This window comes from Streptomyces sp. MA5143a (genome assembly GCF_900290235.1).
In the GTDB taxonomy this organism is placed as follows: Bacteria; Actinomycetota; Actinomycetes; order Streptomycetales; family Streptomycetaceae; genus Streptomyces.
Genome location: NZ_OLMK01000028.1, coordinates 113304 through 170272, shown reverse-complemented (window position 1 = coordinate 170272; position 56969 = coordinate 113304). Strand labels below are relative to the sequence as shown.

The window sequence follows — 56969 nt, the reverse complement described above, 5'->3', positions numbered from 1 at the left end:
GCCCGCTCCGGGAGCCCGAGAAGGCCGCCGGGGCCGAGGCCGGGTCGAAGGAGGAGAAGCCCGGGAAGAAGTCGGAGAAGAAGTCCGAGAAGGAGTCGGACGACGCGGCGGACAAGAAGGCGGAGAAGAAGACCGGCGACGAGGACACCTACGTCGTCGGCGACGACAACAAGCCGTACGAGACCGACGACGACAGCCCCCTCGCCCGGGACGGCAAGGAGAACGCCCCCGGCGCCTACGCCCCGCGCGGCACGCGGGCGCCCGGCGACGCCGCGCGGGCCCCGCTCGCCAAGAACGGCAAGCCGCTCAGCCTCCGCTTCGTCCTGCCGTCGGGCCCGGGCACCGAGTCCCTGCGGACCGTCGGCGAGCGGATCGCGGTGATGCTGAAGCAGGTCGGCATCCGCACGCAGATCTCCAAGGTCGCCGACGACAGCTACTTCAAGGACCACATCGCCAACGGGCAGTACGACCTCGCCCTGTACTCGTGGCCCACCTCCGCGTTCCCCGCCACCGACGCCCGCCCGATCTACGCCAAGCCGGTCCCCGCGGCCGACGGTTCCCTGAGCGTGGAGCAGAACTACACCCGGGTCGGCACCAACCAGGTCGACCAGCTCTTCGACCAGGCGATCTCCACCCTCGACGAGTCCGAGACCCGCTCCCTGATCCGCAAGGCCGACGCCCGCATCTGGGCCGCGGCCGGCTCGATCCCCCTCTACCAGCGCCCCCAGCTCTACGCCGCCCGCCCCAACCTGGCGAACGCCGGCGCCTTCGGCTTCCAGACCCCCGTCTACGAGGACATGGGCTTCCTGAAGAAGGACGCGACGGCATCGGAGAGCCCCACCCGTAAGTGAGTGATCCCCCTGGCGTACGCTCCGGCCACCGCTCCCGCACGACCGGGGGCGGTGGTCGGCACAGGGGGGACGATGCGGGGTCCGGCACATCGGTTGGGGGCGGCGGGCCTGGCCGCGCTGCTCCTGACGGCGGGCGCGTCGGCCTGCACCGGCGGCTCCGACGATGCCGCGGGCCCGGACGTACGGGCCTCCGTCTGCACCGACGGCACCTACACCTGGTCCGGTGTCCGGCACCTGACCCGTCTCACGGCGCTCGGCGAGCCGGTCACCTTCCCCGCGGGCACGGACTCCTATGAGACCCGCTTGAAGCCGCTGGACCGCACCGTCCACCGGGTCACGGTCACCGGGACCCCGCAGGGGACCACCGAGGCCGGCGTGATCAGGGCGCTGGGCGCACAACTGAAGGCCGAGGAGCCGCTCGCCGGTCCGTCCGAGACCGAGGGCCCCGAGGAGACGGCCTTCGGCCGGCACACGGGCGACCTGGAGGGCGCGTACTACCTGTGGCGTGAGATCGGCTTCGTCGACGCCGACTTCGCCTACCGCTGCCGTGGCGCCGACCCCGTCCGGGGCCACGTGCATACCTGGGAGAGGGTCGGCGGCGGCTTCCTGCCCTGCGACACCCCGCCGGACGGGGCGGCCGGGCGGACCGCCGCCGAGAGGCTGTGCCCGGCGGGTTCTCCCGCCGTCAAGGGTGTCTGAGCTGCGACGGAGCCGGGGCCGAACGGCCCGGGGAGCCCCTGCCGTCGTGGGCCCGTACCATGGGGTGAGGCCGTGGCGTGTCCAGCCCGGCAGGGCCCGCGTAACACAGACGTACGCAGCAGGGCCGTCCTCACACTCCGGGAGAACGCCGCAACATGGCTGTGACCACACGTCACGACATCCGCAACGTCGCCATCGTCGCCCACGTCGACCACGGCAAGACGACCATCGTCGACGGCATGCTGAAGCAGGCCGGTGCCTTCGCCGCGCACCAGCTCGACTCCGTCGACGACCGCATGATGGACTCGAACGACCTGGAGCGTGAGAAGGGCATCACGATCCTCGCCAAGAACACGGCGGTCAAGTACCACCCGAAGGACGGCGGGGAGCCCATCACGATCAACATCATCGACACCCCCGGCCACGCCGACTTCGGCGGCGAGGTCGAGCGCGGTCTGTCGATGGTCGACGGTGTCGTGCTGCTCGTCGACGCCTCCGAGGGCCCGCTGCCGCAGACCCGCTTCGTGCTGCGCAAGGCGCTCCAGCAGCGGCTGCCGATCATCCTGTGCATCAACAAGACGGACCGCCCGGACTCCCGGATCGACGAGGTCGTCAACGAGACCTACGACCTGTTCCTGGACCTGGACGCCGACGAGGACCAGATCGAGTTCCCGATTGTCTACGCCTGCGGCCGCGACGGCGTCGCCTCGCTGACCAAGCCCGCCGACGGCACCGTCCCGACCGACTCCACCAGCCTGGAGCCGTTCTTCTCGACGATCCTGGAGCACATCCCCGCGCCGACGTACGACGACGCCGCCCCGCTCCAGGCCCACGTCACCAACCTCGACGCCGACAACTTCCTCGGCCGTATCGCGCTGCTCCGCGTCCACCAGGGCGAGCTGAAGAAGGGGCAGACCGTCGCCTGGATGAAGCGCGACGGCTCCGTCAGCAGCGTGCGCATCTCCGAGCTGATGATGACCGAGGCGCTCACCCGCAAGCCGGCCGAGAAGGCGGGCCCCGGTGACATCTGTGCCGTCGCCGGTATCCCCGACATCATGATCGGCGAGACCCTCGCCGACGTGGAGAACCCGCTCGCGCTGCCGCTCATCACGGTCGACGAGCCCGCGATCTCCATGGTCATCGGTACCAACACCTCCCCGCTGGTCGGCCGCGGCGGCACCGGCAAGGGCGCGGACGCCAAGGCGGCCGTGAAGGACCGCAAGGTCACCGCCCGCCAGGTCAAGGACCGCCTCGACCGCGAGCTGATCGGCAACGTCTCGCTGCGCGTGCTGGACACCGAGCGCCCCGACGCCTGGGAGGTGCAGGGCCGCGGTGAGCTGGCGCTGGCCATCCTGGTCGAGCAGATGCGCCGCGAGGGCTTCGAGCTGACCATCGGCAAGCCGCAGGTGGTCACCAAGGAGATCGACGGCAAGACGTACGAGCCGGTCGAGCGCATGACGGTCGACGTGCCCGAGGAGCACATGGGCGCCGTCACGCAGCTCATGGGTGTCCGCAAGGGCCGGATGGACAACATGTCCAACCACGGCTCGGGTTGGGTCCGTATGGAGTTCGTGGTGCCCTCGCGCGGCCTCATCGGCTTCCGTACCGAGTTCCTCACGCAGACTCGCGGCACGGGCATCGGGCACTCCATCCACGAGGGCTTCGAGCCCTGGTTCGGCACGCTCCAGACCCGCAACAACGGCTCGCTCGTCGCCGACCGCTCCGGCGCCGTCACGGCGTTCGCGATGACGAACCTCCAGGAGCGCGGCGTGCTGTTCGTGGAGCCCGGTACCGAGGTGTACGAGGGCATGATCGTCGGTGAGAACTCCCGCGCCGACGACATGGACGTCAACATCACCAAGGAGAAGAAGCTGACGAACATGCGGTCCTCGACCGCTGACGTCGCCGAGTCCATCGTCCCGCCCCGCAAGCTCTCGCTGGAGCAGTCGCTGGAGTTCTGCCGGGACGACGAGTGCGTCGAGGTGACCCCGGAGGCCGTGCGCATCCGCAAGGTCAACCTGGACGCCCGCGAGCGCGCCCGCGCCGCCAGCCGCGCCAAGCACGGCTGACAGACGCCAAGCGCGGCTGACAGACCGTCATCCGCGGTCCCCGAGGCCCCGGTCCACCGCCCAGCGGCGGACCGGGCCCTCGGTGTGCCCGCACAGGGGACAGCGTGTGAAGGGACCGGGGTGAACCCCTCCACGGGCTGTCGATGTGCTGTGAAGCACTGTTCGCATATCGGTGTTCCGGCGATCAAGTTTCGGACATGTAAACAAAAATCCTTCACCGAATGTCCGATACGTCGGAATCTCGTCTCACCTGTCAAGCGCGACCAGATGTCAATCTTTGCAATTTTTGCTCAAAATATGGACGGTAGGGAGATCCCTATGCCTTCCGCCCTTGACGCGCGTTGACTCACTTGGCGAAAGTTCCCCCAAAACGCAGAACCCGCCGGTAGCCGGATCTGTGCTGCGCTCAACTCTCCAACCCCCCGGGGGAAGAACACACATGACCAGTCCAACCAAGGCCGAGGGCTCCGGGCCCGCGGTCGCCTTGGACCCCGAACTGGCGGCGACCTCCGAGGTCGACAAGCCCAAGACCCTTGAGGGCCGTTCCCCCGGCCAGCTCATGTGGCAGCGCTTCAGGCGTGACCGTACCGGCATGATCTGCGCCGGGGTAGTGATTTTCTACTTCGTCCTCGCCCTGTGCGCGCCCCTGATGACGGCCCTCAGCGGGACCAACCCGTACACGCTGTACGGGCAGGACCCGACGTATGTCGACACCAACCCGATCCTGGACGACTTCGGTCTGCCGCTCGGCTACTTCGGTGGTGTCTCGGGGGACCACTGGTTCGGTGTCGAGCCGCAGTACGGACGTGACCTGTTCGCCATGCTGATGTACGGCATGCGCACCTCGCTCTACATGGCGCTGGGCGTGACCGTGCTCCTGATGGTCACCGGCGTCATCATCGGTCTCATCGGCGGTTACTTCGGCGGTCGCACCGACTACTGGATCGGTCGCGTCACCGACTTCTTCCTCGCCTTCCCGCAGCAGCTGTTCTTCATCGCCTTCATGCCCGTGGTCACGGCGTTCTTCGTCGACCCGCAGGAAGAAACCCCCACTTACTTCCGGGCGGTGGCGATCCTGATCGTGCTGTGGCTGCTGGGCTGGATGGGTATGGCCCGCCTGGTCCGCTCCACCGTGCTCTCTCTGCGTGAGCGGGAGTTCGTGGAGGCGGCCAAGGTGTCCGGCGCCTCGCCGTGGCGGATCGTCCGCAAGGAGATCCTGCCGAACGTCGTCTCGCCGATCCTGGTGCAGTTCACGTATCAGCTGCCCAGCACGATCCTCACCATCGCGTTCCTGTCCTTCGCGGGTGTCGGCTTCGTCGAGCCCACCCCGGACTGGGGACGGCTGTTCGCCGCCGGTGCCAAGTACGCCGAGCAGGACCCGGCGTTCATGTTCTTCCCCGGCGTCGCGCTGGTGATCTTCATCCTGTGCTTCAACCTCCTCGGAGACTCCGTACGGGATGCGTTTGACCCCAAGTCCGGGCGCTGATCGTCCATTGGTGGGGGGTGGCTGCCGCCCCCGCGTCGGCCTACCAGCCGCGTCAGGCAGTACTCATGGATAACAACCGACAGGTAGGTGCATACACCGTCATGAAGTCGCTCACCTCGCGCAGAGCGCGCGCCATAGTGGTCGCCGTCGCGGCCGGCTCCCTCGTGCTCACGGCGTGCTCGGAGAACAAGGGCAACACCTCGGGGACCAACTCCAAGAAGGACCAGAAGGAGGCCGCCCAGCAGTCGAAGGCGATCACCTACGCCGACGCCGCCGCGTCGACCGGTCCTGCCGCGGAGGTGGCCGGCGCGAAGAGCGGCGGCACCATCGAGGTCTACCAGGAGGCGGGCCTCTCGCACCTGGACCCGGGCCAGATCTACGTCTCCGACGGTGGCCAGGTGGCCAACCTGATCTTCCGCGGGCTGACGAACTTCCAGGAGGACGGCAAGGGCAACATGTCCGTCGTCGGTGACATCGCCACCGACGCCGGCAAGTCGTCCGACGGCGGCAAGACCTGGACGTACACGATCAAGGACGGCATCAAGGACCAGAACGGCAACGAGATCACCTCGGCCGACGTCCGCCACACCGTCGAGCGCATGTACGCCGAGTTCATCTTCGACGGCCCGAACTACCTTCAGACCTGGCTGAGCGGCCCGAAGTACCGCGAGGCGCTGAAGGACGGCGGCTTCGGCAAGAAGCACCTGCCGGCCTCGGTCCTGGACACCCCGGACGACAAGACGGTCGTCTTCCACTTCGACAAGCCGCGTCCGGACCTGCCGCAGATGCTGGCCATGTCGGGCTACTCCATCGTCCCGGAGAAGACCGACACGAAGGCGAAGTACGACAAGGCCCCGGTCTCCCTCGGCCCGTACAAGATCTCCGAGTACAAGGTCGGCAAGGCCCTCAAGCTGGTCAAGAACGACCAGTGGGACCCGAAGACCGACTCCGTGCGCCACCAGTACGTGGACGGCTGGAACTTCGACTTCGGTGTCACCGAGTCGACCCAGACCAAGCGTCTGATCGCGGACCAGGGCGGCTCCAAGAACGCCATCCAGTTCACCGGCAGCGTCGAGTCCACCCAGATCCAGGACGTCATCAGCGACCCGGCCGTCAACAAGCGCACCATCAAGGGCTACCAGCCCTACGTCATGGTGCTGAACTTCAACCTGGACCGGGTCAAGAACAAGAAGGTCCGCGACGCCGTCACCTACGCGGTGAACTCCAAGTCGCTGATCGCCGGTGAGGGTGGCGCCTACGGTGGCGACCCGGCCCCGAACCTGTTCGCCCCGACCCTGCCGGGCTACGAGGCCGACTATGACCCGTACGGCCGTCTGAAGACGCCGTCCGGCAACATCAAGAAGGCCAAGGAGCTCCTGAAGGACGTCCCGGCGTCCGAGAAGAAGCTGGTCTTCGCCTACCGCAACAGCGAGAACGAGCAGAAGCGCAAGGTCGCCCTCGAGGACGCGCTGTCCAAGGTCGGCATCGAGGTCGTCGGCAAGGAGATCGACGCCGCGAGCTTCTACGAGCAGATCGGCAAGGTCAAGAACCCGTACGACATCTACGTCACCGGCTGGGGCCAGGACTGGCCGTCCGCGGGCACGGTCGTCACCCCGATCTACGACGGTGACCAGATCGCCGACGGTTCGCCGAACTACTCGCACGTGAACGACCCGAAGGTCCAGGAGCTGATCAAGAAGGCCCTCTCCGAGGAGCCGACCGCGGCGCAGAAGACCTGGCAGGAGGCGCACCACTACATCCTGGAGAAGATCAACCCGGCTGCTCCGCTGTGGTACGCCAAGCAGTTCCAGCTCTACGGTTCGAACATCGGCGGTGCCCGCTACAGCACCGAGTCGAGCTACATCGACGTCAACAACCTGTTCCTGAAGTCGTAACTCCCTACGGCTGATCGCGGGGGTGCGCACCAGGCGGAGCGCATCCCCGCGGTTCCGTGAAACCGTCCACCCTCTCTGCAGAGAGCAGCCTCCCCGCCATGCTTCAGTTCATCATCCGGCGCCTGGCCGGTGCCGTCGTCACCTTGTTCCTGATCGGCGCCGTCACGTTCTTCCTCTTCATCGCCGGGCCGTCCGACTACGCCTCTCTGGCCTGTGGCAGGGACTGCTCCCCGACGAGGATCGCGGACATCCGCGAGGCGCTCGGCCTCAATCTGCCGGTCGCCACGCAGTTCTGGCAGTTCATGTCCGGCATCGTGATGGGCCGTGACTTCCCGGACGGCCACTGCGCCGCCCCGTGCCTCGGCCAGTCGTTCTACTCGGGCGACATGGTCTGGGACACGATCATGGACCGCTTCCCGACCACCCTCACGCTGACCATCGGTGGCACGATCTGCTTCCTGATCTTCGGTGTGGGCGCCGGCATGATCTCCGCCTACCGGCGCGGTTCCACGCTCGACAAGTTCGCCACGGGCTCGTCGATGGTGCTCAGCTCCTTCCAGATCTACTTCCTCGGCCCGATCGCGCTGACGGTCCTCGTCTACAGCACGGGCTGGATGGAGGACCCGAAGTACGTCCCCATCAGCGAGGACCCGGTCGCCTGGTTCGTCGGGATGTCCATCCCGGTCGTCGTGATGGCCACGATCTTCACCGCGCAGTACACGCGTATGGCACGCGCCTCCATGATCGAGCAGCTCGCCGAGGAGCACGTACGCACCGCTCGGGCCAAGGGCATGACGAAGAAGTACGTCTTCTTCCGCTACGCCTGGCGCGGCTCGCTCATCCCGATCGTCACGGTCCTCGGCATCGACATCAGCTCCATGCTGGGCGGCGCCGTGGTCACGGAGCTCACCTTCTCGCTCCAGGGCATCGGCCGCCTGGCCGTGAACGGCGCCCAGACCAAGGACCTCCCCCTGACGATGGGCGTCATGATGTTCGGGGCCTTCTTCATCCTGATCGTGAACATCCTCACCGACATCGCGTACGCCTGGATCGACCCGCGCGTCCGGCTCTCCTAGGAAGAACGAACCACCGTGACCACACTGACCAAGACCGAGGACGCCCCGGCCCCGACCGGGCCCGAGAGCTTCCTCTCGGTCCGTGACCTGCGGGTGCAGTTCTCCACCGAGGACGGCATCGTCAAGGCCGTCGACGGGCTCTCCTTCAACGTCGAGCGCGGCAAGACCCTGGGCATCGTGGGTGAGTCCGGCTCCGGCAAGTCCGTCACCAACCTGTCGATCCTGGGCCTGCACAACCCGCGGACCAGCACCATCGACGGTGAGATCCTGCTCGACGGGCAGGAACTCGTCACCGCCACCGACAAGGAGCTGGAGCAGCTCCGCGGCAACAAGATGGCGATGATCTTCCAGGACCCGCTGACGGCCCTGTCGCCGTACTACACGGTGGGCCGGCAGCTCTCCGAGCCGTTCATGAAGCACCGCGGCGCCTCCAAGAAGGAGGCCAAGGACCGGGCCGTCCAGATGCTGGAGAAGGTCGGCATCCCGCAGCCCAAGGTGCGCTTCGACGACTACCCGCACCAGTTCTCCGGCGGTATGCGCCAGCGCGCGATGATCGCCATGGCGCTGATGTGCGACCCCGACCTGCTGATCGCCGACGAGCCCACGACCGCGCTCGACGTGACCGTGCAGGCCCAGATCCTCGACCTGCTCAAGGACCTCCAGCAGGAGTTCGGCTCCGCGATCATCTTCATCACCCACGACCTCGGCGTCATCTCGCACATGGCGGACGACCTGCTGGTGATGTACGCGGGCCGGGCCGTGGAGCGCGGCAGCGTCAAGGAGGTGCTGCGCACCCCGCAGCACCCCTACACCTGGGGTCTGCTCAGCTCGATGCCGCGGCTCGACGGCGACATCCACGAGATGCTGACGCCGATCCCCGGCTCGCCGCCCTCGCTGCTCACCCCGCCCTCCGGCTGCCGCTTCCACCCGCGGTGCGCGTTCACGGACGAGGTCGCCGGCACGCTGTGCAGCGACACCCGTCCGCCGCTCGCCGACGGCCGGGCCGCCGCGTGCCACCTGACCGCGGAGCAGAAGCAGACCATCTTCATCGACAAGATCCAGCCCCGGCTGCGCTAGGGAGAACCGAGATCATGAGCGACAACCTCACCCTCCCCGCACAGCAGGGCCCCACCGACGCCTCGACGGAGACCCTTCTCGAGGTGCAGGGGCTCACCAAGCACTTCCCCATCTACGGCGGCTTCCCGATCAAGCGCAAGGTCGGCGCCGTGCAGGCCGTCGACGGCGTCGATCTGACCGTCGGCGTCGGCGAGAGCGTCGGCCTGGTGGGCGAGTCCGGCTGCGGGAAGTCCACCACCGGCCGGCTGATCACCCGGTTGCTGGAGCCGACCGCCGGCAAGATCAGCTACATGGGTCAGGACATCACCCACGCCTCGCGCAAGCAGTTGGCGCCGGTGCGGTCCGAGATCCAGATGATCTTCCAGGACCCGTACTCCTCGCTGAACCCGCGGCAGACCGTCGGCTCCATCATCAAGTCGCCGATGGAGGTCAACGGGATCGAGCCCGAGGGCGGCCAGGAGAAGAAGGTCCGTGAGCTCCTTGAGCTGGTCGGCCTCAACCCGGAGCACTACAACCGCTTCCCGCACGAGTTCTCCGGCGGTCAGCGCCAGCGCATCGGCGTCGCCCGTGCCCTGGCACTGAACCCGAAGCTGATCGTGGCGGACGAACCGGTCTCCGCGCTGGACGTGTCGATCCAGGCGCAGGTGGTGAACCTGCTCCAGAAGGTGCAGCAGGAGCTGGGCATCGCCTTCCTGTTCATCGCCCACGACCTCGCGATCGTCCGGCACTTCTCGCAGCGCGTCGCGGTCATGTACCTCGGCAAGGTGGTCGAGGTCGGCGACCGTGACTCCATCTACAACCGGCCGCGCCACCCGTACACCCACGCCCTCCTCTCCGCGGTCCCCGAGGTCGCGGTCGACGACGAGACCGGGGACAGGGAGCGGATCCGCCTCTACGGCGACGTCCCCTCGCCGATCTCCCCGCCGTCCGGCTGCCGCTTCCGTACCCGCTGCTGGAAGGCGCAGGACAAGTGCGCCAGCGAGGAGCCGCCGCTGGTGCAGCTCTCCGGCAACCGTGACGGCCACCTGACGGCCTGCCACTTCCCGGAGGACCCCACCACGGAGGCCCGCGCCGAGGACGTCGTCCTGGACCCGGCGCTGAAGGCGTTGGAGAAGGACGCGGCCGACGACACCGAGTCGAAGCCCGCCAAGGACTGACACCTGGGTCACCCACCAGCCCGGGGGCGGAGTCACAGGACTCCGCCCCCGGGCTGTGGCATGCGGCGGGGACTGCAACGGCGACGGGTGGCACCGGCGGGCCGCGCGGGGCCGGGGACCGGCCCCGTCAGGGGTGTGAGTGGCCGCGCCGGGGCGGCGCGAGCGGACGCCGCGCGGCGCGGCCACCGGAGCGGGACGCCTGCCGACGAGCACGGACGCCGAGCCGGCTGACGGCCGTCGAGAGCCCCGCCACCCGGGTCGGCCCCGGTACCGCCGGGCTACCGCGCCCACAGCCACCGGGCTGCCGTGGGCCCCTGGCTGGCCTGCCGTGCCCGTCGCCGTCGGGTTGCGGCGCCCACAGCCGCTGGCCTGCCGTGCCCGTCGCCGTCGGGTTGCGGCGCCCACCGCCGCTGGCCTGCCGTGCCTATCGCCGTTGGGCTGTTGCGGGCGTCGTCGCCGGGTTGTCGCGCACACTGCCGCTGGGCTGCCGCAGGCGCCGCCGGGCTGGGGTGGGCATCGCGGCAGGGTGCTGCGCACATTGCCGCTGGGGTACCGCGGGCATCGCCGCCGGGCTGGCGCGCCCCCAGTCGTCGGGCTGCTGCGGGCGCCGCCGCCAGGTTGCCGCGGGCACCGTTGCCGTTCGCCGTGCTGCCACTTCGCGGCGCCTTGCCTTCCTGCCGCCGTGTCGCGGCGCCGCCGTCATCGCCGGCCCGCGCACCCACCGGTGACCCGCATCGCCCGCACGGGGCTGATCGTGCGAGCGACACGGGTCGTCTCCGGTGGCGGTCCCCGTACGCGCCGTCGCGGCGTCAGGCGGCGGCCCGGTGGGCTATGCCAGGCGTACCCGGGGGTCGATGACCGCGTAGACCGCGTCCACCACGATGTTCGCGACCACGATCGCGGCCGCGGCGACCAGGACCACTCCGAGGAGCAGGGGGAGGTCGTTGTCGCGGACCGCCTTGATGGACAGGGCCCCGATGCCGTGGAGGCCGAAGGTCTCCTCGGTGATGATGGCGCCGCCGAGGAGGTAGCCGATGTCGAGGCCGAGGATGGTGACGATGGGGCCCATCGCGCCGCGCCAGGCGTAGCGGAAGAAGACGGTACGGCGCCCCAGGCCCTTGGCTCGGGCCGTGCGGACGTAGTCCTCGGCGAGGGTCTCGACCAGCTGGGAACGGGTCATCCGTGTGTAGTTGGCGGTGAAGATGATCGCCAGGACCAGCCACGGGAGGAGCAGGCCCTTGAACCAGCTCAGCGGGTCCTGCGAGAAGCCGTCGGCGTCCGAGGGGCGGGGCAGCAGGCCCCACTGGTCGGAGAGGTAGTACATCGCCACCACCCCGACGATGTAGATCTGGAGCGAGGAGCCCACCAGGGACGCCGAGGACGCGATCTTGTCCAGGGCGCGGCCCTGCGCCACCGCGGCGATCATGCCCGTGCCCACGCCGAAGACGACGAACACGACCGTGCTGCCGAGCGCGAGCGAGAGCGTGGTGGGGAAGCGGTCGGTGATCAGGCCGAGGACCGGCTCGTGGTTGGTGAAGGAGTAGCCGAGGCAGGGCGCGGGGCACCGGCCGAGCCCGGTGTAGTCGCGGCCGACGAACAGGGCCGTGAGCCAGTGCCAGTACTGCACCGGCAGCGGATCGTCGATCCCGAGGTTGTGCCGGACCAGGGCGAGCGTCTGCGGGGTGCACAGCTTGCCGCAGGCGGCGCGGGCGGGGTCGCGCGGGGCGACGTAGAAGAGGGCGAACGTGAGGGCGCTGATGACCAGGAGGATCAGCAGCGCGCTCAGCGTCCGGCGTGCGACGAAACGGAGCATGACCGACCGGGATCCTCGGGCTCAGGACTTGGCGTACAGCTTGTAGATGAGGAACGCCGAGAACAGCGGGTCGAACTGGGCGCCGCCCACCTTCGTCCCGTACAGGTAGTAGCGCCGCTGGTAGGTCTCCGGGATGATCGGCGCCTCCTTGGCCATGATCTCCTTGTCGAGCGCCGCCCAGGCCGCCTCCTGCTTGACGGTGTCCGTGACGGTGGCGTCCTTCTTGATCGCCGAGTTGACCCAGCCGACGTTCAGCTGGGAGACGTTGGGGGCGTTGTCGGCGATCGTCGCGCCGTCGAAGAGGGGCTGGATCAGGGTGTACGCGGCGGGCCAGTCCGGTGACCAGCCGTACCACATGACGTCGAACGTGTTGTCGATCTGCCCGACCTGGTCGTAGTAGCTGGTGGACTCCACGGGCTTCACGACCGGGTCGAAGCCCGCCTCCTTCAGCGCGTTGACGATGACGACCTTGGTCTTGTCGTACGCGTCGTTGCCGCCCTGCGGATAGGTGTAGACGATCTTCTGGCCGAGCTTCCCGGCCGCCTTCAGCAGCGACTTGGCCTTGGCCGTGTCGCCCCGCGGGTTCTTCAGCTTGCCGTACACGTCGAACTTCACCCGGCCCGCGATGTCCGGGCTGAGGATGGTCGTCGCGTAGTCACCGGCGGACGGGCCGCCGTAGATGGAGCGGATCTGCTCCAGCGGCCAGGCGTGGTTGAGGGCCTGGCGCACCTTGACGTCCTTGATCCGGCGGCAGTTGATCGCGTAGTAGTACAGGCCCGTCAGCAGGCCGTTGATCGTGCGGTTCTGGAGGTCGGAGGTGCCGATGACCTTCTGGATGCGTTCCGCCGGGACACCGCTGTAGGCCATCACGGCGTACTGGTCGGTCCCGGAGTCGGCGATCAGCCGGTCGGTGGCCTGGAGCGCCTCCGGGCCGAACTCGAAGACCACGGAGTCCGGGTAGGCCGTGCGGATCGGGTCGGTCGCCGGGTCCCAGTGCGTGTTGCGCACCAGGGTCATGGACTTGTCGACGGAGTGCTGCTTGATCCGGTACGGGCCGCAGGAGACCGGGTCCTTGTCGTACTTCTCCTTGCTGTCGTGCGCGACCGGCACGGCGCCGTAGGAGTGCATCGCCAGCGCCCAGTTGAGGTCGGGCCGGGCCGTCTTCAGGTGGAAGGTGATGGTCTTCTTCGCGGTGTCCGTGACGACCGAGTCGAGGTGCCTGCCGCCGTACGGGCCCTTGTACAGGGAGCGGAAGTCGGTGGAGCCGGTGAGCCAGGTCTGGACGTAGGTGGCGCCCTCGGTGGTGAAGCTCGCGAAGCCGCGCTCGATGCCGTGGCGTACGTCCTCGACGGTCAGTTCGCTGCCGTCCTCCCACTTGAGGCCGTCCTTGAGGGTGAACGTCCAGGTCCGGCCGCCGTCCGTCATGGTGCCGGTGTCGGTGGCGAGGTCGCCGACGAGCTTCATGGAGCCGTTCGGGGCGATCCGGTACCCGGTGAGGCAGCGGACGTAGAGGTTCGCGACCGTGGAGTTCCAGGCGAAGTAGATGCGTTGCGGGTCGAGGTGGGAGAAGTCGTCGGGGCCGAGCGCGTGGATGGTCCCGCCCTTGCGGGCCCCGGTGACCTCCGGTGCCGGGCCGGTGGAGTCCTTCGCCGTGCCGACGGTCACCTTGGAGTACGTGGCGGAGGCCGCCGAGCCGCCCTGGGCGCCACCGCCCCCGCCGCCGCTGCTGCACGCGCTGAGGACCAGGGAGCCGCCGGCCGCCGCGACCGAGCCGGCGATGACGAAGTTTCTGCGGGAGATCGACATGGGTGTCCTGCCTGAATTCAGGGGTGAGGAGAGGGGGATGCCCGGAGGGGAGAGGGGGCTCAGCGTCTGGCCTTCGGGTCGAGCGCGTCGCGGACCGAGTCGCCGAGCAGGTTGAACGCGATCACGAAGATCACCATCGACAGGCCGGGGAAGAGCATGTAGGTGATGTCGTTCTGGTAGACCTGCGCGCCGCGCTGGATCATCACGCCCCAGTCGGGCGTGGGGTCGCTCAGGCCGACGCCGAGGAAGGCGAGGGCCGCCTCCGTGGTGACGTACATGGGCAGCGCGAGGGTCGCCTGTACGAGGATCGGCGTCCACAGGTTGGGCAGCAGCTCCCGGAAGACGATCCGGGCCGCCGAGGCGCCGGTGACCTTGGCCGCCTCCACGAACTCCCGCTCGCGCAGGGCGAGCACCTCGCCGCGCAGCAGCCGGGCGATCGGTGCCCAGCCGAACGCGGTCATCACCGCGATCAGGCTCACGACCGTCAGCCAGGTGGGGGTGTTCTGGTCGGGCCGGACCAGGATCGAGATCAGCACCGGCCACATGGCGATGAAGAACAACGTGGAGGGGAACGCCAGCAGGATGTCGACGATCCGGCCGACCAGGTTGTCGATCCGGCCGCCGAGGTAGCCGGCCGTGATGCCCACCGTGATGCCGAGCGCGGTGACCAGGAGGGTGGTCGCGGTGGCGATCAGCAGGGAGTTGCGGATGCCGTAGAGGAGGAGGGTGAGGACGTCCCGGCCGAGCTGCGGTTCGACGCCGAACCAGAAGTCGCCGCTGATCCCGCCGTTGGGCGCGATCGGGAAGCCGAACTGGTTGAGCAGGCCCGGCTGGTTCTGCCCGTACGTCGTGTACGGATCCTTGCCGTACACCTTCGCGATCAGCGGGGCGCCGATGCCGGCGACGAAGAACAGCAGCACGATGGAGGCCGACACGACCCCGGCGCGGTCCCGGCGGAACCGCCGCCAGGCGATCCGGCCGGGCGAGCTGGTGCCGCCGCCGCGGGGCGGGGCGGTGGACGCCGCGGGTACGGCGCCGGTGTCGGGGGCCGCCTCGAACGGTGTGGCGGCGGAGGGTGTCGGCGAGGTCATGGCGCTCCCGGCCCGCAGGTGTCAGGGACGAGCGTGAGGTGCGGGGCGCCCGGGTGACGGGCGTCCCCTGACGTGACCCTTCAACTCCCCCCGCGCCGCGTCAATGCGCCTTCCACGGCTTTGAGCTGGACTTTTGCCCCTTGACCAGCGGCTGGCCCACCGGTTGACGCCCCTTGGCCCCGCCATGACCAGCCCGAGGGCCACCCCGAACTCCGCTCTTACCGCCGCGAACCCCGCTCTTACCGGCCGAAGCCGGACCCACTCCGACGAATGCGCCACGCCGGATGTGTCACGCCGTCACGACGGCCCTCCGCGGCGCCCTTCCTCGGTGACGCTGCCGGTGCCCCTCGTACGGCCCCCGCAGACGTGCGGTATGCGCGCCATCCACCGATATTGGCCGGTAACGGGATCACTCAGGAGGAGGCACTCGATGCGCGGAGCCACGCATGCCCGATGGGCCGCGGGCGCGGTCGCGGTGGCGCTCACCGCGACCGGCTGCGGCGGCGGGGACGACGGAAGCAGCAGCGGCGGCGGTGACAGCGGCGCGGTGCTCAGCTCCTCCTGGGGTGACCCGCAGAACCCGCTGGAGCCGGCCAACACCAACGAGGTGCAGGGCGGCAAGGTCCTCTCGATGATCTTCCGGGGGCTGAAGCAGTACGACCCGAAGACCGGCGAGGCCGAGGACATGCTCGCCGAGAAGATCGAGACGACGGACTCGCAGAACTTCACGATCACCGTCAAGGACGGCTGGACCTTCAGCAACGGCGAGAAGGTCACCGCCAAGTCCTTCGTGGACGCGTGGAACTACGGGGCCGGCCTGAAGAACAACCAGAAGAACGCGTACTTCTTCGAGTACATCCAGGGCTACGACAAGACCCACCCGGACGACGGTGGCAAGCAGACCGCCGACACCCTCTCGGGCCTGAAGGTCGTCGACGACCGGACGTTCACCGTCGCGCTGACGCAGAAGTTCTCGACGTTCCCCGACACCCTCGGCTACAACGCCTACGCCCCGCTGCCCCAGTCGTTCTTCACCGACCACGACGCCTGGCTGAGCAAGCCCGTCGGCAACGGCCCGTACGCCGTCGACTCGTACACCAAGGGCTCCCAACTGTCGGTGCGCAAGTGGGACGGCTACCCCGGCGGGGACAAGGCCCAGAACGGCGGCGTTGACCTGAAGGTCTACACGGACAACAACACCGCCTACACCGACCTGATGGCCGGCAACCTCGACCTCGTCGACGACGTCCCCGCCGCCCAGCTGAAGAACGTCAAGGCCGACCTCGGCAACCGGTACATCAACACCCCGGCCGGCATCATCCAGACGCTGTCCTTCCCGTTCTACGACCAGGCATGGAACAAGCCCGGCTCGGAGAAGGTCCGCGAGGGCCTGTCCCGCGCGATCGACCGCGAGCAGATCACCGACACCATCTTCCAGAAGACCCGCACCCCCGCCACCGACTGGACCTCACCCGTGCTCGGCGAGGACGGCGGCTACAAGAAGGGCCTGTGCGGTGACGCCTGCGAGTACGACGCGGACGCGGCCAAGCAGCTGATCAAGGAGGGCGGCGGCCTCCCCGGCGGCCAGGTCAAGATCACGTACAACGCGGACACCGGCTCCCACAAGCAGTGGGTCGACGCCGTCTGCAACTCCATCAACAACGCCCTCGACAACGACCAGGCGTGCGTCGGCAACCCGGTCGGCACCTTCGCCGACTACCGCAACCAGATCACCCAGCGGAAGATGAGCGGCCCGTTCCGCGCCGGCTGGCAGATGGACTACCCGCTCATCCAGAACTTCCTCCAGCCGCTGTACTACACCAACGCCTCCTCCAACGACGGCAAGTGGTCCAACACCGACTTCGACAAGCGCGTCGACGAGGCCAACGCCGAGGAGGACACGGCGAAGGCGGTGGAGAAGTTCCAGCAGGCCGAGGAGGTCGTCCGGGACAACATGGCCGCCATTCCGCTCTGGTACCAGAACGGCAGCGCGGGCTACTCCGAGCGGCTCTCCAATGTGTCGCTGAACCCGTTCAGCGTGCCGGTGTACGACCGGATCAAGGTCAGCTGAGCCGTCCGGGCGGGCGTCCCGGCGCCCGCCCACTACCCCCGGAGTCCGCATGGGACGGTATGTGATCCGGCGCCTGCTGCAGATGATCCCGGTCTTCGTGGGCGCCACCCTGCTGATCTTCCTGATGGTGAACGTGATGGGCGACCCCATCGCGGGCCTGTGCGGCGACCGGGAGTGCGACCCGGCGACCGCCGCCCAGCTCCGCAGGGAGTTCGGCCTCGACAAGCCCGTGTGGCAGCAATACCTGACCTACATGGGCAACGTCTTCACCGGCGACTTCGGCACCGCCTTCAACGGGCAGGAGGTCACCGAACTGATGGCCTCCGCCTTCCCGGTCACCATCCGGCTGACGATCGTCGCGATCCTCTTCGAGATCGTCATCGGCATCACGCTCGGCGTCGTCACCGGGCTGCGCCGCGGCCGGCCCGTCGACACCGGCGTCCTGCTGACCACCCTGGTCGTCATCTCGGTCCCCACCTTCGTCACCGGTCTGCTGCTCCAGCTGCTGCTCGGCGTGGAGTGGGGCTGGATCAGCCCGTCGGTCTCCTCCGACGCCCCCTTCGACGAGCTGATCGTCCCCGGACTCGTCCTCGCCTCCGTCTCCCTCGCGTACGTCACCCGGCTGACCCGTACCTCGATCGCGGAGAACGCCCGCGGCGACTACGTCCGCACCGCCGTCGCCAAGGGCCTGCCCCGCCACCGGGTGATCCGCAAGCACCTGCTGCGGAACTCCCTGATCCCGGTGGTCACCTTCATCGGCACCGACATCGGCGCCCTGATGGGCGGGGCCATCGTCACCGAGCGGATCTTCAACATCCACGGCGTCGGCTACCAGCTCTACCAGGGCATCCTCCGCCAGAACACCCAGACCGTCGTCGGCTTCGTGACCGTCCTCGTCCTGGTGTTCCTCGCCGCCAACCTGCTCGTCGACCTCCTCTACGCCGTACTCGACCCGAGGATCCGCTATGCCTGAGCCGCAGCCGGAGGAGCCGCACGTCTCGGGCGGCCAACGCGCCCCCGAGCACGGGGCGATCGCCGCGACCGGACTGGACGGCACCATGGATCTGGCCACCACCGAGGGGGAGACCCTGGAGAAGGGCCTCGGTAACGCCGACGCCGGCGGCCCGGCGGACAAGGCCCGCAGCCTCTGGTCCGACGCCTGGCGCGACCTGCGCCGCAACCCCGTCTTCATCATCTCGGCGCTCGTGATCCTCTTCCTGGTCGTCATCTCCCTGTGGCCGTCGCTGATCGCCTCCGGCAACCCCCTCAAGTGCGACCTCTCCAAGGCCCAGGAGGGCTCGCAGCCGGGCCACCCCTTCGGCTTCGACGGCCAGGGCTGCGACGTGTACACGCGGACCGTGTACGGGGCGCGGATCTCGATCTCCGTCGGCGTCTGCGCCACGCTCGGCGTCGCGCTCCTCGGGTCGGTGCTCGGCGGGCTCGCCGGCTTCTTCGGCGGGATGTCCGACTCGTTCCTGTCCCGGATCACCGACGTCTTCTTCGCCATCCCCGTGGTGCTCGGCGGTCTGGTGCTGCTGTCGGTGGTCACCAGCAACAGCGTCTGGCCGGTGATCGGGTTCATGGTGCTGCTGGGCTGGCCGCAGATCTCCCGCATCGCCCGCGGCTCCGTCATCACCGCCAAGCAGAACGACTACGTCCAGGCCGCCCGCGCGCTCGGCGCCTCCAACTCCCGCATGCTGCTGAGGCACATCACCCCGAACGCCGTGGCCCCGGTCATCGTCGTCGCGACCATCGCGCTGGGCACCTACATCGCCCTGGAGGCCACCCTGTCCTACCTCGGGGTCGGTCTGAAGCCGCCCAGCGTCTCCTGGGGCATCGACATCTCCGCCGCCTCGCCGTACATCCGCAACGCCCCGCACGCCCTGCTGTGGCCCTCCGGCGCCCTCGCGATCACCGTCCTGGCGTTCATCATGCTCGGCGACGCGGTCCGCGACGCCCTCGACCCGAAGCTGAGGTGAGCCGTCGTCATGCTGCTCGAAGTGCGCGATCTCCGGGTGGAGTTCAGGGCGCGGGACGGGATCGCCAAGGCGGTCAACGGGGTCGAGTACGCGGTCGACGCCGGACAGACGCTCGCGGTGCTGGGGGAGTCCGGGTCGGGGAAGTCCGTCACCGCGCAGGCGATCATGGGGATCCTCGACATGCCGCCGGGGCGGATCACCGGCGGCGAGATCCTCCTCAAGGGCCGGGACCTGCTGAAGCTCAAGGAGGACGAACGCCGGAAGGTCCGCGGCGCCGAGATGGCGATGATCTTCCAGGACGCGCTCTCCGCCCTGAACCCCGTCCTGACCGTCGGCGAGCAGCTCGGCGAGATGTTCGTCGTGCACCGGGGCATGTCGAAGAAGGACGCCCGCGCCAAGGCCGTCGAGCTGATGGACCGGGTCCGCATCCCGGCCGCGAAGGAACGCGTACGGGACTACCCCCACCAGTTCTCCGGCGGTATGCGCCAGCGCATCATGATCGCGATGGCACTGGCCCTGGAGCCCTCGCTGATCATCGCCGACGAACCGACGACGGCCCTCGACGTCACCGTCCAGGCCCAGGTCATGGACCTCCTCGCCGAGCTGCGCCGCGAACTGGACATGGGCCTCATCCTCATCACCCACGACCTCGGCGTCGTCGCGGACGTCGCCGACCGCATCGCCGTCATGTACGCCGGCCGCATCGTGGAGTCCGCCCCCGTCCACGACATCTACAAGGCCCCGGCCCACCCGTACACCCGCGGCCTGCTCGACTCCATCCCGCGCCTGGACCAGAAAGGCCAGGAGCTGTACGCCATCAAGGGCCTCCCGCCCAACCTCACGAGGATCCCGCCGGGCTGCGCCTTCCACCCGCGCTGCCCGATGGCCCGCGACGTGTGTCGCACCGACGTACCCCCGCTGTACGACGTGACCCCGTCCGACGGCACGCGGGTGAGCGCCTGCCACTTCTGGAGGGAGTGCCTCGATGACCGAGTCGACGGCTACGTCAACGGTTGAGCCGATCCTGGAGGTCAGTGGGCTGGTCAAGCACTTCCCGTTGACCCAGGGCGTGCTGTTCAAGAAGCAGGTCGGCGCGGTCAAGGCCGTGGACGGGGTGGACTTCACGCTCGGCGCGGGGGAAACCCTCGGCATCGTCGGCGAGTCCGGCTGCGGCAAGTCGACCGTGGCCAAGATGCTGGTCAACCTGGAGCGGCCCACCGCCGGGTCGATCAAGTACAAGGGCGAGGACATCACCAGGCTCTCCGGCCGGGCCCTGAAGGCGGTGCGCCGCAACATCCAGATGGTCTTCCAGGACCCGTACACCTCCCTCAACCCCCGGATGACCGTCGGCGACATCATCGGCGAGCCGTACGACATCCACCCCGAGGTCGCCCCCAAGGGCGACCGGCGACGCAAGGTGCGGGAACTCCTCGACGTGGTCGGCCTCAACCCCGAGTACGTCAACCGCTATCCACACCAGTTCTCCGGCGGTCAGCGCCAGCGCATCGGCATCGCCCGCGGGCTGGCGCTCCGCCCGGAGATCATCGTGGCCGACGAACCGGTCTCCGCGCTCGACGTGTCCGTCCAGGCCCAGGTGATCAACCTGCTGGAGCGGCTCCAGGGGGAGTTCGGGCTCAGTTACGTCTTCATCGCGCACGACCTGTCGATCGTGCGGCACATCTCCGACCGGGTGGGCGTGATGTATCTCGGCCGGATCGTCGAGATCGGCCGCGACGCCGAGATCTACGACCACCCCACCCACCCCTACACCCAGGCCCTGCTGTCCGCCGTGCCCGTCCCCGACCCCGAGGCCCGGGAGCACCGCGAACGGATCATCCTCTTCGGCGATGTGCCCTCCCCGACGAACATCCCGTCCGGGTGCCGTTTCCGCACCCGCTGCTGGAAGGCCCGCGAGAAGTGCGAGCGGGAGGTGCCGCCGCTCGCGGTACCGGCGGAGTTCCGGCACGGGTTCGGCCCGGCCGCCCATGACTCCGCCTGCCACTTCGCGGAGGAGAAGCAGGTCGTCCCGCCGGAGGAGCCGCTGGACGATCATGCCGAGGGAGCCGTATAGCCGTACAAAAGCACACCAACCGCGTTAACACGCAGGCAACTTGGCTGACGTCGTTCCGATATACGGACGCGCGAAGCTGAACAGCGTACGGCCGTGCGGGTGCCGTAAACGGGCCGGGGCGCGCCATGTCGCCCCGGCCCGTTGCCGTGCCCGCTCCCGGGGCTCACAGACCCAGCGACCGCTTCAGGAAGTCCACCTGGAGCAGGAGCAGGTTCTCCGCCACCTGTTCCTGCGGGGTCATGTGCGTGACGCCGGAGAGCGGCAGCACCTCGTGCGGGCGGCCGGCCTCGAGGAGCGCGGAGGACAGCCGCAGGGCGTGGGCGAAGACCACGTTGTCGTCGGCCGTGCCGTGCACGATCATCAGCGGCCGGTGCGGCGCCGCGGGCGAGGAGAGCCCGCCGTCCGTCACCAGCGAACTCCCCGCGTACGCCGCCGGGTTCGCGGCCGGGTCGCCGAGATACCGCTCCGTGTAGTGGGTGTCGTACAGCCGCCAGTCGGTGACCGGGGCGCCCGCGATCCCGGCGTGGAAGACGTCCGGGCGGCGCAGTACGGCCAGGGCGGCCAGCCAGCCGCCGAACGACCAGCCGCGGATCGCCACCCGCGACAGATCGAGGGGGTGCGACCGCGCGAGGTCGTGCAGCGCGTCCACCTGGTCGTCCAGGGAGAGCGTGAGGTCGCCGTCGATCGCCTTCTCCCACGCGGGGGAGCGGCCCGGCGTGCCCCGCCCGTCGGCGACCACCACCGCGAAACCCTGGTCGGCGAACCACTGCGAGGTGAGGTGCGCGTTGTGTGCCGCCAGCACCCGGGGGCCGTGCGGACCGCCGTAGGGGTCCATGAGGACCGGCAGGGGTGTGACGCCGTCGTAGTCCCTCGGCATAAGCAGGGCGCACGGTACGCGGCGTGCGCCCCCCTGTGTGAACCGCACGCGCGGGGACATACCGGGGTTTTCCGCGCAAGTCGCCACGGTGGCCACCTGCTTGCCCTCCCGCAGCACCCGCACCTGGGACCCCGCCCGGTCCGGCACGGCGGACACCAGGACCGTCACACCGCCGGAACGCACCGCCGAGTGCACCCCGGGCTCCTCGGAGACCCGCTCCACCCCCAGCTCGTTCACCCGGTAGACGTGCACCTGGCCGATCTCCGGCTCGGCGGCCCTCTCACCCGCCGACGCCGAGACCAGCACATCGTCGTCGGACACGTCCAGCACCGCCCGGACGTGCAACTGCGGGCCCGTCAGCGGGCGTTCGCCCACCGCCAGCACCCGCGCGCCGCCCTCGTCCGCGACACGCACGAGCTGCCCCGACGGACTCCACGAAGGCACCCCGGGGAAAAGATCAAGCCAATGTGGATCTTCGTCGGCGTGCACCATACGGGTCGCCCCGGTGTCCGGGTCCACCGCCAGGAACAGCTGGCTGCGCTGGTCCCGCGCCTGCACCAGAAGCAGCGGCGCCCCCGCCCCTGACCAGTGCACATGCGCCAGATACGGATAGCGGGCCCGGTCCCACGCGACCTCCGTGCGCGTCCCGGCGAGGTCGGTCACGAAGAGCCGCACCTCCGCGTTGGCGGTGCCGGCCGCCGGATACGGCACCCGCCGCGGGTCCCTTTCCGGCTGCGCGGGGTCCGAGATCCACCAGCGGCGCACCGGCGTGTCGTCCACGCGCGCCACGAGCAGCCGGTCCGACTCCGGCGACCACCAGAAACCACGTGAACGACCCATCTCCTCGGCCGCGATGAACTCCGCCAGACCGTGGGTGACGTTCTCCGTCCCCTCCTCGGTGAGCGCCCGGTCGCCGCCGCCCTCCGCCTCCACCACCCGCAGCGTGCCCCGGGTGACGTACGCGACGTACCGGCCGTCGGGGGAGGGGCGCGGGTCGATCACCGGTCCGGGGACGTCGAGTCCACGTGCCGTACCGGCCCGCAACTCCGCCACGAAAAGCCGCCCTGACAAGGCGAAAGAGGCCAACTCCACGGCCGCGTCGGTGGCATAGCCGACGATTCCGGCACCGCCCTCGCGGCTGCGCTCACGGCGCGCCCGCTCCTCGGCGGACAACTCCTCGGACGAACCGCGCAGCAGCGCCCCCGGGTCCGCCGCCACCCTCTCGGCACCCTCCGGGAGATCCAGTACCCACAGCTTGTTGGCCCGGTCGGTACCGGACGAGGAACGCAGGAACACGACACGGGAACCGTCGGGAGCGACGGAGAACGCGCGCGGCGCGCCGAGGCTGAAACGCTGTGTCCGGGCGTGCCGACGGGGGAAGGACTCGGGCTCGGTCGTCATGTGCCGACCATATTGGCCATGCGCCCCCTTGTGCGGCCGTGCGCCGATCGATGCGCGCGTTTGGATAGTTATGATCACTACCGCCGAGTGGGTATGAACCTGCTGGCCGATGTACGGATTCACAACTGCGTCACCCGCGTCATCGTTCGACGACATCCTCACCGTCGCCGTTCGACAACTGCTTCACTCCCCAGGTCCCAGGGAACTTTTTGGAGGTGAGCCGCCGTGGCACTCTCGATTTCGGCGGTGGTGCTGCTGGCGATCATCGTCTTCATCCTGATCAAGAAGTCAGGGTTGAAGGCACCACACGCGATCATCTGCATCCTGCTCGGGTTCTACCTCTCCTCGTCGACCATCGCGCCGACGATCAGCGAGCTGACCACCAACATCGCGGGCATGATCGGCAGCATCAAGTTCTGAGACCTCCGACCGCCACCGGGCCCGCCCTCGCGCCCGTTCCCGTGCGTGCCCGCGCCCGGCGCGGGCACGGATCGGGCGCCTCGTAGGGTGGGCCCATGACCGATCTGCCCGCCCGCCGACTGCTCCTGGTGCACGCGCACCCGGACGACGAGTCGATCAACAACGGCGCGACCATGGCCAAGTACGCGGCCGAGGGAGCGCGGGTGACGCTGGTGACCTGCACCCTCGGCGAGGAGGGCGAGGTCATCCCGCCCCACCTCGCGCATCTCGCGCCCGACCGCGACGACGCCCTGGGTCCCTACCGGGTGGGCGAGCTGGCCGAGGCCATGAAGGAGCTCGGCGTCACCGACCACCGCTTCCTCGGCGGCCCCGGCCGCTACCGCGACTCCGGGATGATGGGCGTCGAGCAGAACGAGCGGCCCGGAGCCTTCTGGTCCGCCGACGTCGACGAGGCCGCCGCCCACCTCGTGGCGGTCGTCCGCGAGGTACGCCCCCAGGTCCTCGTGACCTACGACCCGAACGGCGGCTACGGCCACCCCGACCACATCCAGGCCCACCGCGTCGCCATGCGCGCCGCCGACCTCGCCGCCGACCCCGGCTTCCGCCCCGACCTGGGCGCCCCCTGGGAGATCGGCAAGGTCTACTGGAACCGGGTGCCGCGCGGGGTGATCGTCGAGGGCTTCGCCCGGCTCCACCGCGACCTCGCCGAACCCGGCCGGCTGCCCTTCGAGCGGGCCGCCGACGTCACCGACGTGCCCGGCGTGGTGGACGACCACATCGTCACCACCGAGATCGACGGCACGGGCTTCGCGGCAGCGAAGGCCGCCGCGATGCGCGCCCACGCCACCCAGATCGAGGTCGCCGAACCCTACTTCGTCCTCTCCAACGAGCTCGCCCAACCCCTCCTCACCACCGAGTACTACGAGTTGGTGCGCGGCGGACGCGAAGGCGGCGGCCGGGAGAGCGACTTGTTCGAGGGAATTCCCGGCAGGTCTTTCGAGGAAGTCCAGAACGGAACGGGCCTGTGATGCGTACGACTGTGTATGACGAACGAGTGGCACGTCCGCGCGACGGCCGAGAGGCGGTCGCGCGATGAAGCCGACCCAGCCGCCCACGGGCGGACAAGGCAGCATGCTCGCCCAGCCGTTGACCCTGCCCTCGCTCCCGCGGATCGCCGCCTACCTGGGCCTTCTCCTGCTGGGAGCCGTGCTCGGGGTGGCCGGCGGGCTCGCCCAAGCGGCCTGGTTCCCGCTCGGATTGCTGCTGGCGCTGATCGCCGCGGCCGGGCTCTTCCTGGGCGGCGCCCGGGCGACGGGCGGCAGGGCGGGGGCCGTTGCGCCGGCCGCCGGCTGGATGATCTCCGTGGTGCTGCTGACCTCCACCCGGCCGGAGGGCGACTTCCTCTTCGCCGCGGGAGTCGGCTCATATCTCTTCCTGCTCGGTGGCATGGCTGTGGCTGTGATGTGCGCCACCCTTGGGTGGGGGCGGCAACCGGCCGGGTCCGACGCCCGACTTGGGAAGTGACGTACCACTTCGCCGCAGTCGGGGGGTGCGGGTCCGGTGTGGGTTTCCCACGCGGTCGTGGGATACGCGCCGGAAGTGGCCAGTATGGTGGTGCGCGCCGCCGAGCTGCCCGCTGAGTTGAGGTCGTGACGGGCGGCGGAGCAAACCGGGAGAACCTGCCTTGAGTCGTGAAACTGACACTTCGTCCTCCGGGGCCAATGGGCGCGGCAGCACCGCGTACCCGTCGGGGACACCGCCGTACGGCACACCCATGGCCACCGAGGCCGGTGCCGAAGCGGCCCGGTCGGCCGCAGGCGAGCGGCCGGACGGCCCCAAGACCGAGACCACGCTGACGACCCGGGTCCGGATCAACATCCCCGGGTCCCGGCCCATCCCGCCGGTCGTCGTGCGCAAGCCGGTCGGTGACGGCGAGGGCCCGGCGGACGATGCCGGATCCGAGTCGGAGACCACCGGCACCACGGCCATGCCCGTGCTGACGAACACCCCGGCGCCCGCGCCGGAGCCGTCCCCGGCGGCCGACGACAAGCCGGCGAGCGACTGGTTCGCGCCACGCAAGAGCGCCCCCGCGGGCAAGGGCCCGAGCGGCGGCCACAGCAACGGCGCCGGGTTCTCCGCCGGTGCGGCGGCCGCGGCCGGCGGCCCGGCCCCCCGCCCCGTCGGCGGCAGCGGCGCAGGCAGGCCGCCCGGCGCCCCCTCCGCCCAGCCCGGCGGCCCCCGCCCCGGTGCGGGCGGCGCCCCCCGGCCCGGCGGGACGAACGGCGCCGGGCTCCCCGGTGCCACCGGCGCCGGACCGGTGGCTCCCGGCCACGGCGGCGGCACCGGCTCCTTCGACGTGTCGGCCGCGCTCGCCGCCGCCACGTCCGACCGCGAGGACCTGCCGTACTTCTCGGGCAGCGGCACCGCGGGCGGCCCCTCCGGCCCCACGGGCGGCCCTGTCACCGGTGACAGCCCCCTCGGCCCGCCCGCGACCCCGAACGACCCGTTCGGCCCGGCGGCCGACTTCACCTCCCCGGTCGGCGCGGACTACGCCCAGTCCGGCGGCGGGCTCAGCGACGACACCGCGGTCCTCACCCCGCAGCGTCCCGCCGACGGGTCCGGCGCCCCCGGCTACGGCGGCCCCGGCCCCCTGGACAACCCGTCCGGGCACACCCTGACCAGCGGTATCCCCGTCGTGCCCCCGGGCACCCAGGGCACCCCCTTCGGTCCGGGCGGCGTCGACGGCGCGACCCGGCACACCCCGCCGAAGCTGCCCGACCCCGGCGCTCAGCAGCAGAAGCCCGCCGGCGGCAAGGCCCCGAAGGCGGCGAAGCCCGCCAAGAAGAAGGGCCGCAACAAGCTGGTGCTCCTCGGCGGCGGCGTGATCGTCCTCGCCGGCGGTGTCTACGGCGCCGGTCTCCTCATGAACCACTCCGACGTCCCCAGGGGCACCACCGTCCTCGGAGTCGACATCGGCGGCGGCACCCGCGACGAGGCCGTCAACAAGCTGGACAAGGCCTTCGCCGACCACACGAACAAGGAGCTGAAGCTCACGGTCGACGGCGGGACGGTCACGCTCCGCCCGGACCAGGCCGGACTGCAGTTCGACATGCAGGACACGGTCCGGGTCGCCGCCGTCAGCGACTACAACCCGGTCTCCGTGATCGGCTCCCTCTTCGGGCAGAAGCGGGTCGTCGAGCCCGTCATGCCGGTCGACGTGGAGAAGCTCCGGGCCGCGCTGGAGCGCGCCGCGGGCAGCTCCGGCTCGTCGAGCGACGGCACCGTGAAGTACGAGCCCGGCAAGGCCGTCCCGGTCTACGGCAAGGCCGGCAAGGGCATCGCCGTGGACCAGTCCTCCGAGGCCGTCGAGAAGGCCTACCGCACCCAGGTCGAGACCGGTACGGCCCCCGCCGTGAGCCTGCCGACCACCGCCAAGGAGCCGTCGGTCGACAAGGCCGAGGTCGACCGGTTCATGAAGGACTTCGCGCAGCCGGCGATGTCCGGCATCGTCACCGTGCAGACGGACGCCGCGCACGCCGTCCGGCTGAGCCCCGAGAACTCCCTCTGGAAGTTCCTCACCGTCAAGGCCGTCGACGGCAAGCTCGTCGACTCCTACAACGAGAAGGCCCTGGTGGAGCTCTACGGCGGCACCTTCAACGGCGTCCTGATCACCCGGGCCAACGGCGAGAAGACCCCCGTCAACGCCAAGGACGTCTACGGCGCCCTCCGGCTGGCCCTCAAGAGCAAGACCGACCGGGTCGCCGTGATCGACACGAACCCGACCTGACCGAGCACGCGAGGCGGGGGGCATCCGGTGGCACGCCGGGTGCCCCCCGCTCGTATGTCACCCCTGCCGGTATGACTTCTGTCATGCGGCACACAGGACCACCGACACTGCCGCAGAGGGGGCTCGCGCGGCCACCCTGGTTCCCATGACGACAACAGCGGTCACGACCACGCCGGTGGTCGGGTTCGAGCGGGTGGGCAAGTCCTACGGGAGCGTGCGGGCGGTCGACGGACTGACGCTCGCGCTGCGCCCGGGGGAGACCGTCGCCCTGCTCGGCCCGAACGGCGCGGGCAAGTCCACCACCCTCGACCTCCTCCTCGGCTTGAAGCAGCCCGACACCGGCACCGTCCGCGTCCTCGGCACCAGCCCCCGCGAGGCCATCGTCGCGGGCCGCGTCGGCGCCATGCTGCAGAGCGGCGGCCTCATGGACGAGGTCACCGTCGCCGAGCTGGTCCGCCTGGCCTGCTCCCTGCACCCCCGGCCGTACCCGGTGTCGGAGGTCCTCGCCCGCGCCGGCATCACCCGGATCGCCGACCGCAAGGTCGACAAGCTCTCCGGCGGCCAGGCCCAGCGCGTCCGCTTCGCCCTCGCCACCGCCGGCGACAGCGACCTGATCGTCCTGGACGAGCCCACCACCGGCATGGACGTCACCACCCGTCAGGCGTTCTGGGCGACCATGCGCGAACAGGCCGACCAGGGCCGCACCGTCCTCTTCGCCACGCACTACCTCGAGGAGGCCGACGCCGTCGCCGACCGTGTCCTCGTCCTGCACCGGGGCAGGCTGCTGGCCGACGGCACCGCCGCCGAGATCAAGGCGAAGGCCGGCGCCCGCAGGATCTCCTTCGACCTGCCCGACGCCCCGATCGACGAGGAGCGCCTGCGGGGCCTGCCCTTCCTCGCCACCCTCGACGTGTCCGGCAGTACCGTCCGCATCCAGTCCACCGACGCCGACGCGACCGTCCACGCCCTGTACGGCCTCGGCCTGTACCCCCGCAACCTCGAAGTGGCCGGACTCGGCCTCGAACAGGCGTTCATGATGATCACCGCCGCCGAGGAGGCGAAGTCGACGTGCTGACCACCCGCGCCTCGTGGGGCCTCATCAAGCTGGAACTCACCCGGGCCCTGCGCAACCGCAAGTTCCTGTTCTTCTCGGTGCTCTACCCCTCGTTGCTGTTCCTGCTGATCGCCGGCAGCGCGAGCACCACGGAGAGGATCGACGGCACCGGCCTGACCCTGCCGACGTACATGATGGTCTCCATGGCCTCCTTCGGCGCCCTGACGGCCGTCCTGACGGGCAACAGCGAGCGCATCGCCAAGGAACGCGAGAGCGGCTGGGTACGCCAGCTGCGGCTGACCACCCTGCCGGGGCGCGGCTACGTCCTCGCGAAGACCGCGAGCGCGGCCGTGGTCAGCCTGCCCTCCATCGTGATCGTCTTCGTGGTGGCGGCCCTCGTGAAGGACGTCCGCCTCGACGCCTGGCAGTGGCTCGCCCTGACCGGCGCGATCTGGGCCGGCAGCCTCGTCTTCGCCGCGCTCGGCGTCGCCATCGGCTACCTCGTCTCCGGCGACGCGGTCCGCCCCGTCACGATGATCGTCTACTTCGGTCTGTCGATGCTCGGCGGCCTGTGGATGCCCACGACGACGTTCCCCCAGTGGCTCCAGGACATCGCCAGGTGGGTGCCCACCCACGCGTACGCCTCCCTCGGCCGGGCCATCGAGGAGAGCCGCGCCCCGCACACCACGGACCTCCTCGTCCTGGCCGTCTCCTTCGCCCTGTTCGCGGGCGGCGCGGCCTGGCTGTACCGGAAGGACACGCTGAAGGCGTGAGCGGCGTCGGCATCGGGCAGCGCCCGCAGAACGGCAGACAGCGGGCGATGAAGTTCCTCTGGACCGGGATCTGGCTCGCCTACCTCAGCGCCCCCGTGACGGACCTGCTGCACGGGGGCCACAGCGCCGGCGTCCGCCTCCTCGGCTGGATCGGCCTGGCCGCCTTCGTCGCCTGGTACTTCGTGCTGATCTTCCGCACCGGCCGCGGCGAGACCAACCGCCTGGTCCTCGGCTCCCTCGCCGTGCTCGCCGCCCAGTCCACGGTCCTGGCCCTCACCCTCGGCCGCGAGTGGCTCGTGCTCTTCGTCTATGTGTCGGTCGCGTCCGGCGCCGCGCTCCCGCTGCGCCTGGCCCGGCTGACGATCCCGGCCTGCTCCGCGCTGCTGACGGCCGTCGCCCTCTCCGTGCCCGGCGGGGAGGCGTATCTGGCCTCCCTGCTCCTGCCGGCCCTCCTCGGCGGCTTCTCCATGGCCGGTGTGCGCGAACTCATCCACACGACCCGTGAGCTCCGGGAGGCCCGGGCGACGGTGGCCCAGCTGGCGGCGAACGAGGAGCGCCTGCGCCTCGCGCGCGACCTGCACGACCTCCTCGGCCACTCCCTTTCCCTGATCACCCTCAAGAGCGAGCTGGCGGGCCGGATGCTCCCGGACCGCCCCGAGGAGGCGGCCCGCCAGGTCGCCGACATCGAGCAGGTCAGCCGCCAGGCCCTCGTCGACGTCCGCGAGGCCGTCACCGGCTACCGCCGCCCCCGCCTCGCCACCGAACTCGCCGGTGCCCGCGACGCGCTCACGGCGGCCGGCATCACCGCCGAACTGCCCGACGCCGTCCCCGACCTCACCGACGTCCCCGACGACACCGAGTCCGCCCTGGCCTGGGCGCTGCGCGAAGCCGTCACCAACGTCGTCCGGCACAGCGGCGCCCACCGCTGCTCGGTGGACCTCGTCCGCCGCCAGACCCTCGACGGCCCGGCCCTCGAACTCACCGTCGACGACGACGGGAAGGGCGTCGGGGGCATCCAGGCCGACGGGGCCGGCGGCAGCCCGGGCACCGGGCTCACGGGCCTCACCGAACGACTGGAGAAGGTGGGCGGCACGCTGGACGCGGGACCCGCCGGGCACGGCTTCCGCCTGGTGGCCAGGGCCCCCGCGGCGCCCGTGACCCCGGACATAGGATCCGGCGCATGAGCCGCACGATCAAGGTCCTCCTCGCCGAGGACCAGTCGATGGTCCGCGAGGCCCTGGCCGCCCTCCTGGGCCTGGAGGAGGACATCGAGGTGGTGGCCCAGGTCGCCCGCGGCGACGAGGTCCTGGCCGCCGCCCGCGCCCATGACGTCGACGTGGCCCTCCTCGACATCGAGATGCCGGGCGCGACGGGCATCGAGGCGGCGGCCCGGCTCCACCGCGAGCTGCCCGCCGTGAAGCTCGTCGTCCTCACCACGTTCGGCCGCCCCGGCTACCTCCGCGGCGCCATGGAGGCCGGCGCCGACGCGTTCCTCGTCAAGGACGCCCCCGCCGCGCGGCTGGCCGACGCCGTACGCCGCGTCCTCACCGGCGAACGGGTCATCGACCCCACCCTCGCGGCAGCGGCCCTCGCCGAGGGGGCCAACCCCCTGACCGACCGCGAACGCGAGGTGCTCCGCGCGGCAGCCGACGGCGCCACGAACGCGGAGCTGGCCGAGACCCTCCACCTCTCCCAGGGCACGGTCCGCAACTACCTCTCCACGGCGATACAGAAGCTGTCGGTCCGCAATCGACGGGAGGCGGTACGGATCGCACGGGAGAAGGGGTGGCTGTAGCCGGGCCGGGAGGACGGGCCGAGGCGGTCGGTGGGCCGGGCTGTGGTTGGGGCGAGGTGGCTGGCCGGGGGCAGCCCTCCAGGGGCGCGGGGAACTGCGCGACCAACCACGACGCACCCGCAGCCGTCCACGGACACAGGCCCCTACGGCGGGGACACGCACCCGGCCCGCACCCCAACCGCAGCCGGCTCTCAGTTCAACCGAGCCCGAGCCGCCCCCGCCTGTCGCCGCACCCGGTCCGCCGCGCTGTCGTCCACGCCCGCCACCACCTCCGCGTAGGCCTCCAGCTCCGCGGCACCGCGCAGGAACTCCCCCCGCAGCACCAGCAACTGCGCCCACTCGTACCGCAGCCGCGCCGGGTGCGAGGGCAGGGCCAGCGACAACTCGATCGCCCACAACGCCACGTCCGACCGCTCGGGCCGGGCCGCGGCCCACGCCCGTACGTTGTTCAGGACCCGCAGCACGACGTCCAGCGGATCGGCCGGCCGCAGCATCCCCGGCTCCAGCGGACCTCCCGTCGCCCCCGCGACCAGGGTCTCCGCGTCGCTCCCGCTGAGCACCCGCCCCCCGTCGAACGGATCGGCCAGCACCTGCTCCTCCGCGGGCCCGAACCCCACGACGAAGTGCCCGGGCAGCGCGACCCCGTACACCGGGGCCCCCGCCCGCCGGGCCACCTCCATCCACACCACCGACAGCAGGATCGGCAGCCCCCGCCGCCGCTCCAGCACCCGGTGCAGCAGCGACGACTCCAGCCGCCGGTAGTCCGCGGCGGAGCCGCGGAACCCGCACCGCTCGCCGAGCAGCCCCTCCAGCGCGAGCGCCCACGCGCGGGGCCCGCCGGGACGGTAGGGCAGCAGCCCCGCGAGCCGGTCCAGTTCGATCTGCGCGGCGTCGAGACCGGCGTCGTCCAGCGCCCCGTCGCCCGCGGCGCCCACGAGCAGGCACAGCGTGGCGAGGTCGGGCCGCTCGGCCCGCGCCTCCGCGGCGAACCGCCGCCGCACCTCGGCGGCCCGCTCCGGCTCCGGCGGCAGAGGCGCACGCATGTCGGGGTACGGCCCGCTCATGACGACCGCGACGACTCGAAACGGCCCCCGAACCCTTCGGACGCGTCCCCGGGCGCCCGGTAGTGGTGATACGCATGGTGCGCGGCGAAGCCCATACCGCCGTACAGCGTCCGCGCGCCCGCGTTGTCCGTCTCGACCTGGAGCCAGCCCGCCGAGGCCCCCTCGTCCAGCGCCCGCTGGGCCAGCGCGGCCATCACGGTCGTCGCGAGCCCTTCCCGGCGGCGCGCCGGATCGACCTCCACGGCCGCGAAACCCGCCCACCGCCCGTCCACGACACACCGTCCGATCGCCGCGGGAGCGGCCCCCTCGGCCCCCGGCACCGTCGCGAACCACACCGAGGGCCCGCTGCCGAGCACCTTCAGCGCGACCTCGCCGGCTCCCTTGCGCTGGTAGCGGCTGAGCCACGCCTCGTCCGCCGTCCGGGACAGCCGCACCCCGGGCGCCTCCCGGTCCGCGACGGGCGCGAGCGCCCCGATCCACAGCTCGGCGGTGACCTCACGGATCCAGCCGCGGTCCTCCACCTCCGCGCAGAGGAGCTCCTGGGTGCCCTCGGCGCCGGTGGCCAGTTGGAGGTAGGCGGGCAGCCCCCGGGCCGCGTACCAGCCGCGTACCGCCCTCAGCGCCTCGTCCAGGGGTATGCCGGGGTCGCCGAGGGGCAGCACCGAGTTGGCGCGCCGGGTGAAGCCGGCGGCGGCCCGCAGCTCCCAGCGGCCGAGCGACTCCCGCTCGACGGGCTGCCAGGCCCGCGCGGAGATCCGCGCCAGTTCCTCGTACGAGGCCGCCGGTCCCCGCCGGCGGGCGGGCGCGGCGGGCACCACCTTCCCCGCCACCAGCGACGACTCCTCGATCCGGACGCGCTCCCCGTCCCTGCGGGTGATCAGCAGCACGCCGTCGTCCCATGATGTGAGAACACCAACCGTGTCGGTGAATTTCCGACCCGCGACGGCATCCTCGGCAACCCGCCGCACGGAGACGCGTTTTCCCACGTCAGCGGCGGAAACGCGGATCTCGAGACGTCCACCGGCAGAGATTTCCACAGGTCAGTTCACCCCTCCTGTTCGGATCATGCCCAGGAACGGAGATACTAGGGGCGGGCATCGACGACGCCGCGCTCCCGCGCGCCAGGCGGCGGAGCCTGAGGAGGCCCGCCAGCGCCCTATCGAGGAGGAACGACAGCGTGACCTACGTCATCGCGCAGCCTTGTGTCGACGTCAAGGACAAGGCGTGCATCGAGGAGTGCCCGGTCGACTGCATCTACGAGGGTCAGCGGTCCCTCTACATCCACCCGGATGAATGCGTCGACTGCGGTGCCTGCGAGCCGGTGTGCCCGGTCGAGGCGATCTTCTACGAGGACGACACTCCGGAGGAGTGGAAGGACTACTACAAGGCGAACGTCGAGTTCTTCGACGAGCTCGGCTCTCCCGGCGGTGCGAGCAAGCTCGGCCTGATCGAGCGCGACCACCCCTTCATCGCCGCCCTGCCGCCGCAGGCCTGAGGAAGCGACGCCGCGAGCCCGCCCGGCCGGCGGCCCGCGGCAGGCGCCGCCTCGGTCCCGTACGGTCCGATCACCTGATCGCCGTACGGGGCCGAGGCGTTCGCCGTACGAGCTGTACGTACGCCCGCGTCCCGTCCCACGGGCCCGTACGGAGCGTCCGTACGAGAAAGTGAGCCAGATCCCGTGTCCGCAGTCAGCGATCGTCTCCCCACCTTCCCCTGGGACAAGCTGGAGCCGTACAAGGCGACGGCCGCCGCCCACCCCGGCGGCATCGTCGACCTCTCCGTGGGCACCCCGGTCGACCCGGTCCCCGAGCTCGTCCAGAAGGCCCTGGTGGCCGCCGCCGACTCGCCGGGCTACCCGACCGTGTGGGGCACCCCCGAACTGCGCGACGCGATCACCGGCTGGGCCGAGCGCCGCCTCGGCGCCCGCGGGATCACCCACCGCCACGTCCTGCCGATCGTCGGCTCCAAGGAACTGGTCGCCTGGCTCCCCACGCAGCTGGGCCTCGGCCCCGGCGACCGGGTCGCGTACCCGCGCCTCGCCTACCCGACGTACGAGGTCGGCGCCCGCCTCGCCCGCGCCGAGCACGAGGTCTACGACGACCCGACGCGGCTCGACCCCGAGGGCCTGAGGCTCCTCTGGCTGAACTCGCCGTCCAACCCCACCGGCAAGGTCCTCTCCCAGGAGGAGCTGACCCGGATCGTGGCCTGGGCCCGCGAGCACGGCATCCTGCTCTTCTCCGACGAGTGCTACCTGGAGCTGGGCTGGGAGGCGGACCCCGTCTCGGTCCTGCACCCCGACGTGAACGGCGGCTCGTACGACGGCATCGTGGCCGTCCACTCCCTCTCCAAGCGCTCCAACCTCGCGGGCTACCGCGCGGCCTTCCTGCTGGGCGACCCGGCCGTCCTCAACCCGCTCCTGCAGATCCGCAAGCACGGCGGCATGATGACCTCGGCCCCCACCCAGGCCGCCGTGGTCGCCGCCCTCGGCGACGACGCCCACGTCCGCGAGCAGCGCGACCGCTACGCCGCCCGTCGTGCCGCCCTCCGCGACGCCCTGGAGCGCCACGGCTTCCGCATCGAGCACAGCGAGGCCAGCCTCTACCTCTGGGCCACCCGTGACGAGTCCTGCTGGGCCACGGTCGCCCACCTCGCCGACCTGGGCATCCTCGTGGCCCCCGGTGACTTCTACGGCTCCGCGGGTGAGCACCACGTCCGCGTCGCCTTCACCGCCACGGACGAACGGGTCGCGGCGGCGGTGGCCCGGCTGACCGGGGCGTAGGCCCGGCCGGACGACGGAAAAGGGGCCCGGGGGAAACCCCGGGCCCCTTCCGCTGGAGCAGGTGTCAGCCGAGCGGGCTCTTGACCGGCAGCTTGCCCGTGGGCAGGCCGCCCTTGGCGACGGAGTCCGTCGGCAGGCTCTTGACGGTCTTCTGGCCGGTCTTGCTCACGGTCGGCAGGGTCTCCTTGGCCGCCTTGCCGCCCACGTTGCTCGCGACGCCGGTGACGCTCTGCGTCGCGCCGTCCACGGTGTTGCCGGCGTGCGCCCCGTCCACGGCGGACAGACCGCCCAGGTCCGGGGTGGCCGGGAGTTCGGGCGCCGCGCTCGCGGAGCCGGCCGCACCGACCACGGAGGCCGCTCCCGCTGCGGTCAGCAGCGCGGCATGGGCGATCCGGCGGGTCAGGGGGAGGGACATGGTGCTCCTTTGACGGAAGAGAACGGTGAAGTGTCCGACCGCGCCCGGGAGTTGGCCGCCGAATGGCTGTCGGCGTGATCGATCCGGGCGCGGACGCAGTGACTACCGCTCGAAGTCCGTGAAGGTTGCGGAGGCCCAACGTAAAGAGTTGGCAATGCGTCGCATTATCGAATGCGGATAAATGTGAAGGAATGACGTGCGGTCCGACTGTCTGCCGAATCCTTACGGCCCCGTGCTCCCAAGGAATCCGGCGGGGCGAGGGTGAGCAGGCGAAAACCCGCGCACCCCGTCCACCCGACGCGCCGCGCTTACCTCCGACGGGTGAGCCCCGGCCCCCGATGTCCAGGGACGATTCGGACCGCCGCCCAGGAGTGTCCCGCCTCCGGCGCGGCCCCTACCGTCCCGTGACGATGCGGACCTCGGCCGTCGAGCCGCCCGCCGCCGCGGCCTTGCGCCAGGCGCCGGCCCGGCCCTCGGCCACCCACTCCCGCCCGGCGTACGTGACGCGCTCGACGCCCAGCCGGGAGGAGTTCGCCACGGCCCAGTGCGCCAGCTCCCAGCCCCGCCGCCGCACCTCGTCGGCGCCCCCGGCGTCCGACACCGGGATCGTCAGCGCGGACACCGCCGGGGTCGGGCTCGCTCCGGTCGCCGGCGGGGCGCCGGACGCCGTCGAGGTGGTCGCGGAGGCGGCGAAGCGCGCGGGCTTCACCACGGCCCCGGCCGTGTCGAACATCTTGTCGCCGAAGTCCCGCGCGAGCGCGCTGCGCACCGCCTCGGGGCCACCGCCGTACGTCGTCGCGGACGTCTCCCGGCGCCCCTCGCAGGTCAGCGTGGCCGCCGCCCGGCCGGTCAGCGCGGCGGCCAGCAGCGTGGCGTCCGGCTCGTGCTTGGCGTAGGCGTCCGGGTAACCGCTGCGCTGCACCTTCTGGGCGGCCACGGTCAGCGGCAGCCGCTCGTAGCCCGAGACCTTCGCCAGGTGCTCGTAGAACTCGCCCGCCGCGTACACGGGGTCCTGGATCTGCCGCTCGGTGCCCCAGCCCTGCGACGGGCGCTGCTGGAACAGCCCCAGCGAGTCCCGGTCGCCGTGCGCGATGTTCCGCAGACCGGACTCCTGGAGCGCGGTCGCCAGCGCGATCGTCACGGCCCGCTCGGGCAGGTCACGTGAGGTGCCCACGGCCGAGATCGTCGCCGCGTTCGCCGCCTGCTCGGGCGTGAACTCGTACGACGTCTTCTCGTCGTCGGCCGACACCACCGTGCACTTCGGTGTGCCGTTGCCCCCGGTCAGATACTGCATGGTCAGATACGCCCCCAGTGCGAGCAGCACGACGAGGGCCGCCGCGAAACGCAGGAAGCAGCCACCACGTCGCCGGGGACGAGGATGAGGAGAAACGGTGTACGACTCTGGCACGCCGTACAAGGTACTGGAGGGTAATGGGAACATGCCCCGGTTGTGGACAACCTCCTGGCGGGCGACGGGAACCGGTCGCCGGCCGGATCCGCGAGCGGGGCGCGTTAGGGTCGGGGCCATGGCCGACACCCCTATTGACCTCACGCTGGACGCCGCGCGGCTGACCGCGCAGCTCGTCGCCTTCCCCTCCGAGAGCGGCACCGAGAAGCCGCTCGCGGACGCGATCGAGACCGCGCTGCGCGCCCTGCCGCACCTCACGGTCGAGCGCTACGGCAACAACGTCGTCGCCCGCACCCACCTGGGGCGGGCGGAGCGGGTGATCCTGGCCGGCCACATCGACACCGTGCCCATCGCCGACAACGTCCCCTCCCGTCTCGACGAGGACGGCGTCCTGTGGGGCTGTGGCACCTGCGACATGAAGTCCGGCGTCGCGGTCCAGCTGCGCATCGCGGCCACGGTGCCGTCCCCGAACCGCGACCTGACCTTCGTCTTCTACGACAACGAGGAGGTCGCCGCCGAGCTGAACGGTCTGAAGCACATCTCCGAGGCGCACCCCGAGTGGCTGGAGGGCGACTTCGCGGTCCTCCTGGAGCCCTCCGACGGCCAGGTCGAGGGCGGCTGCCAGGGCACCCTGCGGGTCCTGCTGAGGACGAAGGGCGAACGCGCCCACTCCGCCCGCGGCTGGATGGGCTCCAACGCCATCCACGCGGCCGCCCCGATCCTCGCCCGCCTCGCCGCGTACCAGCCGCGCTACCCGCTGATCGACGGCCTGGAGTACCGCGAGGGTCTCAACGCGGTCGGCATCTCCGGCGGCGTGGCCGGCAACGTCATCCCCGACGAGTGCGTGGTCACGGTCAACTTCCGCTACGCGCCCGACCGCACGGAGGAGGAGGCCGTCGCCCACGTCCGCGAGGTCTTCGCCGACTGCGGTGTCGAGGAGTTCGTGGTCGACGACCACAGCCCGGGCGCGCTGCCCGGCCTCTCCCACCCGGCGGCCGCCGCCTTCATCGAGGCGGTCGGCGGCACCCCCTCGCCCAAGTACGGCTGGACGGACGTCTCCCGTTTCAGCTCCCTCGGCGTCCCCGCGGTCAACTACGGACCCGGTAACCCGCACCTGGCGCACAAGCGGGACGAACGCGTGGAGACCGCGAAGATCCTGGCGGGGGAGGAGCGCCTGCGGGCCTGGCTCACGGCCTGAGGCGGGGAATGGATTCGGCCGGGGATCCGCTGGAGATGAATCAGCGCATATCGGCGGGCATCGGAACGCGTCGGTGACGGATCGCGGGCGGACACGCTCGCGTCCCCCCTCCGTAACCCGCGTGGATCTACGCTGAACCGAACCACCAGCACGGCGGAGGGAGCGGACATGGCGACCGGCAACCCCGAGGGCAAGAACCAGCCACCGGAGGAGCAGCGGCTGGGGCCGGTGCTGCGCAGACGCACCCAGGTGCAGGCGAGCACGACCGACCAACGGCTGCTGGACGCGGGCGGCCCCTCGGACTGGGTCCACACCGACCCCTGGCGGGTCCTGCGCATCCAGTCCGAGTTCATCGAGGGCTTCGGCACGCTCGCCGAACTCCCGGCCGCCATCAGCGTCTTCGGCTCCGCCCGGACGCCGGTCGACTCACCCGAGTACGAGGCGGGCGTCCGGCTCGGCCGCGGTCTCGTGGAGGCGGGCTTCGCCGTCATCACCGGCGGCGGCCCCGGAGCCATGGAGGCGGCCAACAAGGGCGCCCTCGAAGCCGGCGGCACCTCCGTCGGACTGGGCATCGAACTGCCCTTCGAGCAGGGGCTCAACCCCTACGTCGACATCGGCCTCAACTTCCGCTACTTCTTCGTCCGGAAGATGATGTTCGTCAAGTACGCCCAGGGCTTCGTCGTCCTGCCCGGCGGTCTCGGCACCCTCGACGAACTCTTCGAGGCCCTCACCCTCGTCCAGACCCAGAAGGTGACGCGCTTCCCGATCGTCCTCTTCGGCGAGTCCTACTGGAGCGGCCTGGTCGACTGGCTCACCCACACGCTCGTGGCCCAGGGCAAGGCCGCGGAGAAGGACCTGACCCTGTTCCACGTCACCGACGACGTGGACGAGGCGGTGGCCCTGGTCTCGAAGGAGGCGGGCCGCTGACCGCCCCCGCCGGCCCGTGAGCGGTGAGCGCGAGGCAGGGGGCGCGGCCATGCCCCCTGCCAGCCCCTAGGCCAGTCCCCGTCGGGCCACCGTCGGAGCACGGTGCCCGGCGATCGCCCCCACCATGTCGAGCACCTGCCTGGTCTCGGCGACCTCATGCACCCGGTACACCTGAGCCCCGAGCCACGCCGACACCGCGGTGGTCGCCAGCGTCCCGACCACCCGCTCCTTCACCGGCTTGTCCAGCGTCTCCCCGACGAAGTCCTTGTTGGACAGCGACACCAGCACCGGCCACCCGGTAGCGACCATCTCGCCCAGCCGTCGGGTCGCCTCGAGGCTGTGCCGTGTGTTCTTCCCGAAGTCGTGCCCGGGATCGATCAGCACGGACTCCCGCGGCACCCCCAGCGCCACGGCCCGCTCGGCGAGCCCCACGGTCACCCGCAGGATGTCCGCCATGACGTCGCCGTACTCGACCCGGTGCGGCCGCGTACGGGGCTCGGCGCCCCCCGCGTGCGTGCACACCAGCCCCACCCGGTACCGCGCCGCCACCTCCGCCAGCCGGGGATCGACCCCGCCCCACGCGTCGTTCAGGAGATCCGCCCCCGCCTCGCAGACGGCCTCCCCGACCTCGTGCCGCCAGGTGTCGACGCTGATGATCACCTCGGGGAACCGCCGCCGCACCTCGGCCACGAACCCCACCGTCCGCCGCGCCTCCTCCTCGGCGGTGACCTCCTCGCCGGGCCCGGCCTTCACCCCGCCGATGTCGATGATCGCGGCCCCCTCGGCGACCGCCCGCTCCACCCGTGCGAGCGCCGGCTCGTCGTGGAAGGTCGCCCCCTGGTCGTAGAAGGAGTCGGGGGTCCGGTTCACGATCGCCATGATCACCGGCTCGTGCGTGCCGAATTCCCGCTTCCCCAGCCTGAGCATCCGCTGTGCCCTCTCCCAGTACGTCCCGCCGATTGACCGCCCTGCGCAACCGCCTGCGACCCTAACTGTCAGACTCGCATGGCACGATCGGAGCGGACACAGTCGAGGGGACCCCAGCGATGTTCATGTTCTTGTTCCTGGTCGTCGCGCTCGCGGTCGTGGTGGCCGCGGTGACGCTCGCCGTGGTGGGCGGCGGCGAGAGCGCCGCCCTGCCCGAGGCCCCGGCCGAGCGGCTCCAGGACCCGCTGCCGGCCGACCGCCCGGTCAACCGCGCCGATGTGGAGGCCCTCCGCTTCCCGGTCGCCGTGCGCGGCTACCGCATGGTGGACGTCGACGACGCCCTCAGCCGCCTCAGCGCCGAGATCGCCGAGCGGGACGCCCGGATCGCCGACCTGGAGTCCGCGCTCGCCGGCGCCCGCGCGGCCACCACGACGTCCCTGCGCAAGCCGGAGGAGGGCGAGCACCGGTGAGCGACGGCACGGCCCTCACCGGTCCCGACGGCGCCCCGCGCTGCCCCTGGGCCCTGTCCACCGAGGACTACGTGGCGTACCACGACGAGGAGTGGGGCCGCCCGGTCCACGGCGACGACGCGCTGTACGAGCGGCTCTGCCTGGAGGCCTTCCAGTCCGGTCTCTCCTGGATCACCATCCTCCGCCGCCGCGAGGGCTTCCGCTCGGCCTTCGCCGGCTTCAGGATCGCCGACGTGGCCGCCTTCACCGACGCCGACAAGGAGCGGCTCCTCGCCGACCCCGGCATCATCCGCAACCGCGCCAAGATCGAGGCGACGATCGCCAACGCCCGGGTCCTCGCGGAGTGGTCCCCTGGGGATCTGGACGCCCTGATCTGGTCCCACGCCCCCGACCCCGCCACCCGTCAGGTCCCGAAGACCCTGGCCGACGTCCCCGCGGTCACCTCCGAGTCCACGGCCCTGTCGAAGGCCCTGAAGAAGCAGGGCATCCGCTTCGTCGGCCCGACCACGGCCTACGCCCTGATGCAGGCGTGCGGCCTGGTCGACGACCACCTGGAGACCTGCGTGGCGAGAGGGACGGCGCTCTAGCCGGTCCCGGGACACGCCCCTCCAGAGCACGAGAAGGGCGCGTCCCCGTGGGAGGAACGCGCCCTTTCGAGCGGGCGAGCGGCCGCCGGGCCGGGCCTCAGCGACCGAGGTACTTCGGCGTCTCCTTGTTCACGAACGCCCGCACGGCGATCGCGTGGTCCTCCGACGCCCCCGCCCGGGTCTGCAACTCGTCCTCCTTGTCGAGCGTCTGATCCAGCGAGTGCGAGAACCCGTACGCCATGGCCTCCTTGATCGCCGCGTACGCCACCGTCGGCCCCTCGGCCAGCATCCGCGCCACCTGCTCGGCCGCCTCCGGCAGCGCGGCCGACGGCACGATCCGGTTGGCGATCCCCAGCTCGTGCGCCTCCTGGGCCTTGATGCTGCGCGGGAACATCAGCAGATCGGCCGCGCGGCCCGGCCCGATGACGCGCGGCAGCGTCCACGAGACCCCGGAGTCCGCGGTCAGCGCGACCCCGGCGAAGGACGTGTTGAACGCGGCGGTCTCGGCGACCACCCGGTAGTCCGCGGCCAGGGCGAAGCCCAGGCCGGCACCGGCGGCGACCCCGTTCACGCCCGCCACCACCGGCTTCGGCATGCCCGCGATGGCCTTCACGATCGGGTTGTAGTGCTCCTTGACCGTGCTCATGACCTGCGTCGAGCCCTCGACGAGCAGCCCGATGTGCTCCTTCAGGTCCTGCCCCACACAGAAGGCCCGGTCCCCGGCGGCGGTCAGCAGCACGGCCCGTACCGCGTCGTCCCCGGCGGCGGACTCCACGGCCTCCCGCAGCGCGACCTTGGTCGCGATGTTCAGCGCGTTCATCGCCTCGGGGCGGTTCAGCGTGATCGTCGCGAGTCCGTCGTGCACCTCGTAGAGCACGGTGTCGGCCATGGCGGTTACCCCTCCGGTGTCGCGGCTGGTGACGTACTGGTCGGTACGCCCTGCGTCACAGCACAGCATGTCGGAGATCACCGGCGGTGGCGCGGGCCGCACGTGTGACCTGCGTCAAAGAATCACGATCGGCCGAGCGGTGAGCGAAGTCGGTGTGGTGGCGCAGTATCGCAGCCACACCGCCGAATTGGGTGGTTTTGCTCGCGCGCGTTGCCCAAGCGATGCCTACTGATGTTGGTCATCGGGTCATGAGATGCGGGATAATGGCCTGGAAGCAATGTGTTCGATGCCGGTGTCGCGTGTCCCCAGGTGGGCCCGCGCCTGCCCTCCAGGGCCGTCGGCTATGGCGATGAGCTGGTTTCAGGAAGGGGAACGAGCATGGCGGCCATGAAGCCGCGGACGGGCGATGGCCCGCTCGAGGTGACCAAGGAGGGGCGGGGCATCGTCATGCGCGTTCCGCTCGAAGGCGGCGGTCGGCTCGTCGTCGAGCTGACCCCTGACGAGGCCGACGCCCTCGGCGACGCCCTCAAGAAGGTCGTCGGCTGACGCGCGTAGCGACCCATGTCTCCTCAGCGCCCCGGCGCCGCCCCTCGGTGGTGTCCGGGGCACTGTTGTACCGGGCGTACCCGGTGAACGGCGGGGGCTGGGCGGGAGCCCTCAGCGCTTGACCGCGCAGAGCAGGCCGTCGCCCACCGGGAGCAGGGAGGGCACCAGCTCGGCGCTCTCCCGGACCGTGCGCAGGAGCTCCCGCAGACGTATCACCTCGGTGGGCTGGGGGCCCGAGTCGACGGTGCGGCCACTGGCGAAGACACCCTCGAAGGCGACCAGCCCGCCGGGTCTGAGCAGACGCAACGATTCAGCGAGGTAGTCGAGGCTCTCCAGCCGGTCGCCGTCGCAGAAGACCAGGTCGTACCCGGCATCCGCGAGCCGGGGCAGCACCTCGAGGGCGTGACCCGGGATGAAGCGCGCGCGGTTGCTGGCGAAGCCGGACGCGCGGAACGCCTGCCGGGCGAACTGCTGGTGCTCCGGCTCCGGATCGACTGTGGTCAGTACACCGTCCGGCCGCATGCCGTGCAGCAGATGGATGCCGGAGACACCGGTCCCGGTACCGATCTCCGCGACCGCCTTCGCGTCCACGGAGGCCGCGAGCATGCTCAACGCGGCGCCTGTGCCGGGCGACACCGAGCGCAGCCCTGCTTCCCGAGCCCGGTCGCGAGCCCAGCGCAGCGCGTCGTCCTCGGCGACAAAGGCGTCGGCGAACGCCCAGCTCGTCAGCCGGTTGCCGGTAATGACCCTCTCCTTATGTACCCGCGGATGCCTGGGCGTGACTGTATCCGTTGCCGCCGGGAACCTGCTGATGGGACCGGTCGTTTAAAGGGATGAGTGAGTGACGGGGGCCGCGACGGGGGTCAAGTGATGGATCGGTACGGCGAGCAGGCGCCGGTGCAGGTGCTGACAAAGCCATATGAGCCGGATCGGCCGGATCAGCCGTATGAGGCACATCGGCACACATCAAATTCTCGTAAAACCGCTTATCCGGAGCTAACGGGCGAGGTGGCTATGGTAGGGGCTCCACTGGACACCACCAGAGCCGATAGGGGAGGTGCGGCTGCGCCTGTGGATCGGGGAGGAGTGCTGCGGCGCTTTCTCGGATCGGCGGGTAGGCCGAAATCCGTGAACGACACCGCTGACCACGCCCACGCCGACGCTGCCGCCGCAAACGGAGCGCAGACTGCGACCTTCACCACGGACGCGCACGCGCAGGCGTGGACTCCGCCCACCTGGGAGGAGATCGTCAGCACCCACAGCGGCCGGGTCTATCGCCTCGCCTACCGTCTGACCGGCAACCAGCACGACGCCGAGGACCTCACCCAGGAGGTCTTCGTCCGCGTCTTCCGCTCCCTGTCGACCTACACGCCCGGCACCTTCGAGGGCTGGCTGCACCGCATCACCACGAACCTCTTCCTGGACATGGTCCGGCGCAAGCAGCGCATCCGCTTCGACGCGCTCGGGGAGGACGCGGCCGAGCGCCTGCCCAGCCGCGAGCCCACCCCGCAGCAGATCTTCAACGACGCGCACTTCGACGCCGACGTCCAGCAGGCCCTCGACACCCTCGCGCCGGAGTTCCGCGCCGCCGTCGTCCTCTGCGACATCGAAGGACTGTCGTACGAGGAGATCGCCGCGACCCTCGGCGTCAAGCTCGGTACGGTCCGCTCGCGGATCCACCGCGGTCGCTCCCAGCTCCGCAAGGCCCTCGCGCACCGCTCCCCGGAGGCCCGGGCCGAGCAGCGCCGCGGCTTCACGGTGCCCCGGGTGCCCGCGCTGGGAGGAGGGGGCGCGACCGCGTGAGTGGATCCCGGCCCACCCCTGCTGAGCAGCACCTGGGAGACCGACTCTCCGCGCTGGTCGACGGAGAGCTCGGTCATGAGGCGCGCGAACGCGTCCTTGCACATCTGGCCACATGCCCGAAGTGCAAGGCGGAGGCGGACGCCCAGCGCCGACTGAAGAACGTCTTCGCGGAGGCCGCGCCGCCGCCTCCCTCCGAGAGCTTCCTGGCCCGGCTCCAGATGCTCCCGGCGGGCGGCGACCTCGACGGCGGCTCCCCGCTGGACGGCGGAGGCTTCGGAGGAAGACTCGGGGGGACGCCCGGCGGCCCCGGACTCCCGCCGTCCCCCTCCGACAACAGGGACTTCGCCGACTTCGGCGTCTTCGGCACCGCCGGGGACTCCTTCGGATACGTCCCCTCAGGTCCGCACAGCGGCGCGCTCTCACCGTCGGAAGGCCGTGGACTGCTCGGCGGCCGGGGCCTGACGGGGGGACGCGGTTTCCTCGGTGACCGGGGCTTCCTCGGCGCTCGGGGCTTCCTCGGCGGAGGCAGCCCGCTCTCCGCCGGCGGGGACCGGGGCGAGGGTCGGCAGGGCACGGCCGCGGAGGAGCGTGGAGCCACGGGTGACCGCGGCTTTCGGATCCATGACGTGAGCCGGCACGAGGCCGAGCGTTCGGCCTCGCGCGGTATGCGGTTCGCGTTCGTGGCGGCCGGCGCGGTCTCGCTGGCCGCGATCGCACTGGGCGGTATGACCTCCGGTGTGCCCGCCGAGACAGTGGACGCCCGGGGCGGCGCCGGCTCCGGCAGCAACGTCACGCCTCTGCGCACCCAGACCACCGGAGCGGCCACGAGCCCCGAGGCGCAGCGCCGCCGGGGAACCCTCGGGCCCCTCCTCGGACAGGGCCAGCGGGCCGAGGTGCCGGTGGCGCCTACGGAGGTCTCCGCGCCCCTGCTGCCCGGAATTCCCGCGCCGGGCGGTCAGCTCCGCGAGGCCGTGAACCCTCTGCCCACGCCCGTCCTCGCGGACGCGGCGGTCATGTCCCCGCTGATACGTCCGCTCACGGCGACCTCGCCGTTCCAGCTGACGACGTGGTCCCAGGCACCCGAGCTCACCGCACCGGGCCTGCTGACAGCGCCCGACACCACCTCGTCTCCCCCTCCCACCTCCCCCGCCCTCCGCTGACCCCGAGTTCTGCGCGCCGGCCCGCGAACCTGGTTGAATCCAGAGTGGGCCGTGTCCGCTCCGGCCGGTTCCGGCCGGCGGCACTCGGCGAACGGTGGGCGTAGGGCCGGTCCTCGGGACGGGCCCCAGGTGTGGGGAGAACATGAACGAGGGGAAGCCCACGAAGGGGAAGTGGTGGAGCCGACCCCGAGCGCATGACGCGGGGGCCGGGACGACCGGGGACCACGGCGGACCCTCGGGGGCCGACGGGGTACCCGCGGACGCGGTGCGCGACGGGGACCGCGGAGCGGGCGACGGGGGCGGCTGGTCGAGCGACGGGGGCGACTTCGAGTTGGATCGACCCGCGACGGCACCGGCGCCCGTCGGCCCCACCCATGACGACGACTTCGCACTGGCCGACCCGGTGAAACCGCCCCGACAGGACGAGCCGTCGGGGGACGCCGCGACGTCGGTCGGCTCGACGCGGAGTGTGGACAGCGGTGACGCGGACACCGGTGACTTCGAGCTGGAGCGGCCGGTTCCCGCGGGCCCGCCGAGGGGCGGCGACGCGACGACGACTCTGAGCGTCGACGCGGCCGGGACGGCACCGGCGGCCGCGGGCAGCGCACCCGGCGAGCCCGACGGGACGACCACACGGCTCGTCCTGGAGAAGAACGCGCCCACGACTGACGAAACGACTCCGCTCCCGCGCCACGAGGCGCCGGCGACCGCGGTCGAGGCGGGTGTGGGGGAGCAGAGCCTGCCGGAGCCGATGGGCGCCCCAGGCCCCGCAGAGGGCCCGGCAACGGCCGTGGAGCGCCCCAAGCCGCTGCACGACCCGGATCCCTACAGCACCCCGCCCTACGGCGAGCCCGGCCCCTGGGCGCCCGCACCGCCGGTCCAGCACCCGGCGACAACCCCGGCGCACGGCACGACCGTTCAGCCGGGGGCGCCGGGGCACGGTGTACCTGGCCCCGCGGCGTCTCAGGCGCCCGGTGCGAGCGCCCCGGCCGCACCCCCGGAGCCCGGCGCGACGACCACCATGGCGGCGCCCCGGGCCGCCGCGCCCGCCCCACCGCCGGCCCACGCGGCCAACGGCACGTACGCACCCTCGCCCGCGCCTTACGGGAACGCGGCCCCACAGCCCCACTCGGACGCCCCGCACCCCGTGGCGCCCCCGTACTCGGGCGGCTCCCGGGCCACCGCGCCGCCGCCCGCGGCGCATCCGTACCCGGACGGCTCCCCACCCCCTGCGACGGTCCACCCGGACGCCTCCCAGGCCGGCGCCCCAGCCGCCCCCTACACGGACCCGACGCAGCCCCCCTTCGCGGATACCCCGCAAGGGGTCTCCCCGGCGGCCCGGGATCCCTGGCGGAACTACGACCCGTGGTCCGCGTCGGGGCCGTTGCAGCAGAACGGGGCCGGTGTCGACGACATGGCGCGGCGACGGAAGCGGGGGATGAGGATCGTCGTGCTGGGGGCCGTGCTGATCGCGCTCGTGTCCGGCGGTGTCGGCGGGGCCGTGGGGGCGTATCTGGAGCGCAACGGCGGGGTCGGCGAGGTCGAGCTGCCGCAGACCGGCGGCGGGACGACCGGGCGGGCCCCCGACAGTGTCGCCGGGATCGCCGCCAGCGCACTGCCCAGCGTCGTGACCCTCCATGTGCGCGGCTCCGACGCGCAGGGCACCGGCACCGGGTTCGTGCTCGACAAGCGGGGCCACATCCTCACCAACAACCATGTCGTGGAGCCCGCCGGGGACGACGGCGAGATCACGGTCACCTTCAGCGGCGGGGAGACCGCCGACGCCAGCCTGGTCGGCCGGGACAGCGGATACGACCTCGCCGTCGTCAAGGTGTCGGGGGTCGACGGGCTGAAGCCGCTGCCGCTCGGCAACTCCGACGACGTGCGGGTCGGCGACCCGGTCGTCGCGATCGGCGCCCCCTTCGACCTCGCCAACACCGTCACCTCCGGCATCATCAGCGCCAAGGAGCGGCCCATCACGGCCGGCGGGGACGGCGGCGACCGCAGCGACGTGTCGTACGTCGACGCGTTGCAGACCGACGCGCCCATAAACCCCGGCAACTCCGGCGGCCCCCTCGTCGACGTCAACGCCCGGGTGATCGGCATCAACAGCGCCATCCGGTCCGCGGGCAGCGGCTCCGAGTCGGACGGCGGCCAAGCCGGTTCGATCGGGCTCGGCTTCGCGATACCCATCAACCAGGGCAAGCGCGTCGCCGAGGAACTGATCAACACGGGCAAGGCGACCCACCCGGTGATCGGCGTGACCCTGGACATGGACTACTCGGGTGACGGCGCCCGTGTCGGCGACGACAGCGACGGCACCGTGAAGAAGGGCGGACCCGCCGACCGGGCGGGCATCCGCGCGGGTGACGTGATCACCGAGGTCGACGGCCAGCGCGTCCACTCCGGCGACGAACTGATCGTCAAGGTGCGCGCCCACCGGCCCGGTGACCGGCTCGAACTCACCCTCCAGCGGGACGGCGGGGAGCAGAAGGTCACCCTGACCCTGGGCTCCTCCGACGGGGGCTGACACCGCCGCGCATGACGGCAACGTCACAGGAGGGGGAGCCGTACCCCCTCCTGTCAGGCAAACAGCACTCCTGTCAGGCAAACAGCTGGGAAAACCCGTGGCGTGACCATGGTCCGGGGCCGCCCGACAGTACCGGTTCGACAGCATCGCCGGGTACCGTGGACCCGGCCCGGACCACGGAAGACCTGCCGAGGCCCGCGGATCGGGACCGAGGACATCGCAAGGAGCTTCAGGTGTTCAATGACATAGGTGCGCTCGAGGTGGTGACGCTCGTCGTCCTCGCCGTGCTCGTCTTCGGTCCGGACAAGCTCCCGAAGGTGATCCAGGACGTCACCCGGACCATCCGCAAGATCCGCGAGTTCTCGGACAGCGCCAAGCAGGACATCCGCAACGAACTCGGCCCCGAGTTCAAGGACTTCGAGTTCGAGGACCTCAACCCCAAGACGTTCATCCGCAAGCAGCTGGACAACGACGAACTGGGGCTGAAGGAGATCCGCAACGGCTTCGACCTGAAGAAGGAGATGGCCGAGCTGACGGACGCGGTCCACGGCCGGGAGTCCGAGTCGTCGTCCTCCGGTTCCGTGTCCGACACCTCCTCCTCTTCCGGGTCCGGCGGAGCCGTCGACATGACCAAGAAGCGCGAGAAGCTCGAACTGGAAGAGCGCCCGCCGTACGACCTGGACGCCACCTGAGCCGACCGCACGGTCACCCGCCCGAACCGCGCCGCCCCAAGTCGTCCGCACGGCCTCCCGCCTGCGCTTCCGCGCCGTACACCCGCGTGCTGCCACGCCCCCTTACGTGACGCGATTCATACCGTCACACCCCCTCGTACGGCCCGAAGCCGCCCGTACGCCGTCCTACGCGCCGGGCGCTTTCCCTGCTGCTCGGAGCGCTGTGGCTATGCTGCCCAGTTGTTGTGCGGACCGTAAGGAAAGCGAGCGCGACGCCCGAGAGGGGTGCGGGCCGCTCCGGTCCGTCGAGAGCGAGGAGGCGTCCGGGCACATGGAGACGACGAGTCGGGTAGGCGCGCAGGCGTCGGCCGCGGAGGGCGGACAACCGCTGCCCTCCGCCCGGCGCACGGTCGACGGCTATCTGCTGGCGCCCTTCCCTTGGTACGGCCTCGACGAGGCCTTCACGGGGCCGCGCTGGCTGATGCAGGTCGGTACCTCGGCGGAAGGCGCCGTCGAGCACGGTTCGGTCGGGCACGGCGACGAGCCCTCGGTCCGCAACGAGTTCACCGCGGTCACCGAGGACGAGCCCAAGGAGCGGTTCGCGGTCGTCGTGACCGTCGCCGCCAACGACGTACGGCGCAGCGCCGACGGCACGGGCCTGCTGGAGGCGACCTCGGTCTCCTCCGCCGCCTGGCTGGCCGGTGTGGGGCTGCTGTCCTTCACCTGGCCCGGGCAGCTGGACCACACCCTGAGAGACGACTGGCTGGACCAGCAGACGGAGACGGCGTGGGTCCTCGCGGACGACCTCGCCGGTCCCGACTGGTCGACGCTGTCCCTGCCGGTGGACGGCGTCCCCACCCCCTTCCACTACCGTGAGTCCGAGTTCGGATGGGTGCTCGCCGGCTCGACCCAGGAAGGGGTGCACGTGGGGGCGTACGGGCGCGGGATGAGCGCGTACGGCCTCGGGTTCGCCATGATCAAGGACATCGCGACGTACGCCTGACGGTTCGACGTACGCCCGACGGAAAGGGGGCACCGCGTCGAATGACCCGCGGTGCCCCGTCAACGCGCTCGAGAAGCGCTCTCCGGCTTCGGCCGGCGCCCTAGAACTTGTTCCTCGGGGTGATGCCCAGGCTCATGCCCGACAGGCCCCGCTGACGGCCGCCCAGCTTGCCGGCGATGGCCCGCAGGGCCGCGCCCGCCGGGGAGTCGGGGTCGGAGAGCACGACCGGCTTGCCCTCGTCGCCGCCCTCACGGAGACGGACGTCGATCGGGATGCTGCCGAGGACGGGCACCGTGGCGCCGGTGGTGCGGGTGAGACCGTCGGCGACGACCTGGCCGCCGCCGGTGCCGAAGACGTCCACCATCTCGTCGCAGTGCGGGCAGGGCAGGCCCGACATGTTCTCGACCACGCCGACGATCTTCTGGTGGGTCTGGACCGCGATGGAGCCGGCGCGCTCGGCCACCTCGGCCGCCGCCTGCTGCGGGGTCGTCACGACGAGGATCTCCGCGTTCGGGACCAGCTGCGCCACCGAGATCGCGATGTCGCCGGTGCCCGGCGGGAGGTCCAGGAGCAGGACGTCCAGGTCGCCCCAGTAGACGTCCGCGAGGAACTGCTGGAGGGCACGGTGGAGCATCGGGCCGCGCCAGACGACGGGCGCGTTGCCCGGGGTGAACATGCCGATCGAGATGACCTTCACCCCGTTCGCGGACGGCGGCATGATCATGTTCTCGACCTGGGTGGGGCGGCCGTCGGCGCCCAGCATGCGCGGCACCGAGTGGCCGTAGATGTCGGCGTCGACCACGCCGACCTTCAGACCGTCCGCGGCCATCGCGGCCGCCAGGTTCACCGTCACCGAGGACTTGCCGACGCCGCCCTTGCCGGACGCGACGGCGTACACGCGGGTGAGCGAGCCCGGCTTCGCGAAGGGCACCTCGCGCTCGGTCTGGCCGCCGCGCAGGGCGGACGCCAGCTCACGGCGCTGCTCGTCGCTCATCACGTCCAGCTCGACGTCGACACGGGTGACGCCCTCGACCCGGGCGACCGCCTCCGTCACACGCTGCGTGATGGTGTCGCGCATGGGACAGCCGGAGACCGTCAGGTACACGGCGACCGCGACCGCTCCGTTCGCACCGATCTCCACCGACTTGACCATCCCGAGTTCGGTGATGGGGCGGTTGATCTCGGGGTCGTTCACCGTCGACAGTGCCTCGCGCACCGCGTCTTCCGTAGCCATAGAGACGATGGTACGGCGACGCGCGGGGCCCCTGGGAGCCCCGTCAGCGGTCGTCCATGTCACGCCCGCCGGGGCGCTCCGGCGGGAATACGGTCCTCGCCCCGCGGTGCCCGTCGCCGTCGCGCTCGTGCAGCTCCTTGACCAGGTCCTGGAGCTCGGAGCGCAGCCAGTCGCGGGTGGCGACCTCACCGAGACCGATTCGCAGGGCCGCGATCTCCCTGGTCAGATACTCGGTGTCGGCGATCGACCGCTCGTTCTGCTTGCGGTCCTGTTCGAGGTTGACCCGGTCCCGGTCGTCCTGCCGGTTCTGCGCGAGGAGGATCAGCGGGGCCGCGTAGGAGGCCTGGAGCGACAGCATCAGCGTCAGGAAGATGAACGGGTAGTTGTCGAAGCGCAGGTCCCGCGGGGCGGAGACGTTCCACACCACCCACAGGATGATCACGACGGTCATCCAGACGATGAACCGTCCGGTGCCCAGGAACCGCGCGATCCGCTCCGAGAGCCGCCCGAAGGCCTCCGGGTCCCATTCGGGCAGGAACCTCGCCCGGCGCGGCAGGGGCAGGTCGAGACGGGTCCGCGGGCGCGCGGTGGCCCCGACGGGCACGCGCTCCCGCACAGGCGCCCCGGAGGACGGCGTGCGCTCGCGCGCTCCCGCTCCGGCGTGTGCCCGCTCGCGCCCTGCGTCCCGCCCGTCACGCCCCTGGCGCTCGGAACGCTCAGGAACCATGGGCGGCCCCCTCCACATCGTCGTCGTCCAGATGGAACTCCGTCTCCCGCCAGTCCTCCGGCAGCATGTGGTCCAGCACGTCGTCCACGGTCACCGCCCCCAGCAGCGAGCCGCTCTCGTCGACCACGGGCGCCGCCACCATGTCGTACGTCGCGAAGAACCCGGCCACCTCGGGGAGCGCGGCGTCCGGGTCGAGCGGCTGGAGGTCGTCGTCGAGGATCGAGCTGACCAGGGTGTACGGCGGGTCGCGCAGCAGCCGCTGGAAGTGGACCGTGCCGAGGTACTTCCCCGTCGGCGTCTCGTCGGGCGGCCGGCACACGTACACCTGGGCGGCGAGGGCCGGGGACAGATCGGGGTTGCGGACCCGGGCCAGCGCGTCGGCGACGGTGGCGTCGGGGCGCAGCACGATCGGCTCGGTCGTCATCAGTCCGCCGGCGGTCTTCTCCTCGTACGCCATGAGCCGGCGTACGTCCGCCGCCTCGTCCGGCTGCATCAGCGTCAGCAGCCGCTCCTGCTCGGCCACCGGCAGCTCGGCCAGCAGGTCGGCCGCGTCGTCCGGGTCCATGGCTTCCAGGACGTCGGCGGCCCGCTCCTCCTTGAGCTTGCCGAGGATCTCGATCTGGTCGTCCTCCGGCAGCTCCTCCAGCACGTCGGCGAGCCGGTCGTCGTCGAGGGCGGCGGCGACCTCCGCCCGGCGCTTGGGGGAGAGGTGGTGCAGCACGTTGGCGAGGTCGGCGGGGCGCAGCTGCTCGAAGGTCGCGAGGAGGTTCTCGGCGCCCTGCCCGTGCTCCTCCAGCGAGAACCCGGTGACGGCCGACCACTCCACGGTCAGCGTCTCGCCCTTGTGCCGCCGGAACGCGCCGCCCTTCCCCTTGCGCACGAACACCCGGTCGATCTCCCAGTCCCGGCGGGCCGGCAGCTGCTGCACGGAGATGTCGAGGACCGTGACCTCCTCACCCGTCTCCACGAGCCGTACGCGGCGGTCCAGCAGCTCCCCGATGACGAGCCGTTCGGTGGGCCGCTGCTCGAAGCGGCGCACGTTCATCACGCCGGTGGTGATGACCTGGCCGGACTCGACTCCGGTGACCCGCGTCATGGGCAGGAAGATGCGGCGCCGCGTGTGCAGTTCGACGACCAGGCCGAGCAGCCGCGGTGGCTTCCGCCCGACCCGCAGGATGGCCACGAGATCGCGGACGCGGCCCACCTGGTCGCCGTTCGGGTCGAAGACCGAGATTCCGGAGAGGTGGGAGACGAAGATCCGGGGCGCCACCGCCGCCATGAGCCGCCCCTTTCCTGTGTGTTGGTGCGAGAGCCGTGTGCTCCCCGGGACGTGTGGGTCTTTCGCGACCATCAGGCGAGCCATACGGGATTTGTCGGACGAGGAGGGCTTCAGGCTAGCCCGTCCCGATCGGATACGCCCTGGTGAGCGGTGCGGACGGACTGCCTCCGTGGCACCCCGCGAGCCCCGGTACTCTGCGGTAGGCCTGGACTCCAACGAAGAGGTGCATCGTCTGTGACTCCGACTCCCCGTACCCGAAGGGCCGCACTGGTGGGCGCCGTCTGCACCCTCGTGGCGAGCGGGCTGGGACTCACCGGGTGCAGTGAGGATCCGAACGAGGGCACCAACGGGGTCGGCAGACTGACCCCCGAGAAGATCCAGACCAGGACGAAGGCGGCCGCCACGGCGGCGGACACCGTCCGGCTGTCCGGGTCCGTCGTCAGCAACGGCAAGACCTACAAGCTGGACGTGCGCCTGAAGGAGGGCGGCGGTACGGGCTCGGTGACCTCGGGCGACACGACGTTCCGGCTGCTGAAGGTCGGCGAGCACCTCTTCCTGAAGGCCGACGCCGAGTTCTGGGACCACGAGGACCGCGGGGGCAAGAACGACGACGACTCCGACCAGGCCGCCGCGGACAAGCTGGACGGCATGTACGTCAAGGTCCCCACCGGCGACCCGGCCTACCAGCGGTTCAGCGGCTTCACCGACAAGAACGTCCTGCTCACCAGCCTGCTGACCCTGCACGGCACCCTCTCCACCGACGGCCACCACGAGCAGTCCGGCACCCGCACCATCCGCATCACCGGCGACAAGGGCGCGGGCGGCACCCTCGACGTCTCCCTCGAAGGCACCCCCTACCCCGTCCGCCTGGTCCGCGCCGGCGACGCGGGCACCATCCTCCTCACCGACTGGGGCAAGAACTTCTCCCTGGAGGAACCGGACAAGAAGTCGGTCGTCGACTACGGCAAACAACTCCCGACGTCGTAGGCCGTAGGACGGGCCGACGAGCGTTCGGAGCCGGAGGCCCCCGAAGGGGCGCGGGGAACTGCGCGACCAGCCACGACGAACCCTCAAGCCGCCTACGGACGCACAACCCCTGCCCGGTGGGCGAACAACGCACGCACCCCCGCCCCGGTGGGCGAACGAAGCACACCCCCGCCCCGGTGGGCCAACGAAGCCCCTCAGCCCTGCTTCTTCTTCCGACGCTTGAAAAGCAACCGGGGCAACCCGGCCGGCACCGGCTGACGCGTCGTCGCCGGCGTCGGCAGCGGAGCCCGCGCCAGATCGCCGTCGGGCAACGGCGCGGTCGTCCCCGTCGGCTCCAGACGCAGCACCCGGCACTCCCGCGCCCACCGCTCCGGCATGGCCTCACCGTCGGGCGCGTTGAGCCGCTTCCCCTTGAGCTCGGCCACGGCCGCGTCCCACTCGGGCGACCGGGGGGTCAGCTCCACGACTGTGGCGTCCCAGGTCACGAGCCGTCCGCCCTTGTCCTTGCTGCGCACGGTCACCACGGCCGGGCCGCCGTCGACGAGCCCCGGCAGCGGCTGCTCCCCCGGCCCGTCGCCGACCAGGCACACCGCGCCCTCGTGCCAGACGTGCCACAACGCCCGCGACGGCACCCCGGGCCCCTGGGCGTGCGCCGACGGCGCCCCACCGCCGCTCACCCAGATGAGCCCGGACTTCTTGGTGGCCTCCTCGACGAGGGCCCGGTCGAGCAGCTGTTCCGTCATGCCGTCAGCCTAGGCCCTGGTCCCCGGGCGGTGCCGGGCGGCTACAGCCACCCGTTCCGCTTGAGCGTGCGGTGGATGCCCAGGCAGAGCGCCACCGTGACGCCGAGGACCACCGGGTAGCCGAACTTCCAGCGGGTCTCCGGCATGTAGTCGAAGTTCATGCCGTAGACGCCGCACACCATCGTCGGCACGGCGATGATCGCCGCCCAGGAGGTGATCTTGCGCATGTCCTCGTTCTGGGCGACGGAGGCCTGCGCCAGGTTCGCCTGGAGGATCGAGTTGAGGAGCTCGTCGAAGCCGACGACCTGCTCCTGCACCCGGGCGAGGTGGTCGGCCACGTCCCGGAAGTACTTCTGGATGTCCGGGTCGACCAGCCGCATCGGACGCTCGCTCAGCAGCTGCATGGGCCGCACCAGCGGAAGCACCGCCCGCTTGAACTCCATGACCTCACGCTTGAGTTGGTAGATGCGGCCGGCGTCGGTGCCCCGGGGCGTGCTCTTGCGTCCGGGGGAGAACACCTCCGTCTCCACCTCGTCGATGTCGTCCTGCACCGCGTCCGCGACCGCCACGTACCCGTCGACGACATGGTCGGCGATGGCGTGCAGCACGGCGGAGGGGCCCTTGGCGAGCAACTCCGGGTCGTCCTGCAGCCGGTGACGGAGCGCCCGCAACGAGCCCTGGCCGCCGTGCCGGACGGTGATGAAGAAGTCCCGCCCGGTGAAGCACATCACCTCGCCGGACTCCACCACCTCGCTGGTGGCGGTGAGTTCGTCGTGCTCGACGTAGTGGATGGTCTTGAAGACGGTGAACAGGGTGTCGTCGTAGCGCTCCAGCTTCGGCCGCTGGTGCGCGTGCACCGCGTCCTCCACGGCCAGCGGGTGCAGCCCGAACTCGGCCGCGATACCGGCGAATTCGGCCTCGGACGGCTCGTGCAGACCGATCCACACGAACCCGCCGTCCCGGCGCACCTGACGGATCGCCTCGTGCGGTGCGAGAGTGCGCTCGAACGTGACGCGCGCGCCGTCACGGTAGACGGCACAGTCGACGACGGCCGTGGTCGCCTCCGCCGGGCGGGTGGCGTCGTACACGGCCCCGTCCTTGCGCAGCGACAGCCGGGACGGCCGGGGGCGGACCGCGGCGCGCAGGTTGTTGATCATCGACATGGGCAGACTCCTTCGCAACGAAAGGCCGCCGACGACGGTTGGAACTACCCGGAATGGGGACGTTTTGACTTCCGATGTTTGGCACGTCCACAAAGCGGGGAGCACCGCACCGTCGCGGTGACAGCTTCGCTTGATTCAGATCGGCGACGTCGGATCGATGAGGTCTGATCGGCGACGGCTGATCGGTGAGGGGATCAAGGCGGTAAAGAAGTGCTCTTCCGTTGCGCGACGACCGACGAGCGGCACGACGCGAGTGAGGGTGGCAGCCAAGCAGGGAGCTGACGCGAGAGCTACGTGACTCAGCGGTCGGAAGAGCGGGTGGTACTGCACGGTCGACTTCGGTCCATCGCAGCCCCACCTCCTCCGGCCGGTCCCTCGTAAGGGACGTTCCATACCCCATCCGGGGTTCCCCGTAGGGGAGTCAGTTCTCTCTGGCCGGGACAAGAGGGCTTGAGAGCGACGCTTCTGCGTGCTGCCCGCGTGTTGTTCCGACCGGCGCCCAAGACTAACAGTCGACTGAAGTGTCAAGGCGCCCGTTTGCCGGTTCCTGACGAGTTCTATGCTCGGTTCATGGTTGATGTTCTTCCGTTGGTGGAAGCCCGTTTGCGTACCGCGCTGGGCGAGCCGGACGCGCGCGCCGCGGTCACCTTCCTCGGTACCGACCGCATCGAGGTGCTCCGCTTCACCGACGGCGACGTCGTCCGCTACGCCACGCTCGGCATGTCCGCCCAGCCGATGGCCGACCCCACCGCGGTCCTCGCCGACCCCGTCAAGGGCCCCCGCGCCGAACTCGTCCTGTCCGTGCGGCACGGGATCGCCGACACCGACAAGGTGCTCCGCCCGCTCGCCGTGCTCGCCGCGTCACCGCAGGTGGAGGGTGTGGTCGTGGCGCCCGGCGCCTCCCTCGACGTGGGCGATCCGCTGTGGCCCGGCGCCCCCTTCACCTCCGTCCTCGTCGCCGAGTCCGGCGGCCTGGTCGAGGACCTCGAACTGGACGCCCCCGCCGACCCCGTACGGTTCCTCCCCCTCCTTCCGATGACCCCCAACGAGGCGGCCTGGAAGCGCGTCCACGGCGCCCCGGCCCTCCAGGAGCGCTGGCTCACCCAGGGGACGGACCTCCGTGACCCCGTCCGTACCCCGGTCTCCCTGGACTAGGCCGGTCGCCCCCGGGACTCCCTCCGCGACTTCCCCGTGTGACCGACGGCACGCCA

The 56969-nt window shown here is 71.0% G+C and carries 52 protein-coding genes (1 of these 52 only partly in view); 36 read left to right on the top strand and 16 right to left on the bottom strand.

Annotation, left to right across the window (positions count from 1 at the left end; genetic code table 11):
* From SMA5143A_RS14375 to SMA5143A_RS14340, 8 genes are all read left to right on the top strand, one after another.
* Positions 1-851: the end of an ABC transporter family substrate-binding protein gene (locus tag SMA5143A_RS14375; protein ID WP_107463300.1), read on the top strand. 1450 nt of this gene lie to the left of the window's left edge; 851 of the gene's 2301 nt are visible here — the last part of the coding sequence; the start codon falls outside the window, past its left edge; its stop codon occupies positions 849-851.
* A gap of 72 nt (positions 852-923) precedes the next feature.
* Positions 924-1550, top strand: coding sequence for a hypothetical protein (locus tag SMA5143A_RS14370; protein WP_258193522.1), 627 nt, complete (start codon positions 924-926; stop codon positions 1548-1550).
* A gap of 161 nt (positions 1551-1711) precedes the next feature.
* Positions 1712-3619, top strand: coding sequence for a translational GTPase TypA (typA, locus tag SMA5143A_RS14365; RefSeq protein ID WP_107463369.1), 1908 nt, complete (start codon positions 1712-1714; stop codon positions 3617-3619).
* Between the two features lie 439 nt (positions 3620-4058).
* Complete coding sequence (locus SMA5143A_RS14360; protein ID WP_107463298.1) at positions 4059-5105, top strand: ABC transporter permease; 1047 nt, start codon at positions 4059-4061, stop codon at positions 5103-5105.
* 101 nt (positions 5106-5206) lie between these two features.
* The gene (locus tag SMA5143A_RS14355) at positions 5207-7000 is read left to right on the top strand and encodes an ABC transporter substrate-binding protein (RefSeq protein ID WP_181361848.1); all 1794 of its coding nucleotides are present in this window, start codon (positions 5207-5209) and stop codon (positions 6998-7000) included.
* 98 nt (positions 7001-7098) lie between these two features.
* Positions 7099-8076, top strand: coding sequence for an ABC transporter permease (locus SMA5143A_RS14350; RefSeq protein WP_107463296.1), 978 nt, complete (start codon positions 7099-7101; stop codon positions 8074-8076).
* 15 nt (positions 8077-8091) lie between these two features.
* The gene (locus SMA5143A_RS14345; protein ID WP_107463295.1) at positions 8092-9153 is read left to right on the top strand and encodes an ABC transporter ATP-binding protein; all 1062 of its coding nucleotides are present in this window, start codon (positions 8092-8094) and stop codon (positions 9151-9153) included.
* A 14-nt stretch (positions 9154-9167) separates the two neighbouring features.
* Positions 9168-10310 carry an ABC transporter ATP-binding protein gene (locus tag SMA5143A_RS14340; protein ID WP_107463294.1) on the top strand — a complete coding sequence of 381 codons (1143 nt, stop codon included), beginning with the start codon at positions 9168-9170 and terminating at the stop codon, positions 10308-10310.
* Between the two features lie 829 nt (positions 10311-11139).
* Here SMA5143A_RS14340 and SMA5143A_RS14335 read toward each other — a convergent pair.
* The 3 genes from SMA5143A_RS14335 to SMA5143A_RS14325 are packed head-to-tail and all read right to left on the bottom strand — an operon-like array spanning position 11140 to position 15020.
* Entirely contained in the window at positions 11140-12123 is a 984-nt protein-coding gene (locus SMA5143A_RS14335; RefSeq protein WP_107463293.1) for an ABC transporter permease, read from the bottom strand.
* A 21-nt stretch (positions 12124-12144) separates the two neighbouring features.
* Entirely contained in the window at positions 12145-13929 is a 1785-nt protein-coding gene (locus tag SMA5143A_RS14330) for an ABC transporter substrate-binding protein (RefSeq protein ID WP_107463292.1), read from the bottom strand.
* Between the two features lie 59 nt (positions 13930-13988).
* A complete protein-coding gene (locus SMA5143A_RS14325; protein WP_107463291.1) occupies positions 13989-15020 on the bottom strand; it encodes an ABC transporter permease in 1032 nt (343 codons plus the stop codon).
* A 430-nt stretch (positions 15021-15450) separates the two neighbouring features.
* Between SMA5143A_RS14325 and SMA5143A_RS14320 the strand changes: the two genes are divergently transcribed.
* Genes SMA5143A_RS14320 through SMA5143A_RS14300 form a run of 5 tightly spaced genes read left to right on the top strand, consistent with a single transcriptional unit; the run spans position 15451 to position 21141 of the window.
* Entirely contained in the window at positions 15451-17091 is a 1641-nt protein-coding gene (locus SMA5143A_RS14320) for a peptide ABC transporter substrate-binding protein (RefSeq protein ID WP_107463290.1), read from the top strand.
* A gap of 49 nt (positions 17092-17140) precedes the next feature.
* Positions 17141-18064: an ABC transporter permease gene (locus tag SMA5143A_RS14315; RefSeq protein WP_055515159.1), complete on the top strand. Its 924-nt coding sequence runs from the start codon at positions 17141-17143 to the stop codon at positions 18062-18064.
* Positions 18057-19070: an ABC transporter permease gene (locus tag SMA5143A_RS14310; protein ID WP_099967323.1), complete on the top strand. Its 1014-nt coding sequence runs from the start codon at positions 18057-18059 to the stop codon at positions 19068-19070. The genes SMA5143A_RS14315 and SMA5143A_RS14310 overlap by 8 nt, the downstream gene beginning before the upstream one ends.
* Before the next feature lie 9 nt (positions 19071-19079).
* The gene (locus SMA5143A_RS14305) at positions 19080-20087 is read left to right on the top strand and encodes an ABC transporter ATP-binding protein (RefSeq protein WP_107463289.1); all 1008 of its coding nucleotides are present in this window, start codon (positions 19080-19082) and stop codon (positions 20085-20087) included.
* Complete coding sequence (locus tag SMA5143A_RS14300; protein ID WP_107463288.1) at positions 20056-21141, top strand: ABC transporter ATP-binding protein; 1086 nt, start codon at positions 20056-20058, stop codon at positions 21139-21141. The genes SMA5143A_RS14305 and SMA5143A_RS14300 overlap by 32 nt, the downstream gene beginning before the upstream one ends.
* A 163-nt stretch (positions 21142-21304) precedes the next feature.
* Here SMA5143A_RS14300 and SMA5143A_RS14295 read toward each other — a convergent pair whose 3' ends face one another.
* Positions 21305-23419 carry a S9 family peptidase gene (locus SMA5143A_RS14295; protein ID WP_107463287.1) on the bottom strand — a complete coding sequence of 705 codons (2115 nt, stop codon included), beginning with the start codon at positions 23417-23419 and terminating at the stop codon, positions 21305-21307.
* Between the two features lie 225 nt (positions 23420-23644).
* Between SMA5143A_RS14295 and SMA5143A_RS14290 the strand changes: the two genes are divergently transcribed.
* From SMA5143A_RS14290 to SMA5143A_RS14255, 8 genes are all read left to right on the top strand, one after another.
* Complete coding sequence (locus SMA5143A_RS14290; protein WP_055713941.1) at positions 23645-23839, top strand: hypothetical protein; 195 nt, start codon at positions 23645-23647, stop codon at positions 23837-23839.
* 95 nt (positions 23840-23934) lie between these two features.
* On the top strand, positions 23935-24867 hold the full coding sequence (gene mshB, locus SMA5143A_RS14285; protein ID WP_107463286.1) for an N-acetyl-1-D-myo-inositol-2-amino-2-deoxy-alpha-D-glucopyranoside deacetylase: 933 nt from the start codon (positions 23935-23937) through the stop codon (positions 24865-24867).
* Positions 24868-24931: 64 nt separating this feature from the next.
* Entirely contained in the window at positions 24932-25363 is a 432-nt protein-coding gene (locus SMA5143A_RS14280) for a DUF6113 family protein (RefSeq protein WP_107463285.1), read from the top strand.
* A 160-nt stretch (positions 25364-25523) separates the two neighbouring features.
* Positions 25524-27626: a hypothetical protein gene (locus tag SMA5143A_RS14275; protein WP_107463284.1), complete on the top strand. Its 2103-nt coding sequence runs from the start codon at positions 25524-25526 to the stop codon at positions 27624-27626.
* A gap of 145 nt (positions 27627-27771) precedes the next feature.
* Positions 27772-28701, top strand: coding sequence for an ABC transporter ATP-binding protein (locus SMA5143A_RS14270; protein WP_181361847.1), 930 nt, complete (start codon positions 27772-27774; stop codon positions 28699-28701).
* Entirely contained in the window at positions 28695-29453 is a 759-nt protein-coding gene (locus SMA5143A_RS14265) for an ABC transporter permease (RefSeq protein WP_107463282.1), read from the top strand. The genes SMA5143A_RS14270 and SMA5143A_RS14265 overlap by 7 nt, the downstream gene beginning before the upstream one ends.
* The gene (locus SMA5143A_RS14260; protein ID WP_107463281.1) at positions 29450-30637 is read left to right on the top strand and encodes a sensor histidine kinase; all 1188 of its coding nucleotides are present in this window, start codon (positions 29450-29452) and stop codon (positions 30635-30637) included. The genes SMA5143A_RS14265 and SMA5143A_RS14260 overlap by 4 nt, the downstream gene beginning before the upstream one ends.
* Positions 30634-31248, top strand: a complete 615-nt coding sequence (locus SMA5143A_RS14255; RefSeq protein ID WP_107463280.1) for a response regulator transcription factor — start codon at positions 30634-30636, stop codon at positions 31246-31248. The genes SMA5143A_RS14260 and SMA5143A_RS14255 overlap by 4 nt, the downstream gene beginning before the upstream one ends.
* Before the next feature lie 191 nt (positions 31249-31439).
* Here the strand turns inward: SMA5143A_RS14255 and SMA5143A_RS14250 are convergent, their stop codons facing one another.
* Positions 31440-32291 carry a transglutaminase-like domain-containing protein gene (locus SMA5143A_RS14250; RefSeq protein ID WP_107463279.1) on the bottom strand — a complete coding sequence of 284 codons (852 nt, stop codon included), beginning with the start codon at positions 32289-32291 and terminating at the stop codon, positions 31440-31442.
* 17 nt (positions 32292-32308) lie between these two features.
* Positions 32309-33349 carry a GNAT family N-acetyltransferase gene (locus SMA5143A_RS14245; protein WP_107463278.1) on the bottom strand — a complete coding sequence of 347 codons (1041 nt, stop codon included), beginning with the start codon at positions 33347-33349 and terminating at the stop codon, positions 32309-32311.
* A gap of 140 nt (positions 33350-33489) precedes the next feature.
* On the opposite strand from SMA5143A_RS14245, the gene fdxA reads away from it, so the two are divergent.
* Positions 33490-33807 (top strand): ferredoxin, encoded by a 318-nt coding sequence (fdxA, locus tag SMA5143A_RS14240; protein WP_004926152.1) that lies wholly within the window; start codon positions 33490-33492, stop codon positions 33805-33807.
* Between the two features lie 183 nt (positions 33808-33990).
* Positions 33991-35091, top strand: coding sequence for a bifunctional succinyldiaminopimelate transaminase/glutamate-prephenate aminotransferase (locus SMA5143A_RS14235; RefSeq protein WP_107463277.1), 1101 nt, complete (start codon positions 33991-33993; stop codon positions 35089-35091).
* Positions 35092-35155: 64 nt separating this feature from the next.
* Here SMA5143A_RS14235 and SMA5143A_RS14230 read toward each other — a convergent pair whose 3' ends face one another.
* A complete protein-coding gene (locus SMA5143A_RS14230) occupies positions 35156-35506 on the bottom strand; it encodes an ATP-binding protein (protein WP_107463276.1) in 351 nt (116 codons plus the stop codon).
* Between the two features lie 394 nt (positions 35507-35900).
* The gene (locus tag SMA5143A_RS14225) at positions 35901-36947 is read right to left on the bottom strand and encodes a heavy metal transporter (protein ID WP_441349505.1); all 1047 of its coding nucleotides are present in this window, start codon (positions 36945-36947) and stop codon (positions 35901-35903) included.
* Between the two features lie 85 nt (positions 36948-37032).
* On the opposite strand from SMA5143A_RS14225, the gene dapE reads away from it, so the two are divergent.
* The gene (gene dapE, locus SMA5143A_RS14220; RefSeq protein WP_107463275.1) at positions 37033-38112 is read left to right on the top strand and encodes a succinyl-diaminopimelate desuccinylase; all 1080 of its coding nucleotides are present in this window, start codon (positions 37033-37035) and stop codon (positions 38110-38112) included.
* 168 nt (positions 38113-38280) lie between these two features.
* The gene (locus SMA5143A_RS14215; protein ID WP_055520441.1) at positions 38281-39039 is read left to right on the top strand and encodes a TIGR00730 family Rossman fold protein; all 759 of its coding nucleotides are present in this window, start codon (positions 38281-38283) and stop codon (positions 39037-39039) included.
* 66 nt (positions 39040-39105) lie between these two features.
* Here the strand turns inward: SMA5143A_RS14215 and folP are convergent, their stop codons facing one another.
* The gene (folP, locus tag SMA5143A_RS14210; RefSeq protein WP_107463274.1) at positions 39106-39966 is read right to left on the bottom strand and encodes a dihydropteroate synthase; all 861 of its coding nucleotides are present in this window, start codon (positions 39964-39966) and stop codon (positions 39106-39108) included.
* Positions 39967-40085: 119 nt separating this feature from the next.
* Between folP and SMA5143A_RS14205 the strand changes: the two genes are divergently transcribed.
* Complete coding sequence (locus tag SMA5143A_RS14205; protein WP_107463273.1) at positions 40086-40436, top strand: DivIVA domain-containing protein; 351 nt, start codon at positions 40086-40088, stop codon at positions 40434-40436.
* On the top strand, positions 40433-41023 hold the full coding sequence (locus SMA5143A_RS14200; protein WP_107463272.1) for a DNA-3-methyladenine glycosylase I: 591 nt from the start codon (positions 40433-40435) through the stop codon (positions 41021-41023). The genes SMA5143A_RS14205 and SMA5143A_RS14200 overlap by 4 nt, the downstream gene beginning before the upstream one ends.
* 97 nt (positions 41024-41120) lie before the next feature.
* On the opposite strand, the gene SMA5143A_RS14195 is transcribed toward SMA5143A_RS14200, so the two are convergent.
* Positions 41121-41912: an enoyl-CoA hydratase/isomerase family protein gene (locus tag SMA5143A_RS14195; RefSeq protein ID WP_107463271.1), complete on the bottom strand. Its 792-nt coding sequence runs from the start codon at positions 41910-41912 to the stop codon at positions 41121-41123.
* A gap of 67 nt (positions 41913-41979) precedes the next feature.
* Between SMA5143A_RS14195 and SMA5143A_RS42970 the strand changes: the two genes are divergently transcribed.
* Positions 41980-42144 carry a hypothetical protein gene (locus SMA5143A_RS42970; protein WP_181361845.1) on the top strand — a complete coding sequence of 55 codons (165 nt, stop codon included), beginning with the start codon at positions 41980-41982 and terminating at the stop codon, positions 42142-42144.
* 146 nt (positions 42145-42290) lie between these two features.
* Positions 42291-42458, top strand: coding sequence for a DUF3117 domain-containing protein (locus SMA5143A_RS14190; RefSeq protein WP_003966491.1), 168 nt, complete (start codon positions 42291-42293; stop codon positions 42456-42458).
* A gap of 111 nt (positions 42459-42569) precedes the next feature.
* Here SMA5143A_RS14190 and SMA5143A_RS14185 read toward each other — a convergent pair whose 3' ends face one another.
* The gene (locus SMA5143A_RS14185) at positions 42570-43187 is read right to left on the bottom strand and encodes an O-methyltransferase (protein ID WP_107463270.1); all 618 of its coding nucleotides are present in this window, start codon (positions 43185-43187) and stop codon (positions 42570-42572) included.
* A 357-nt stretch (positions 43188-43544) separates the two neighbouring features.
* Between SMA5143A_RS14185 and sigE the strand changes: the two genes are divergently transcribed.
* From sigE to SMA5143A_RS14160, 5 genes are all read left to right on the top strand, one after another.
* Positions 43545-44261, top strand: coding sequence for an RNA polymerase sigma factor SigE (gene sigE, locus SMA5143A_RS14180; protein ID WP_079058974.1), 717 nt, complete (start codon positions 43545-43547; stop codon positions 44259-44261).
* Complete coding sequence (locus SMA5143A_RS14175) at positions 44258-45421, top strand: anti-sigma factor family protein (RefSeq protein WP_107463269.1); 1164 nt, start codon at positions 44258-44260, stop codon at positions 45419-45421. The genes sigE and SMA5143A_RS14175 overlap by 4 nt, the downstream gene beginning before the upstream one ends.
* Positions 45422-46172: 751 nt before the next feature.
* Positions 46173-47951: a trypsin-like peptidase domain-containing protein gene (locus SMA5143A_RS14170; protein WP_107463367.1), complete on the top strand. Its 1779-nt coding sequence runs from the start codon at positions 46173-46175 to the stop codon at positions 47949-47951.
* Positions 47952-48184: 233 nt separating this feature from the next.
* Positions 48185-48643 carry a sec-independent translocase gene (locus SMA5143A_RS14165; RefSeq protein ID WP_107463268.1) on the top strand — a complete coding sequence of 153 codons (459 nt, stop codon included), beginning with the start codon at positions 48185-48187 and terminating at the stop codon, positions 48641-48643.
* A 310-nt stretch (positions 48644-48953) separates the two neighbouring features.
* A complete protein-coding gene (locus tag SMA5143A_RS14160; protein ID WP_181361844.1) occupies positions 48954-49625 on the top strand; it encodes a hypothetical protein in 672 nt (223 codons plus the stop codon).
* 100 nt (positions 49626-49725) lie between these two features.
* Here the strand turns inward: SMA5143A_RS14160 and SMA5143A_RS14155 are convergent, their stop codons facing one another.
* Genes SMA5143A_RS14155 through SMA5143A_RS14145 form a run of 3 tightly spaced genes read right to left on the bottom strand, consistent with a single transcriptional unit; the run spans position 49726 to position 52865 of the window.
* A complete protein-coding gene (locus SMA5143A_RS14155) occupies positions 49726-50859 on the bottom strand; it encodes an Mrp/NBP35 family ATP-binding protein (protein ID WP_107463266.1) in 1134 nt (377 codons plus the stop codon).
* A gap of 43 nt (positions 50860-50902) precedes the next feature.
* A complete protein-coding gene (locus SMA5143A_RS14150) occupies positions 50903-51586 on the bottom strand; it encodes a DUF1003 domain-containing protein (RefSeq protein ID WP_258193521.1) in 684 nt (227 codons plus the stop codon).
* Positions 51576-52865 carry a magnesium transporter MgtE N-terminal domain-containing protein gene (locus tag SMA5143A_RS14145; protein WP_107463264.1) on the bottom strand — a complete coding sequence of 430 codons (1290 nt, stop codon included), beginning with the start codon at positions 52863-52865 and terminating at the stop codon, positions 51576-51578. Before SMA5143A_RS14145 ends, SMA5143A_RS14150 begins: the two co-directional genes overlap by 11 nt.
* A 234-nt stretch (positions 52866-53099) precedes the next feature.
* Here SMA5143A_RS14145 and SMA5143A_RS14140 point away from each other — a divergent pair, with 234 nt between their 5' ends.
* Positions 53100-53852, top strand: a complete 753-nt coding sequence (locus SMA5143A_RS14140) for a hypothetical protein (protein ID WP_107463263.1) — start codon at positions 53100-53102, stop codon at positions 53850-53852.
* Positions 53853-54046: 194 nt separating this feature from the next.
* On the opposite strand, the gene SMA5143A_RS14135 is transcribed toward SMA5143A_RS14140, so the two are convergent.
* Both SMA5143A_RS14135 and SMA5143A_RS14130 read right to left on the bottom strand, forming a co-directional pair.
* On the bottom strand, positions 54047-54595 hold the full coding sequence (locus tag SMA5143A_RS14135) for a hypothetical protein (RefSeq protein ID WP_107463262.1): 549 nt from the start codon (positions 54593-54595) through the stop codon (positions 54047-54049).
* Between the two features lie 41 nt (positions 54596-54636).
* Positions 54637-55758 carry a magnesium and cobalt transport protein CorA gene (locus SMA5143A_RS14130; RefSeq protein WP_107463261.1) on the bottom strand — a complete coding sequence of 374 codons (1122 nt, stop codon included), beginning with the start codon at positions 55756-55758 and terminating at the stop codon, positions 54637-54639.
* Positions 55759-56328: 570 nt separating this feature from the next.
* Between SMA5143A_RS14130 and SMA5143A_RS14125 the strand changes: the two genes are divergently transcribed.
* Positions 56329-56913, top strand: coding sequence for a suppressor of fused domain protein (locus tag SMA5143A_RS14125; RefSeq protein WP_107463260.1), 585 nt, complete (start codon positions 56329-56331; stop codon positions 56911-56913).
* Positions 56914-56969 lie beyond the last annotated feature (56 nt).

Bases quoted from the DNA above. Each gene is read 5' to 3' on its own strand.
- SMA5143A_RS14360 (WP_107463298.1), top strand. From the start codon at position 4,059: ATGACCAGTCCAACCAAGGCCGAGGGCTCCGGGCCCGCGGTCGCCTTG.
- folP (WP_107463274.1), bottom strand. From the start codon at position 39,966: ATGCTCAGGCTGGGGAAGCGGGAATTCGGCACGCACGAGCCGGTGATC.
- dapE (WP_107463275.1), top strand. From the start codon at position 37,033: ATGGCCGACACCCCTATTGACCTCACGCTGGACGCCGCGCGGCTGACC.
- SMA5143A_RS42970 (WP_181361845.1), top strand. From the start codon at position 41,980: ATGTCGGAGATCACCGGCGGTGGCGCGGGCCGCACGTGTGACCTGCGT.
- SMA5143A_RS14170 (WP_107463367.1), top strand. From the start codon at position 46,173: ATGGGCGCCCCAGGCCCCGCAGAGGGCCCGGCAACGGCCGTGGAGCGC.
- SMA5143A_RS14340 (WP_107463294.1), top strand. From the start codon at position 9,168: ATGAGCGACAACCTCACCCTCCCCGCACAGCAGGGCCCCACCGACGCC.
- SMA5143A_RS14155 (WP_107463266.1), bottom strand. From the start codon at position 50,859: ATGGCTACGGAAGACGCGGTGCGCGAGGCACTGTCGACGGTGAACGAC.
- SMA5143A_RS14315 (WP_055515159.1), top strand. From the start codon at position 17,141: ATGGGACGGTATGTGATCCGGCGCCTGCTGCAGATGATCCCGGTCTTC.
- SMA5143A_RS14215 (WP_055520441.1), top strand. From the start codon at position 38,281: ATGGCGACCGGCAACCCCGAGGGCAAGAACCAGCCACCGGAGGAGCAG.
- SMA5143A_RS14310 (WP_099967323.1), top strand. From the start codon at position 18,057: ATGCCTGAGCCGCAGCCGGAGGAGCCGCACGTCTCGGGCGGCCAACGC.
- mshB (WP_107463286.1), top strand. From the start codon at position 23,935: ATGACCGATCTGCCCGCCCGCCGACTGCTCCTGGTGCACGCGCACCCG.
- SMA5143A_RS14195 (WP_107463271.1), bottom strand. From the start codon at position 41,912: ATGGCCGACACCGTGCTCTACGAGGTGCACGACGGACTCGCGACGATC.
- SMA5143A_RS14230 (WP_107463276.1), bottom strand. From the start codon at position 35,506: ATGTCCCTCCCCCTGACCCGCCGGATCGCCCATGCCGCGCTGCTGACC.
- SMA5143A_RS14335 (WP_107463293.1), bottom strand. From the start codon at position 12,123: ATGCTCCGTTTCGTCGCACGCCGGACGCTGAGCGCGCTGCTGATCCTC.
- SMA5143A_RS14325 (WP_107463291.1), bottom strand. From the start codon at position 15,020: ATGACCTCGCCGACACCCTCCGCCGCCACACCGTTCGAGGCGGCCCCC.
- SMA5143A_RS14250 (WP_107463279.1), bottom strand. From the start codon at position 32,291: ATGCGTGCGCCTCTGCCGCCGGAGCCGGAGCGGGCCGCCGAGGTGCGG.
- SMA5143A_RS14190 (WP_003966491.1), top strand. From the start codon at position 42,291: ATGGCGGCCATGAAGCCGCGGACGGGCGATGGCCCGCTCGAGGTGACC.
- SMA5143A_RS14270 (WP_181361847.1), top strand. From the start codon at position 27,772: ATGACGACAACAGCGGTCACGACCACGCCGGTGGTCGGGTTCGAGCGG.
- SMA5143A_RS14330 (WP_107463292.1), bottom strand. From the start codon at position 13,929: ATGTCGATCTCCCGCAGAAACTTCGTCATCGCCGGCTCGGTCGCGGCG.
- SMA5143A_RS14370 (WP_258193522.1), top strand. From the start codon at position 924: ATGCGGGGTCCGGCACATCGGTTGGGGGCGGCGGGCCTGGCCGCGCTG.
- SMA5143A_RS14305 (WP_107463289.1), top strand. From the start codon at position 19,080: ATGCTGCTCGAAGTGCGCGATCTCCGGGTGGAGTTCAGGGCGCGGGAC.
- SMA5143A_RS14350 (WP_107463296.1), top strand. From the start codon at position 7,099: ATGCTTCAGTTCATCATCCGGCGCCTGGCCGGTGCCGTCGTCACCTTG.
- SMA5143A_RS14145 (WP_107463264.1), bottom strand. From the start codon at position 52,865: ATGGCGGCGGTGGCGCCCCGGATCTTCGTCTCCCACCTCTCCGGAATC.
- SMA5143A_RS14205 (WP_107463273.1), top strand. From the start codon at position 40,086: ATGTTCATGTTCTTGTTCCTGGTCGTCGCGCTCGCGGTCGTGGTGGCC.
- SMA5143A_RS14130 (WP_107463261.1), bottom strand. From the start codon at position 55,758: ATGTCGATGATCAACAACCTGCGCGCCGCGGTCCGCCCCCGGCCGTCC.
- SMA5143A_RS14125 (WP_107463260.1), top strand. From the start codon at position 56,329: ATGGTTGATGTTCTTCCGTTGGTGGAAGCCCGTTTGCGTACCGCGCTG.
- SMA5143A_RS14320 (WP_107463290.1), top strand. From the start codon at position 15,451: ATGCGCGGAGCCACGCATGCCCGATGGGCCGCGGGCGCGGTCGCGGTG.
- SMA5143A_RS14135 (WP_107463262.1), bottom strand. From the start codon at position 54,595: ATGACGGAACAGCTGCTCGACCGGGCCCTCGTCGAGGAGGCCACCAAG.
- SMA5143A_RS14355 (WP_181361848.1), top strand. From the start codon at position 5,207: ATGAAGTCGCTCACCTCGCGCAGAGCGCGCGCCATAGTGGTCGCCGTC.
- SMA5143A_RS14300 (WP_107463288.1), top strand. From the start codon at position 20,056: ATGACCGAGTCGACGGCTACGTCAACGGTTGAGCCGATCCTGGAGGTC.
- SMA5143A_RS14280 (WP_107463285.1), top strand. From the start codon at position 24,932: ATGAAGCCGACCCAGCCGCCCACGGGCGGACAAGGCAGCATGCTCGCC.
- SMA5143A_RS14160 (WP_181361844.1), top strand. From the start codon at position 48,954: ATGGAGACGACGAGTCGGGTAGGCGCGCAGGCGTCGGCCGCGGAGGGC.
- SMA5143A_RS14225 (WP_441349505.1), bottom strand. From the start codon at position 36,947: ATGTTCCCATTACCCTCCAGTACCTTGTACGGCGTGCCAGAGTCGTAC.
- SMA5143A_RS14295 (WP_107463287.1), bottom strand. From the start codon at position 23,419: ATGACGACCGAGCCCGAGTCCTTCCCCCGTCGGCACGCCCGGACACAG.
- SMA5143A_RS14255 (WP_107463280.1), top strand. From the start codon at position 30,634: ATGAGCCGCACGATCAAGGTCCTCCTCGCCGAGGACCAGTCGATGGTC.
- SMA5143A_RS14150 (WP_258193521.1), bottom strand. From the start codon at position 51,586: ATGGTTCCTGAGCGTTCCGAGCGCCAGGGGCGTGACGGGCGGGACGCA.